General features: G+C 38.5%; 48 protein-coding genes (1 of these 48 running past the window's edge). 15 read left to right on the top strand and 33 right to left on the bottom strand.

Going from position 1 to position 57,671, the window contains the following annotated elements; all coding sequences use genetic code 11:
- From B5X70_RS02135 to B5X70_RS02100, 8 genes are all read right to left on the bottom strand, one after another.
- Positions 1-688, bottom strand: the 5' portion of a protein-coding gene (locus tag B5X70_RS02135; protein WP_234995067.1) for a glycoside hydrolase family 3 N-terminal domain-containing protein. It extends 1,646 nt beyond the left edge of the window; only the first 688 of its 2,334 coding nucleotides appear in the window; the start codon lies at positions 686-688; its stop codon lies beyond the left edge, outside the window.
- A 51-nt stretch (positions 689-739) separates the two neighbouring features.
- Positions 740-3,526, bottom strand: a complete 2,787-nt coding sequence (locus B5X70_RS02130; RefSeq protein WP_079556198.1) for a carbohydrate-binding protein — start codon at positions 3,524-3,526, stop codon at positions 740-742.
- Between the two features lie 143 nt (positions 3,527-3,669).
- On the bottom strand, positions 3,670-4,041 hold the full coding sequence (locus B5X70_RS02125) for a DUF4998 domain-containing protein (protein ID WP_157666472.1): 372 nt from the start codon (positions 4,039-4,041) through the stop codon (positions 3,670-3,672).
- Positions 4,042-4,170: 129 nt separating this feature from the next.
- The gene (locus B5X70_RS02120; RefSeq protein ID WP_079556196.1) at positions 4,171-5,367 is read right to left on the bottom strand and encodes a DUF4959 domain-containing protein; all 1,197 of its coding nucleotides are present in this window, start codon (positions 5,365-5,367) and stop codon (positions 4,171-4,173) included.
- A 162-nt stretch (positions 5,368-5,529) separates the two neighbouring features.
- Positions 5,530-7,449 (bottom strand): RagB/SusD family nutrient uptake outer membrane protein, encoded by a 1,920-nt coding sequence (locus tag B5X70_RS02115; RefSeq protein WP_079556195.1) that lies wholly within the window; start codon positions 7,447-7,449, stop codon positions 5,530-5,532.
- 107 nt (positions 7,450-7,556) lie between these two features.
- Positions 7,557-10,691 (bottom strand): SusC/RagA family TonB-linked outer membrane protein, encoded by a 3,135-nt coding sequence (locus B5X70_RS02110; protein WP_079556194.1) that lies wholly within the window; start codon positions 10,689-10,691, stop codon positions 7,557-7,559.
- Between the two features lie 183 nt (positions 10,692-10,874).
- Positions 10,875-13,562, bottom strand: a complete 2,688-nt coding sequence (locus B5X70_RS02105) for a LuxR C-terminal-related transcriptional regulator (RefSeq protein WP_157666473.1) — start codon at positions 13,560-13,562, stop codon at positions 10,875-10,877.
- Between the two features lie 288 nt (positions 13,563-13,850).
- Positions 13,851-14,057, bottom strand: a complete 207-nt coding sequence (locus tag B5X70_RS02100; protein ID WP_079556192.1) for a hypothetical protein — start codon at positions 14,055-14,057, stop codon at positions 13,851-13,853.
- Positions 14,058-14,397: 340 nt separating this feature from the next.
- On the opposite strand from B5X70_RS02100, the gene B5X70_RS02095 reads away from it, so the two are divergent.
- The 6 genes from B5X70_RS02095 to B5X70_RS02070 all read left to right on the top strand — a co-directional run bounded on the left by B5X70_RS02095 (position 14,398) and on the right by B5X70_RS02070 (position 20,614).
- Positions 14,398-15,564 (top strand): hypothetical protein, encoded by a 1,167-nt coding sequence (locus B5X70_RS02095; protein ID WP_079556191.1) that lies wholly within the window; start codon positions 14,398-14,400, stop codon positions 15,562-15,564.
- Between the two features lie 182 nt (positions 15,565-15,746).
- Positions 15,747-16,358 (top strand): hypothetical protein, encoded by a 612-nt coding sequence (locus B5X70_RS02090; protein ID WP_079556190.1) that lies wholly within the window; start codon positions 15,747-15,749, stop codon positions 16,356-16,358.
- Positions 16,359-16,369: 11 nt separating this feature from the next.
- Positions 16,370-17,212 carry a hypothetical protein gene (locus tag B5X70_RS02085; RefSeq protein WP_079556189.1) on the top strand — a complete coding sequence of 281 codons (843 nt, stop codon included), beginning with the start codon at positions 16,370-16,372 and terminating at the stop codon, positions 17,210-17,212.
- Positions 17,213-17,313: 101 nt separating this feature from the next.
- Positions 17,314-18,114, top strand: coding sequence for a hypothetical protein (locus B5X70_RS02080; RefSeq protein ID WP_079556188.1), 801 nt, complete (start codon positions 17,314-17,316; stop codon positions 18,112-18,114).
- Positions 18,115-18,130: 16 nt separating this feature from the next.
- Positions 18,131-19,144 carry a S41 family peptidase gene (locus B5X70_RS02075; RefSeq protein ID WP_079556187.1) on the top strand — a complete coding sequence of 338 codons (1,014 nt, stop codon included), beginning with the start codon at positions 18,131-18,133 and terminating at the stop codon, positions 19,142-19,144.
- Between the two features lie 18 nt (positions 19,145-19,162).
- Positions 19,163-20,614 (top strand): hypothetical protein, encoded by a 1,452-nt coding sequence (locus B5X70_RS02070; protein ID WP_079556186.1) that lies wholly within the window; start codon positions 19,163-19,165, stop codon positions 20,612-20,614.
- Between the two features lie 125 nt (positions 20,615-20,739).
- Here B5X70_RS02070 and trpD read toward each other — a convergent pair whose 3' ends face one another.
- The 18 genes from trpD to B5X70_RS01980 all read right to left on the bottom strand — a co-directional run bounded on the left by trpD (position 20,740) and on the right by B5X70_RS01980 (position 44,805).
- The gene (gene trpD / locus B5X70_RS02065; protein ID WP_079556185.1) at positions 20,740-21,735 is read right to left on the bottom strand and encodes an anthranilate phosphoribosyltransferase; all 996 of its coding nucleotides are present in this window, start codon (positions 21,733-21,735) and stop codon (positions 20,740-20,742) included.
- 473 nt (positions 21,736-22,208) lie between these two features.
- Positions 22,209-22,778 (bottom strand): anthranilate synthase component II, encoded by a 570-nt coding sequence (locus B5X70_RS02060; RefSeq protein WP_079556184.1) that lies wholly within the window; start codon positions 22,776-22,778, stop codon positions 22,209-22,211.
- A gap of 175 nt (positions 22,779-22,953) precedes the next feature.
- Positions 22,954-24,369 (bottom strand): anthranilate synthase component I family protein, encoded by a 1,416-nt coding sequence (locus B5X70_RS02055; protein WP_079556183.1) that lies wholly within the window; start codon positions 24,367-24,369, stop codon positions 22,954-22,956.
- Positions 24,370-25,100: 731 nt separating this feature from the next.
- Positions 25,101-25,808 (bottom strand): hypothetical protein, encoded by a 708-nt coding sequence (locus tag B5X70_RS02050; protein WP_088328566.1) that lies wholly within the window; start codon positions 25,806-25,808, stop codon positions 25,101-25,103.
- A 164-nt stretch (positions 25,809-25,972) separates the two neighbouring features.
- Complete coding sequence (locus B5X70_RS02045; RefSeq protein WP_079556181.1) at positions 25,973-26,551, bottom strand: hypothetical protein; 579 nt, start codon at positions 26,549-26,551, stop codon at positions 25,973-25,975.
- 54 nt (positions 26,552-26,605) lie between these two features.
- The gene (locus B5X70_RS02040) at positions 26,606-29,002 is read right to left on the bottom strand and encodes a TonB-dependent receptor (RefSeq protein WP_079556180.1); all 2,397 of its coding nucleotides are present in this window, start codon (positions 29,000-29,002) and stop codon (positions 26,606-26,608) included.
- Positions 29,003-29,011: 9 nt separating this feature from the next.
- A complete protein-coding gene (locus B5X70_RS02035; RefSeq protein ID WP_079556179.1) occupies positions 29,012-29,908 on the bottom strand; it encodes a DUF4249 family protein in 897 nt (298 codons plus the stop codon).
- A gap of 1,008 nt (positions 29,909-30,916) precedes the next feature.
- Entirely contained in the window at positions 30,917-31,489 is a 573-nt protein-coding gene (locus B5X70_RS02030; protein WP_079556178.1) for a hypothetical protein, read from the bottom strand.
- Positions 31,490-31,875: 386 nt separating this feature from the next.
- The gene (locus tag B5X70_RS02025; protein WP_157666474.1) at positions 31,876-32,388 is read right to left on the bottom strand and encodes a porin family protein; all 513 of its coding nucleotides are present in this window, start codon (positions 32,386-32,388) and stop codon (positions 31,876-31,878) included.
- Between the two features lie 37 nt (positions 32,389-32,425).
- Positions 32,426-34,801: a TonB-dependent receptor gene (locus B5X70_RS02020; RefSeq protein WP_159449975.1), complete on the bottom strand. Its 2,376-nt coding sequence runs from the start codon at positions 34,799-34,801 to the stop codon at positions 32,426-32,428.
- 25 nt (positions 34,802-34,826) lie between these two features.
- Positions 34,827-35,714: a DUF4249 family protein gene (locus tag B5X70_RS02015; protein ID WP_079556175.1), complete on the bottom strand. Its 888-nt coding sequence runs from the start codon at positions 35,712-35,714 to the stop codon at positions 34,827-34,829.
- Positions 35,715-36,520: 806 nt separating this feature from the next.
- The gene (locus B5X70_RS02010) at positions 36,521-37,447 is read right to left on the bottom strand and encodes a hydrogen peroxide-inducible genes activator (RefSeq protein WP_079556174.1); all 927 of its coding nucleotides are present in this window, start codon (positions 37,445-37,447) and stop codon (positions 36,521-36,523) included.
- A gap of 29 nt (positions 37,448-37,476) precedes the next feature.
- Positions 37,477-38,628, bottom strand: coding sequence for a molecular chaperone DnaJ (gene dnaJ / locus B5X70_RS02005; RefSeq protein ID WP_079556173.1), 1,152 nt, complete (start codon positions 38,626-38,628; stop codon positions 37,477-37,479).
- A gap of 19 nt (positions 38,629-38,647) precedes the next feature.
- Positions 38,648-39,262, bottom strand: coding sequence for a nucleotide exchange factor GrpE (locus B5X70_RS02000; protein ID WP_079556172.1), 615 nt, complete (start codon positions 39,260-39,262; stop codon positions 38,648-38,650).
- A gap of 222 nt (positions 39,263-39,484) precedes the next feature.
- Entirely contained in the window at positions 39,485-40,045 is a 561-nt protein-coding gene (locus B5X70_RS01995) for a peroxiredoxin family protein (RefSeq protein ID WP_079556231.1), read from the bottom strand.
- A 282-nt stretch (positions 40,046-40,327) separates the two neighbouring features.
- Complete coding sequence (gene murA / locus B5X70_RS01990) at positions 40,328-41,632, bottom strand: UDP-N-acetylglucosamine 1-carboxyvinyltransferase (protein ID WP_079556171.1); 1,305 nt, start codon at positions 41,630-41,632, stop codon at positions 40,328-40,330.
- Between the two features lie 11 nt (positions 41,633-41,643).
- Positions 41,644-42,246 (bottom strand): DUF4290 domain-containing protein, encoded by a 603-nt coding sequence (locus tag B5X70_RS01985; RefSeq protein ID WP_079556170.1) that lies wholly within the window; start codon positions 42,244-42,246, stop codon positions 41,644-41,646.
- A gap of 243 nt (positions 42,247-42,489) precedes the next feature.
- Positions 42,490-44,805: an ATP-dependent helicase gene (locus B5X70_RS01980; protein ID WP_079556169.1), complete on the bottom strand. Its 2,316-nt coding sequence runs from the start codon at positions 44,803-44,805 to the stop codon at positions 42,490-42,492.
- A 200-nt stretch (positions 44,806-45,005) separates the two neighbouring features.
- On the opposite strand from B5X70_RS01980, the gene B5X70_RS01975 reads away from it, so the two are divergent.
- The gene (locus B5X70_RS01975; protein WP_079556168.1) at positions 45,006-46,295 is read left to right on the top strand and encodes a T9SS type B sorting domain-containing protein; all 1,290 of its coding nucleotides are present in this window, start codon (positions 45,006-45,008) and stop codon (positions 46,293-46,295) included.
- A gap of 5 nt (positions 46,296-46,300) precedes the next feature.
- Here B5X70_RS01975 and B5X70_RS01970 read toward each other — a convergent pair whose 3' ends face one another.
- Positions 46,301-47,020 (bottom strand): 3'-5' exonuclease, encoded by a 720-nt coding sequence (locus B5X70_RS01970; RefSeq protein WP_079556167.1) that lies wholly within the window; start codon positions 47,018-47,020, stop codon positions 46,301-46,303.
- A 12-nt stretch (positions 47,021-47,032) separates the two neighbouring features.
- The gene (udk, locus tag B5X70_RS01965) at positions 47,033-47,653 is read right to left on the bottom strand and encodes a uridine kinase (RefSeq protein ID WP_079556166.1); all 621 of its coding nucleotides are present in this window, start codon (positions 47,651-47,653) and stop codon (positions 47,033-47,035) included.
- 128 nt (positions 47,654-47,781) lie between these two features.
- Here udk and B5X70_RS01960 point away from each other — a divergent pair, with 128 nt between their 5' ends.
- Positions 47,782-48,081, top strand: a complete 300-nt coding sequence (locus B5X70_RS01960; RefSeq protein ID WP_079556165.1) for a Dabb family protein — start codon at positions 47,782-47,784, stop codon at positions 48,079-48,081.
- Positions 48,082-48,134: 53 nt separating this feature from the next.
- On the opposite strand, the gene lysA is transcribed toward B5X70_RS01960, so the two are convergent.
- The 3 genes from lysA to B5X70_RS01945 form a co-directional block, all read right to left on the bottom strand.
- Positions 48,135-49,289 (bottom strand): diaminopimelate decarboxylase, encoded by a 1,155-nt coding sequence (gene lysA, locus B5X70_RS01955; protein ID WP_079556164.1) that lies wholly within the window; start codon positions 49,287-49,289, stop codon positions 48,135-48,137.
- Between the two features lie 45 nt (positions 49,290-49,334).
- Entirely contained in the window at positions 49,335-50,645 is a 1,311-nt protein-coding gene (locus B5X70_RS01950; protein ID WP_079556163.1) for an aspartate kinase, read from the bottom strand.
- A gap of 126 nt (positions 50,646-50,771) precedes the next feature.
- Entirely contained in the window at positions 50,772-51,758 is a 987-nt protein-coding gene (locus tag B5X70_RS01945; RefSeq protein ID WP_079556162.1) for a type I phosphomannose isomerase catalytic subunit, read from the bottom strand.
- Positions 51,759-52,047: 289 nt separating this feature from the next.
- Here B5X70_RS01945 and yihA point away from each other — a divergent pair, with 289 nt between their 5' ends.
- From yihA to B5X70_RS01915, 6 genes are all read left to right on the top strand, one after another.
- Positions 52,048-52,650, top strand: a complete 603-nt coding sequence (yihA, locus tag B5X70_RS01940) for a ribosome biogenesis GTP-binding protein YihA/YsxC (protein ID WP_079556161.1) — start codon at positions 52,048-52,050, stop codon at positions 52,648-52,650.
- Positions 52,651-52,907: 257 nt separating this feature from the next.
- On the top strand, positions 52,908-53,846 hold the full coding sequence (locus B5X70_RS01935; RefSeq protein ID WP_079556160.1) for a ribose-phosphate pyrophosphokinase: 939 nt from the start codon (positions 52,908-52,910) through the stop codon (positions 53,844-53,846).
- Between the two features lie 102 nt (positions 53,847-53,948).
- Complete coding sequence (locus tag B5X70_RS01930) at positions 53,949-54,524, top strand: 50S ribosomal protein L25/general stress protein Ctc (RefSeq protein WP_079556159.1); 576 nt, start codon at positions 53,949-53,951, stop codon at positions 54,522-54,524.
- Between the two features lie 96 nt (positions 54,525-54,620).
- Complete coding sequence (gene pth / locus B5X70_RS01925) at positions 54,621-55,250, top strand: aminoacyl-tRNA hydrolase (protein WP_232468400.1); 630 nt, start codon at positions 54,621-54,623, stop codon at positions 55,248-55,250.
- Between the two features lie 13 nt (positions 55,251-55,263).
- Positions 55,264-55,638 carry an RNA-binding S4 domain-containing protein gene (locus tag B5X70_RS01920; RefSeq protein ID WP_079556158.1) on the top strand — a complete coding sequence of 125 codons (375 nt, stop codon included), beginning with the start codon at positions 55,264-55,266 and terminating at the stop codon, positions 55,636-55,638.
- A gap of 33 nt (positions 55,639-55,671) precedes the next feature.
- Positions 55,672-56,220 carry a DUF4924 family protein gene (locus B5X70_RS01915; protein WP_079556157.1) on the top strand — a complete coding sequence of 183 codons (549 nt, stop codon included), beginning with the start codon at positions 55,672-55,674 and terminating at the stop codon, positions 56,218-56,220.
- Positions 56,221-56,262: 42 nt separating this feature from the next.
- Here B5X70_RS01915 and B5X70_RS01910 read toward each other — a convergent pair whose 3' ends face one another.
- Positions 56,263-56,631, bottom strand: coding sequence for a thiol-disulfide oxidoreductase DCC family protein (locus B5X70_RS01910; RefSeq protein ID WP_079556156.1), 369 nt, complete (start codon positions 56,629-56,631; stop codon positions 56,263-56,265).
- Positions 56,632-56,732: 101 nt separating this feature from the next.
- On the opposite strand from B5X70_RS01910, the gene B5X70_RS01905 reads away from it, so the two are divergent.
- Entirely contained in the window at positions 56,733-57,161 is a 429-nt protein-coding gene (locus tag B5X70_RS01905) for a rhodanese-like domain-containing protein (protein ID WP_157666475.1), read from the top strand.
- A gap of 1 nt (position 57,162) precedes the next feature.
- Here B5X70_RS01905 and B5X70_RS01900 read toward each other — a convergent pair whose 3' ends face one another.
- Positions 57,163-57,564, bottom strand: a complete 402-nt coding sequence (locus B5X70_RS01900) for a DUF1573 domain-containing protein (RefSeq protein WP_079556154.1) — start codon at positions 57,562-57,564, stop codon at positions 57,163-57,165.
- Between the last annotated feature and the right edge of the window lie 107 nt (positions 57,565-57,671).

Below are 57,671 nucleotides of genomic sequence, written 5' to 3'. Positions count from 1 at the left end.
GCTCCTTTCCTTGATAGCCCCTTATTGCTTCCAATCCCATTTCCGAAATTAAATAAGTGTCTTCGCCAAAGGTTTCCCAAATTCTCGCCCATCTTGGATCAACTCCTAAATCCAACACCGGAGAAAAATTCCACGGGATATTAGAGGCACGTGTTTCAAGAGCGGTTGCTTTTGCTATCCTATAAACTAAATCCCGGTTCCATGTCGCAGCTTGTGCTATTTGTTGCGGGAACATGGTGGCCTCAGCAGTATAAGTTGCACCATGAATGGCATCGATGCCATAAATAACTGGTATTTTTAAACGGGTATCATTTGTTGCAACCTCTTGAATTGAAGAAATTAGATGATGCCAGGTGTGAACATTAAGAGCTCTGTTACCAGCTGTATTTAATACAGAACCCACATGATATTTCACAAGAGCATCATTGATTTGTGCGGTATCTATTTGCAAACCGCCATAGTTAGCATGCCCCCCTCCCTTTGTAATTACATCTAGGGTGATTTGAGCCGTTTGCCCGACTTTCTCTTCAATGGTCATTTGTTTTATCAACGCCTCAACATAAGGAATTCGCTCAACTGTATCGGAAGATGAACAAGTGCATCCTAATAAAAATGCCACGAAGACTAACAGGGATAATGCTTTAATTATATGCATAAAATAATATTGAATGATTGTTTTAAATTTCATGAGAACATAACTTAGATTAAGGATTCATCTTATGATGGTTTTCTGAATAGCCTAGTGAATCACTTTCAGCTTAGATGTAATCAGAATTCCATCAGATACTACCTGAACCAAGTACATCCCACCGGGCAAAGCACTGGTCATAAACGTGTTTTTTGTATTAGCCCGCAGATTTAACATTCTTGATTTTACTAATGTGCCAGCAACGTTATAAATATTAACTATCGCTCTAGGTATATCCTGATATACAGCAATTTCGAAACTATCACGGCAAGGATTTGGAAAAAGACTCATCGTATTTATCTGTATGCTATTCACCGATGATGTTGACTTATGTTTCATCTCAAACCAACTCATATTAAACTCAGGACTAACAATATAAATTCGCAGTCTATAATGTCCTGCGGGTAATGTTATTTCTTCATTCTCCACTCTCCAGTTTTGCCATCCTCCCGTTGATGGTACTGAGTAGGTGCCTACAACACTTTTCTGATTATCCACATCAAACAATTGCACCTCAAAAATGCCATTTGAAGCAGTTGCAGCAACACTGTAGTTAAATTCAAACGTGCCCTCCTCCTTAATCGTTACCAGAAAATCAATAAAATCACCATGATTGGTATATGCCAGATTTAAACCTCCGGGGTTTTCAGCGTCTTCTGTTTGTTCAAAAGAGAGCCCTTCCTGATTATAGTAATCCTGAATACTTACTCTTCCCGGAAGCTGCAACCTGGTGGGCACATTACTTAATACCGGAAGTACTGAGAAGTGTTGAAGTGGGCGTTGATAAACATCCTGAATGTTAGAACCAGCGTAATGAATGGTAATCACATCACCATAATAAATCCTTTCGGCCATAGATATTTCAAGGATTCTGTCTGACAAAGGACTAACCTTTACGCGCTCTACCTGTAATTGCTGCCTCCTATTATATATAGAAAAAGTTGTAGCGGGGATAGTCACAGAGCCATCCATCACCGAATTCAACGAAAGGAATATTTTGTCGCCATCATAAGACGTTGAAGCAGCTACTGCTTCAAAATCAACCTGGTCAATGCCCACCGGATCTGAGAACTTAAAATAATTAAGATTACCACCTCCTTCAACATTAGTAACTTTAAAAACAATCTCGCCTTCAGGAAGAACCACATTCTCAATTGTGAATGTCTCCCAATTTTGCCATCCACCAGTTGAAGGCAATGTCATTACCGGAGCAATATCTACATCATTAACCTGTAGGCGCAAACTGGTTTGAGCATTATTACTGGCAAACCTAATAGTAAAGGTGTAAGCAGCAGCAGCATCAGAGTTAAAAGTATATTGCATCCACTCACCCGGCTCAAACCAACCCACGTTATAACCATTTGTTTGGTCTTCATCTGAACATGGCTCAATATCAACACCATCGTTCCTGTAGGACCATCCACGGTTCCATGCAGTAAAAGTGCCGGTATCCAGATGGTGGTTTGCGGTATCATTATCAAAATAGGCTACATTATTTCTGCCCAAATCATAGTCGGTAAAGAAAATCACTTCACCCAGGACGTGCTCTTTGAATGGGATTGCTTCGTAACTATCTATTTGTCTTGTAAGTGCATCAATAACATCGTACTGTACTATACAATTTTCAATTTTATGGCTTTCGGCCCATTTCATTACTGCTTCAAAAATTTGTTCTTCGTTCATTTGTGGAGTGCCGTTTTGCCAGTAGTTTAGCAAATTAGTATACTCCTGTGGGGTAACTACCCTTAGCACGTTGTTGATACCACTTTTTTTAACCGGCCACCAGCTCCATCCAATATTATTGGATTCGAAAAGCGATGTGGCATTGGTGAACCAGGTGTTTGAGTTTTCACCCGATTCACTCATCCACAGCGGCACATTTAAATTTTCACGCATTTCAAGAATCCATTCAAGTGAACTCTGGGTATTAAAATTCCAGTATTTATGAAAAGTGAAAACCAAATTATCGTCGTAATCGGCCAAACCATGCATTCCGTTATAATTATTGCCCCAGCAGTTACCCGAAACAAACACAATATGATTGGTATTCACGGTTCGAATGGTGTCAATCATACGCTCAAAAATGTCTATAATAGGCTTATTCTGCGTGCAGTTACATCCGTTCTCATTCCCACTGTTCTCAAAGTCCCAGTTGATTTCATTTATTAAGTCGAATCCGCCCACCCAGGGTTCATCTTTATAACGTTCGGCTATTTTGTACCATAAGGCGGTCAATTTGGAAAGATTATATTCGCTTTCCCACAATGATGGTTTTGAGGGATCGTAATCCGATATGTCGGCATTCTTCCCTTGTCCACCAGGTGCTCCATGCATATCAAGAAAAACATACATTTCGTTCTCTGAACTCCAGGCTATCAGTTCGTCCAGCATCTCGAAGCCTTTTTCAAGCCAGGTATTTTCTCCGGGAATTGGTTCGTCCTCAATTGGCAGCGTAAACCATTTATAATGAAGAGCTGGCCTTATGGAATTAAATCCCCATGCTTTCATCGAATCCAAATCGGCACGCGTAAAGTGGTTAGCCAGCCACTCATCGTAAAAGATATCAGTTTTTTCTTCTCCTATTTCTTCAATTAATTTTTCACGAAATTGCCATTGGGTGTTAATCCCTGCTCCGGTGGATTGCATCATATAACCTTCCTGAATCATCCAGTTACCGGTACCAATGCTCCGTGATATGAAGTTATTCCCGCTACCATCAACAATTTTTGTCCCCTCAGCACGGAGAAAACCCTGTGACATGGCACTATTGCCTGATAAAACAAATACTGCAAGAACTAACATCAAGTTCTTCATCAGTTGTTGGATTCCATTTCTCATGATATAGTTGTTTGTTTAAAATAGCGGAACTTAATAACTCCGCATCTTTTTGTTATAAAAATGATTAGTATATGATCACAAAACAGTTACATTACTTATTTATCTGTCAAATCTATTTACCAATTACAGCTTAGTGAGTGGTGTTAAGACCCTTCTTCGCCACTTGGAAAAATATACACCTGAGCAGGAACTGAGCGATTACCGTGCAGATCGACCGTAAAAACAGAGATCAGATAACCTTTCAGTTCCAAATCTGTTAATTGATAATATTCAATCATTTCTATCGATTTGATAACCACATCATCATATTCAATTTCAATTGTTTTTGCGATATCGCCTGTTGGATTAGTCCACTCTAATATGGCGGTTCTGTAACCTACATCAGCAGTTAGATCGATAACTTTTGGGGAATAAATACGATTACTCTTGTAATGTTGATAATTATCCTCCATATTATCACACCCTAGTGTGATAATTATCAAAAGGGGTATGATACAATACATTGCCTTTTTCATTTGCATATAATTTGTTAAAAAAAATCCATGAGCAAGGATCAACTTCGTCAATCTGCAATTAGCTGTGTTGAGTTTCAATTCATCAACTTTTACGAGCAGCATAAATGCTCATGGAACATTCTTGGTATTTTACAAATTTGAATTACTTCCGTAAAGAGTCATTTCTGAAATATTTACATATCTCTCACTACCGAAATTCTCAGTTATTGATAATTTTAAAAACCTTGAAAGGTTAACTGAAGATGGCAGATCAAAGTTATGCCCATCGATAGCTTCCCTAATGTATTCCTCAGGCACCCGTCCTTCTGAATCTCTCGGGTCTTCCAACGACTCTTCGGCAATGAGCGTCCAGTTTTGTCTGTCATCGCTCGTATATAAACGAAAGGCTTTAAAATTCTCATCCTGATAATAGAAATACTCTGCTGCGTTATTATGCCAATAAGCTCTTTGCCATAAAGTAAATCGATTGAGTATGGCATCAGTCTGTCCCATATCAATTACGATATCAAGCGGAAAATTTAACTGTCCCCCGTTTCTATCTCTAGAAATCATAGCATAACTACCTTGCCCGTTGGAACCCAGGTAGTCAATCTCACCATCCCAGAGGTTTGTGGTTTGTCCTTCCCAGGCATTACCATCTACACTCATATTCTCAACTAAAGTCCATAAGGATTTATCTATCTCCTCCTCAAATATTGGTGTATAGACTCCCTTTGAAACTTTTTCGGTAGTATTATCGTAAAAGTCTTCAACCATAACAAAAAACTCTTTGGGAGTCGTATCCATTCCTCGTACAATCAATGATTCGTTCTTCCGGGATGAGGACAAGTATATTGGCACTGACTCTTCGGCGCCTTCTTCTTTAAAAGTCAGCCAAGTATAAATAATATCCGCCGCAGGATTAATCCAGCTGATTTTTACGCCTCCAAAATCCGGTGTAATTTCAATGCTTTCTTTAACAATCTGGATATTAGAAACGAGTGGAGTAATCTTAACTTCTGTAGGTTCAGACTGCATACCAATGCTGTTTACCGCCACAACTTGCACAGTATGTTCATTGGTGTCATTATAACCTCTAATGTGCAAAGTGTCATTGTATAGGCTAGTGATAGCAAATAGCTCCTGCCCTAACGTGTTGGTGTAATAAGCCTTGGCAAACAGAACCTCTGGATCATTAGGTAGCTGACATACAATTTTAGCCCCCCCATTTGTTGGAATAATCTCAACAACAGAGACCTTTCCAGGAGCTGTTCCGCGTTCTTCCTCATCACATGCGAGAAAGAATAACATAAATGCCACAATTGGAAATAATATTTTTGTCTTCATCCGAAAAAAATTAAATAATTCATATGTCGTATATCTTGTCTGGGTTGATTTTTTAGCTAAGGCAGATCTTCGATTCTTTTCTTTGCTGAGAGTTTCTGCGTCACACGCATTTCCTAAGTATTTCCACTTTAATAGCTTCCTTTAAGCAAATTAATTTGGTCATTACCAACCTAAATTCTGAATCAGATTTGGATTTCTGGATAGCTCCCCCGTTCTAATTGGGTGAAAATAATCACGTGGTGTGATGAATGAGCGCTCTCCAACGTTAATGAGGGTGTAAAATCGATCTATCTGATTCTCTTCTACATCCCAGCCTTTTACCGGAATAGTAAAGTAATCTTCGGCTTTCTTCCAACGTCGAATATCATCGTATCGATGACCTTCAAATGCCAATTCAATCAAACGCTCTTGTTGAATAATTTCACGTAACCCATCTTTAAAGGTGTGCTTACCAACTGTCTTGGCTAAAGAAGCATTTGACCAAACATCTTCAACATTTGGCAAACCAGCCCTTTGCCTCACTTCATTAAGAGCTTCATAAACCTCATTACCCGGTCCAACATATTCGTTATAAGCTTCGGCATAGTTCAAATAAAGTTCAGCCATACGAATTAGCGGCCATGGATAATTAACCAGATTACCATAACCATCCCCTTGTGAATCCGGGTGAACATATTTTTTTAATCCATATCCGGTAATCAAATAATCATTTGAGCTCCCCCTTTTACCACCAGGAACTTCATCATTACGCATTCTTAAATGCTGTTTAATGCCATGCGCCCGGTTGTAACCTCTGTCAAATGCAATGGTTGCATAAAATCTGGGCTCCCTGTCGAAATGCAATTGCACGGTCTCCTGCCCTATTTGCACGACAAAAACACTAAAATCTGCACTTGCCCCTCTTCTCAGTTCATGCCTATTATCATAATCAAAAGTTAAATCCTGATCAATAGGTAAGCCATTTTGGGTGTAGTATAATTCGGCCATTCGGTAAGTAGGTGACAACCATTGCCAGGCAGCTTCATTACTGGATGCAGCAGCATTTTTTATTAAGGTGGTTGCCTGAATTTGATGCCAGGACGTATTAACCCTCGACAAACCCCAAATTAATTCACTGTTCCAACGATTAACAAACATGAATTTGTAGCTATAAAGCGCCTCGGTAAACTCAGGTATATACATGACATCGGCATTATCATAGTCGCGATACTCACCATCAAAATAATACATTCTTACACCGTTACTCTCAGCCAGTTCAATAGCATATTCTGCAGCTTCCAAAGCTTTCCTCCACTTGTCATTATCGTAACTGGTATTAAATAATTCCTTACCATTCTTATCAGTATAGCCTGCATAATATTGTGCATTACCATTAAATAATGGACTGGCTGCATACAGCAAAACTCTGGACTTAATGGCTGCAGCAATCGTACGATCAACACGACCAAAAAAGTTAGTATTAGCCACTCGTGCAGGCAAATCAGAGATGGCCAAGTCAATCTCTTTCTCTATATAATCAAAACATTCATCAATTGAATTTCGAAAGACTCTTACTTCCTCAGGCGATGCAGATATAGGAAAATTCTTATCCATGATTGGAATGGGGCCATAACGCATGACTAACAAAAAATGATAATAGGCTTTTAAAAACCTCACTTCTGCGCTCCACTCCCGCTTTTCCCTATCTGTCATATCAGGCACATTTACAATATTCTCCAAAAAGATATTACAGTCATAAATGGCATTATACAAAGAAGGTTGCCACACCCCCCCGTTAAAACCTTGCCAATATGACAACAATGGATTGTCAACTGATTGTTGCCCCCTCATGATCTCAATACCATTAACCGCTTGACGGATAGGGGTGGTTAGCTCATCTGTCATCAAACCATGTGTCCCATATAAATCATCACTTAGGGGCAAATAGGAATAACAAGTAGCCAAAGCCTTATAAGCTTGTTCTCTTCGCTCAAAAACCATAGACAATTCCTGTGTTTTTTCAGGTACAATATCCAAATAATCGCAACTTGAGCCACTTATTGCGATCAACAGTATAGCAAGTAATTTTGTATGATATCTCATTTGTATATATTTTATTCAGTTATTGGTCAAATAAAACTTTCACGAGCTGATATTTACATTTTCTTGTTGTAAGTTTCTTACTCATGTGCGTTTCATCTACTATTCTATTAAAATGTTACGTTCATCCCAATATTAAATATACGTTGGGTAGGGTAACCCAAGCCATTACTACCCATCTCCGGATCCCACTCTTTGAATTTGCTGAAGTAAAACAAATTGTTACCGCTTAGGTATAATCTTAAGTTGTCAACTGATAATCTTTGCAATGCAGATTGGTTCAAAGTATACCCCACTTCAAAACTTTTAAGTCTCAAAAAGCTTCCATCTCTCAACCACCAGGTTGAGGGCTGCTCATTATTCTCAATTGGTGTCGTACTCAGTCTGGGCCAAAATGCATAAGGGTCTGGGTTGAAATCTGACCAGTGGTTGTCTGCAATAATATTCAGTGCATTTCGCTCATTAACAAATGGAGCAATCCCATCCGGTGCAATCATAAACGATGAACGTGCGGAACCTTGAAAGAAAAAAGATGCATCGATGCCTTTATATCCGGCGGTGATTCCAAAACCATATATTATTTCTGGAACAGTAGGAAAACCGATTGGGACTCGATCATTCTCGTCAATTCTGCCATCATTGTTAATGTCCACATATTTGATATCACCCGGCAAATAGTTAGTGCCAAAAGTCTGCACAGGAGAGTTTTGAATATCGGCCTCATCAATAAACAGCCTTTCGGCCACTAAGCCCCATATTTGATTAATTGGTTGCCCAACACGACTCATATAATCGTAGGGATACTGGGGCTCTCCATTTGCAACTATTTCATTTGTTGCATAAGTAAAATTAGCACGGCCAATTAAATATAACCCATTAAAAAAAGAGTGGTTATAATCAACTGAACCGTCAAAGCCATGTGAAAAAGCTTCACCAATATTACTTCGTATTGTTGCCGCCAGGCCACTTGTGGCTGGAATATACTCATATGGCATATAAATATTTGTTCGATTTTCACGAAAATAATCTCCCTGTATAGTTAACCTATCAAACAATGTCATCTCCAGACCAAGATTCAATTTTTCAGCTATTTCCCATGTTACCGATTCATTTGCATAGCGATGAATATTGTACCCATTATACCAGGTAGAAAAGTCCTGTCCCCATGCATAACCTCGCCCACCTGAATTAATATTGACATTCGACATATAGAAGAAGCGATCACTTTCTGCGGAAATGGCATCATTACCAACTAATCCATATGTAGCTTTAAGCTTCAGCTGACTAATTGTTGGTTTTAATTGAGCCCAAAAATTTTCTTCCGAAATGGTATAAGCAACACCCGCCGATGGGAAAAATCCAAACCGGTTATCTTTGGCAAAACGCTCAGAACCGTTATAACCGAAGTTTAACTCAACAAAATACTTGTTGTCAAAACCATAAGTAGTACGACCAGCTAATCCCATGTTTCGTGCAGGCAAGGAAGTATATATATTGTTACTGCCTTGAATAGTATTTAAACGCTCTTCTTGTGTGAAAACTAATAACCCACCAACACTATGTTTTCCAAAATCATGGTCATAAATAGTGGCCAGTTCGAAGTAAACCCGACTATTTGCATTAGTCCACGTAGTAGGATCGGCTAAATACTCTGTACCCTCGTTTAATTGTTGTATGATGATAGTCCCTTCAGGATCCTGAGGAGTCGATGGCAAATAAGACAACCCATCATAATAAAAGGGCTGGAAACTTCTGCTACTACCATAAGAACTGTAATTCCTGATTGCAGCCATACCCCTTGCTGATAAACCTTGGGTAATAACACTGAGATCTTGCTCTATTTGAAACTGAGATAGGATGGTGGACGAAAACTCATCTCTATACCCCTTAACCATGTCCGCGTAGGGATTTGGATAAAACTGACCACCTCCGCGACTTCTGTTTCCAAACATCGTATGGTTTACAAATTCAGTTGAACTTGAACCAATTAACACATTAGTTCCTCTTGGAAAATATTTAGGAAAGGTTACAGGATTGGCATTCATTACGCTTCTGAAAATATTAGAAGCATTTTCCGATGGCCCATCATATTGAGTAAACAATGAATAAAGTTTGGTGGAGAGCTTAGTTGTTTTAGAGAGATTAATATTGACATTAGCTCTTAAATTGTAACGATTTATATCGATGTTGTTATTAAAGTTGTTATGATTATCTACTTTAAGCAAACCTGTTTCGTTATTGAAAGATGCTGAAACGTAGTATTGAGCAACAGCACCTCCACCGGTCACATTTAGATTAGCACGTCTGTTATAGGTATGACTTTTGAATAACTCATCATACCAATCGACACTCGGATAAATGTAAGGATTAACCCCATTGCGTGTATTCTCTATCTTATCTTTTGAATAGAAAAGTTGCGCTTCAGGAACCCGGGTGCGAAGCGCCTTATTATATAGCTCCATGTAATCAACTCCGCTAAGAAAAGAATTCATTTTAGTGGGGCTGGAAATAGATGTTTCGACGCGAGCGGTAATTCTCGCTCTCCCCTCTCTACCTTCCTTTGTGTTAACCAATATAACTCCATTGGCACCCCTAGCACCATATAATGCCGTAGATGTGGCGTCCTTCATGATTGAAAAACTAGCAATGTTGTCAGGTTCAATCCGGGCTAAATCCTCTGAAGATATTTCAAATCCGTCTAACAAAATCAATGGGCTATTTGCATAACCAAAAGATGTAACACCGCGGATGAAAAACTCAGCGTTATCTCTTCCAGGTTCACCCGATCGCTGATATGAAACAATCCCTGCCATTCTTCCGGCAAGCGCAGCTGTTAGGTTAGATGCAGGTTGTTTTAGTTCTGCTGGTCTTATTGTAGTAATGGAACCGATTACACTTTCCTTTCTCTGCTTCGAGAAAGCCACTACCTGCACTTCTCCCAGTAAAGAAGCTGCATCATCCAACATAACATCTATTTCGTTGGAACTGCCAACAATCCGTTCTGCAGTTTCAAAGCCAATAAAAGAATAAACCAGAGTATCACCTTCTGCGATGTTTTGAATAACATAACGCCCATCAAAATTAGTGATGACTCCATTAGTAGTGTTTTTTTGAACAACGTTAACCCCGGTTAAAGGATCTCCATCGGGATCTACTATAAGTCCTCTAATTAGCTTAGACTGAGAATAGCTAACTGCAGTTAGCCCCAACAATAAAAATACTGTAGATAGTCTTCTTAAATTCATAGATTCAGAATTGATAATTATTTGCTATTAACTTTCTTAATCGAAACACAAGGATATTCGATCGATAGCAACATATCAAATCTGTCGTCTAGATTTACTCTATGCAAGCCGAAGTGAGTTTTAACAGAATCTAGACATGCAACCATAAACACCTGATGGTGTTTAATTTGCAAATGTGAAATATTACAAATTTCTAATAAAAGAATTTAAATCGTCATCACGATTCAACCCTAACTTTTTACGAATCCGATAACGACTGGTATCAAAACTGCTACTGGAAATATTGAGAATTGCAGCAATTTCTTTTGAACTCATGTTGGTTCGAATTAAAGAAATTATGCGTATATCATTATCAGTTAGAGCTGGATAATTTTTAGAGATGCGCACTACGAACTCCTGATTGTTTTCGGAGAGAAGCTGGCTATATAGAAACAGTTTCTTTTCACTGTTAAGCTCATCATCGATTTTTGTAACCCATCGGGTTGCCTCTGAATTGCGCATTCTGGTAAGGATACCTTTGATATCCTGCAGGAAACTGTTTTTATGTGATATAACTTCAAGGAATTGTATCAACTGTTCATTCTTTGACTTGACGGCCTCGTCCTTCAGGTGCTTTTCATAAGCTAACTTGTTTAAATGAACTTTTTCTTTTATAACCTTTATAATCAAAAACGCAACATAACCAAATAGAAACAAGCTAACTATAATTATAGGAATAACAACCAACAAATTTTGAAACCACCGACGATTAACAATAATTGTTAATTCTGTTTGGTTAATTACCGATTGATTTACTCTTGATTCAAGCAAAAATCGATACTCTCCACCTCCAATCCTGGTATATTCTTTTCTATTGCTTATATTATCCCATTCAGTCCACTCCTTATCATAAGATTCCAGCTTATATCTATACTCGGTAAACTCATAATCTGAATAAGGTGAAGCAAATTGAAACTGCAAATCATATCTTCCTTTAGGCAGATTAATTACACTATCTCTAAAAGGGAAAAAGAGCTTTTGATATATGCCATTTGACCCTATATTCACTGAGGTAATTACAGGTTTCTCTTGAATTGACAATGACTGATATTCCAAATTAAAAATTACCACCCCTCTATCTGTAGCTATTAAAAGTTCATTATTATTTAAAAATAAATAAGGATCTGATCTAATTAAATCATCATTAACAGAACTTATAAACTTATCATAGGAATGAACTGTTCCATCTGGCAATATTGAAAAAAGTTTGATTTCATCGTTCGCAACATAGGCAACAACTCCCTTATTCATTGAAATATCCAAAACTGAAATTCCGCTTTCAGCGACATAACTAAATGGAGGTTGCCGCATCACAACAAACGCATCAAATTCTGATTCGTAAGCCATTAAATTTGTTCCGTTATAAAAAACCAAACCCACTTGGGATTCAAAGAAGCGCTCAATTTCATCATAATGCTTAATCTCAACCCTGTCGTTATTTAACACAAACTGCACCATAGGTTTCTGCTTTGTATCGCCCCAAATACAATCCAACTGCGAATCATAATGCAATTTTGGATTCCCCCATATATTGAGATTCGCAACTACATGAAACTTACCATGTAAATATTTCGCCAATAATACACCCGTATATGCAGATAGCAAATAGTAATCTGATTGTCCAAACCGGACAATATCCATTACGCCTGTATCTTCGAAGAGAGGTACCAGTTTATTATGATTAATTTTATATAGGCCTTTATTATGACAGATATAAATAATATTATTAATCTCTCTGATTCGCCATACCTGTCCGGCACTGCCATTGATAAATTGGAATGGTTGATTGTTTTCCGAAATAAAAGCTCCCTTATTTGTCGATAAGTAAAAATTATTCCCTGTGGCTTTAATATGGTAAGTGGCTCCATCCGCAAATATTGGATGGATTGTTCGCTTTAAATCAATCTTTGCGATTCCATAATCCAGACCTAGCCAAACGGTATTGCCATCATTAGTTTCTATACTCAAAACAGTATTATCAAGCAATCCATCAGCTTTGCCTATTGAAGAAATGTTCCCGGTAGAATAATCAATAATTAATAACCCATCGGTAACTGTGCCTAATAGAAAGGTGCTATTATCCAGTGAAGTTCCCGTAAAAAACTGTAAATCATCCAGATTACCCCCAAAATCAAATTGAGTTAAAGTGTTTTTGTCATAAACAAAAACATCATCCAGAGAAACAATAAAAAGTTGGTCATTATGAATAAAGACATCACGTACCTCTGATAATATTTGTTGAGTAAATGTCTCTCTGTGATAAAATCTATCATCTCTGATAACACCAATAACCCCTTGCATGGTAATAGCCCACAACTCATCCCTCCATTCAATTATTGCCCAAAAGTAATTCCCTAACATTTTATAGCTAATTTGCTTATTAGCTTTATCGTAAACAATAACATTCAAATATGATTGAAAAATAATTTGTTCCTCATGCTCGATGACATTCCAAATAATTTCATTGTCCAAATCACCAAGCTTATTGTACTCCAGAATACCATCATCACTTTTAAAAAAGTAACCGTACTCATCATGGCCTCCCACCCAAATAGTATCATTTCCAACATGCAAAGATCTAACACTGCCTCCTTTTTCAAGTTTCAGAAGATTCCACTCTCCGTAAATATTAGATAGTAAACCATCCGTATTTGCAAAGTAAATGATACCATCTTTATCTACTGCAACATCCCAATTCTGCCTTCCAGCATGATAATCAGATTTTTCAAAAGATCTCACTAATGGTATTCTCATGGACGAAAACATGTCTTCTCCGCCTATTGATATAAAATAAAATATCAATAAAATTTTAGCCATTGAATCTTTTCCCATAAAAAAACTGCTTTTTAAAAGCATTTTATTTATCCACAACATTTACAAACGCATAGATTTGTTTTAATATGTAAACTGCATGACCATGTGTCTGCCTAATCAAAAACACTATACCGTTTATAAAAGTAAGAAATTTTCAAATAAATCTGAGATGCAAGATGTGATTCGATAGCATAATGAGTCTATTAATAGTTGAAATTTCCGGAGAATATTTTCAACCGAAAAGGCCGTTGAGCCCTTTTCGGTGCAGGAAATCCTTTCTGTTCAAACCACATAACTCACTTGTATTCAGGAAATCTCCAACAATTTCTTCAACACCCTTTCGGCACTTCCTGATAAGAGCGACTCGCGAGCCATATCCAGACAGTCGTCCAGACTTTTTTCGGGCTGGATGCAATTGATGGCCAATCCGGGATTGGCAACGACCACATTGTTTTGTGGTTCAGTGCCTTTACCTGAAAGTACCTTGGTGAATATTTTGGCTGCTTCATCCACTTCATGTATTCATATATAGATTGAGGCTTTCAGCTATTATCGCACTATAAAACTTAAATTCAAACTTTTGTGAATTTAATTGATTGAGACAAGCCTAATTTAAAAAAAATATAAATTACCCCCCCCCATATATGAAATTTAATTTTTAATTAATATGTTTGCAACATAATAAAGCCAATAGATCGTTAGAGTTTTAGACATCTAGTTATTAGACAAACACTTAACTATAAGCAAATTACGTGTTCGATATATAATTTAACATATACCTGGAAATCAGATAAACATAAAAGTTTACCGAACTATTATAAAGTAAGAAACACATTAAAACCTAAAACCCAAAATGATAAAATCCTACCCAAATCTTCTACTAATTTCCTTTTTGTTAGCATTCTTATCGTGTAAAAAAGATGACACAATACCTCCTGATTTATTTCTAACTACTCAGGAAGAGGTTAATAATTTTAAATTATCAAAAACACCTGGCAATCTCACCATCAGTGGAGAATACATAAGAGATTTAACACCCCTACGAAATATTATTCATATCGGCGGGTCACTTTTTATCCGGAACAATAACATGTTGGAATCATTAGATGGTTTAGAGAATCTAAAATCTATTGACAGTTCTCTTTACATTTCCAATAATTTTGCTCTTTCTAATATTAATGGCCTATCAGGACTGGAACATGTAGGGAATTTTATCAGCATCGATACTAATAAAAATCTAACTTCACTTATCGGTCTAAAAAAGCTAGAATATTATAACGGAGAACTGGTTATATCTGAAAATCCCATATTAGCAAATTTAGAAGGAATTATTATTACATCACCTTTCAGCCTATATATTTCAAGAAACAACAAATTAAAAAGCATTTGTCTCCCTGAACATATTACAGTCTTGAAATCACTAACTATCTCTCATAATGATTCTTTAACGACACTTCAAGGTTTAGAAAATCTTGCAAAAATCAAAGAAAATTTAACTATCGATTACAATGCCAAAATAGAATCCTTACTGGGACTTCAAAACATTAAAGATATATACGGAAATCTGTGGATTTACGGAAATGCTAATGTGTCAATGCTTTTTGGTCTCAACGGTCTTATTAATATTAAAGGTGTATTTAGAGTAGAACACAATAATAGTCTCACAGATTTCAAAGGCTTGAGTAATTTAAAGAACATTCAAGAAGACTTTGTTATTGCCCACAATAATAACCTAATAAACTTTGATGGTCTGAAGAGTCTTAAACTAATTGGCGGTTCACTATATATAGCATACAATCCGGCATTGAAAAGTCTACAAGGGCTCGAATCTCTATCAACAATAACAGACGAAATAAATATTGGGGGGACGACTAATCTTATCGCACCAAATCCGCAACTCACTAACTTCTGCTCAATTAGTGAAATAATTATTCGCAAAAACAACGTAAAAGTGTCAATAAATAATAATGGCTTTAATCCTTCAAAAGAAGAATTAATTAATGATAACTGTAAAAACTAAAATTAAAAAGCATATAGCGCTTAAATAAGAACAATTACCTGAAGAACAGTAAGGTATGCGTGCGGAAAAGGAAATTAAATGAAGCCCCACAATTCCCGAAAGCCGAAACATTTCGAAAAAAGGGGGCTCAAACCTAAGTTTAACTTGAGAGTTGCACCTCTCAACACAAAAATACAACGAAAATGAAAAGAAATAGTTTCATTTTAATCTTTTTTGCAATAGCATCTCTATTCTTTTTTGCAAATTGCAAAGATTCCGGAGTTGGAAACCCTGGGGCTTCTAATCCTGTTTGTAAATGGGAACATAAGGAGAGAATATCTTTTGTTTCTGTACAATTAAATAGACCCTCGGAAGGCCTTTTTTTCTTTCACAGTATTTATCCGATGAGTATCCCCGATTTTACTGCAATTTTTGGATCCCATTTTGAGCAAGAAAAATCTGAAATTAAAATAACCACAACAGCAAAACAATGCACAGGAACCACAAGTAGATCACAGACATTTACTAAAAGCAACTATTCTTCGAATGTCTGGACAAGAGGTCTAACTAGCTTAACAGCTCCATCAAACGGCAATACCCCTACAGTGAAAATTGAAATAAAATCAGGGCCTCATAGGGATTTAAAAGGCGGAGAGGGTTATGTTATTTGGACAAAAACGCTACCAGCAAATAATCCATATGGGGTTCATAGCGGGCAGCAAGGTGTCTTTTCAGGCGTTTATAAGCAGACCAAAGGGCCATCAATTGGCAAAATCATTTATATTGATGGAAGATTCCAAGAACTAAAATTTTAAATCAAGTAACAATGAAAAATTATCTATATATCTTTATATTGGTATTAGTCGTTTCCTGTAACATTGATTCTGAAAACGATTCACCACAAGGCATTGCGGTTGAACATGTAAATAAATCATCCGAAAAAATTATTACAACAACACCATCTATTTATGGGAAATATCTGGAAGAGGATGGCCCACTTATTGGGTATTCCACAATGAAAGAAAATGCTCTGGCAGAAAACGTGTTGACTCCAGTTTTACCGGAAAATCAACAAAGCCTGAAAAGCAGCAATATCAATCTTTCGATAAGTGCTAATGGTGTTGATATCAGCATGTCTCGTGATGCTTTAAAGAGTTCTTCAACTGATAGCGATCTTGAAAGCAATTGGTATGGTCAGAATGTCACTTTCGTTCTTAAAAAAACAGGAAACCTAAAAAGTGGGAACAATTCAGAAACAGATACAGTAGAAATGTATATTCCCAATCTGGTAGAAATCATTTCTCCACTTATAGAGACTGAAGCTGAACTATATCCCTACTGCTATTTTGATAAGTTTGAATTAAAGTGGAATCCGGATATTGATAATTCAAACGGATTAGTTGTTATGGTTGAATGGTTGGGAACAACATTAACAGAAGGTGGAGACGAAAAAAATTATATCAGAAATATTGATGTAATTGAGACAGATAATGGAAAAGCAATCCTCAATAACAGTCTCTTTGATAACATTCCTGATAAAGCTGTTACCTATATTACACTTTTAAGAGGAAATATTGAAACACCTACGATTGATAATACAACTTATCGCTTATTTGGTGAAAGCCATGCGATATTACCATTTATTCTCATTCGGAACATAGAAGAATAATACAAAAAAGAGACTGTCGCAAGAGTTCAAAAATTGCGTGATTGAAAACAGATCAAGCTCCTTATTGAACTTTTGCGACAGCCTCATAAATAAAACATGTTTTGAAGATTACACTTTTTCTAATACTCATTTATCTTGGAGGATCAACTCTTCTGGTCGCTCAAGAAGAAGAGACGAAAAGCCGGGGCACACTACATAACTTCAGATTTGGCATTGGACCCATAGCCTACAAAAATTATTATTCTATCCCAAACGGATTGGCCGGGGGAAGCATGAGCTTTACTTATCAGATGGAAAAAGAACATAAAACTAAGAAAAGAGACTTCCTTCTTCGTGCCAATTTTGATTATTCATATCTGGAAAATAGCAAAGTTTTAACAACCTCAGAGCCGCTTTTCCGAAGATTTAAAATCAGACTTGGGCCAGGACTTTTATGGCCTTTAAACTTGAAGAACAATCAACTTCACCTCCAAGCGGGGGGAAATATATCATTTTATGGAGAATATATATATCCAACGGAATCAGGAGGGAAGCATATATATCACCCAATCCCATACGGCAACTGGTCAATTAATTGCAATGCATTAATAGTTGCCCGCTATCAAGCAGGAAGAATCACAATTGAAGAATCTTTAAAAGTGGCTATTTTCACAGCCGGATTCTTCCCTGAATTCCAATACACTCCAACGTCCATAGATAATAGTTACTATTGGGATTTTTTAAAAATCAATACAATATCTACCATCCCCAACTATCGAATGATTGAAAATAAGATTGCCATTTACTTTCCATTAGCCAATAATCAAACAGCCATATCATGGAGAATCAGCTATAATCACTATAATTTTGAAAACAGCCAGAAATATATTGAGCATAATTTGGGAGTAGGAATTCGTTTTTAAAAAAAATATATTCAAAATGAAACTCTCTATAAAAACAATAATTCCAATAATCGTAATATTAACGGCCTGCACCGATGATATTATCAATAACGATGCATCACCCTCCAATATTTTTCGATCATTTTGGGAGATAATGGATGAAAGATATGTGTTTTTTGAAGAAAAAGGGGTGAATTGGGATTCCATATATTTTGATTACCAACCGGTGTTTGATACTGTGCGATCCAATTCAGCAATGATTAAGGCTTTTGATAGCATTCTATCCCACATTAATGATAAACATTTATCCATTGTTTCCAACGATGGGCATTACGCCGGAATGTTCTTAAATGACACTTTACATTATTCTATTTCGTTCGGGAAGGTGTATAGTACCTATGATTTTAGTAATCTCCAAACATATTCTCACCTACATCTGGCACAACTCCCCGAAGGTATAAGCTATATTCGAATTCTACCGGGTCTCAAAAAAATTAATGTGAATGATTTAAACATCCGCCAATATGATTATTCTAATGGACTTATAATTGATTTACGTGACTGCACTGGTGGATATATGTCAGGATATAACTTCTGTAGCATTTTCCTGCAAGATGAAAGAGTTGTATTTTATAAACAAACAAAAGCAGGAAAAGGACACAATGATTTTTCCGGGCTCATTCCATTAAAAATTAAAGGGGAAAACATAATAAAAAAAGAAACGCCACTAATTGTACTAATCAACAGAAATACTTACAGCATGGGCAACGGAATTGCATCTATTTTAAAAGAAAATACCAATGCCTTTCTTATAGGAGAAACAACAGGTGGAGGTGGTGGTAGCGTAATGAGTGTTCTGTTACCAGCCGGCTGGAGTCTGACATTTACACAGTCAAAGCATTACAATCTAGCAAGAAAATTAATTGAAAACGGAATCAATCCTGACATTGAAAATATTCCCCTCATAGATTTCTGGAAAGAAGAACACTTGGATACAGGTAAAGACCCACAAATAGAAATAGCTATCAGCATTCTCCAAACAACAAAATAAAAGTAATAAGGTCGAAAAATGAATCAGCTGAAAAAATATTTTATTGCGGGAATTATTAGTGGTACATTACTAATCCTATCGTATTCACAACTTTTTAGTTGGCTTATATTTATCTTCTCTATTCCACTAATATATACAATCAACACAACAACATCTACTAAAAGTCAAATAGTTTCCAATTTTTCTGTTTTTTCTTTAATATGGAATCTATTCAATTATCAATTTCTATTTTACTTTAAGGATGACTACTTAAATTGGATTGCACCATTAGGGATCATCCTGTATGCGTTGTTTACAATAATTCCTTTTTTATTTTTCTTGACAAAACTCAAAAACAAACTATTATTATTTGCTTGTTGCTGGATAATAATTGAACAGCTTTTTCTGCACTGGCCACTAAAATCACCATTCTCTTCGCTCGGAATTATTCTTGGCAATTATCCAAAATTAATACAATGGTATCAATTTACTGGTATATTTGGAGGGAGCGCTTGGATTCTTTTAGTTAACATCCTTTTGTATCTATGTTTAAAGAAATTCATGTATGCACAAACTGAGATTAAAAGGGCACTTTTATATACTATAATAAGTATTCTTCTTCCAATGGGCATTTCTTTGGGTTTATCTATTCAAAAGCAGAACGATAATAGTGTATCTGTAAGGGTCTTTAGTTTCGATAATCAAACAAATAGGGAAGCGCTGATAGAGAAAATTTTCTCCAAATACCAGAATGATTCAATAACACCTTCCGATTATACAGTCTTTCCAGAATTAATAATACACTTGCAAAACCAACCTCCTGAAAAAGACGCAACAATAAACAAACTACAAAACATAATAACAAACAGAAAAGCAAACGAGAATCTTGTCCTTGGAGCAAACCTTGAGGCTTGGCGCAACCAACAAATATTAGCTGTTTCTTTAAACAATGATACAATCCAAAAAAGATACAAATCCATTCTTGTTCCTTTTGGAGAGAAACTACCCTTTCAAGACAAACTCAAAGAGTTGGGTATCTTTAAAAAATATAACCCAACACCATATTTAACTCCTAACACAAACAACCGACTATTTGTTAACAAAAAAGATACTTTCCATGTATCTTTATGCTATGAATCATTCTTCGAGAATCATCTTAAAACGCAAATCAATAGTTCTACAGATTTCATCCTGATTGTTGCCAGAGAGCCTTTTCTCTACAATACACACTTCAAAAACATTACCAAGCTCATTACTAAAATCCAAGCCATAACTTTTCAAAAGAGTATTGCCAGATCATCATGGTGTGGTGTTTCGTGTATAATGAATAATCAAGGTGAAACATTAAAAAGCACCTACAATACAAACATAATACTGGAAGACAGGTTACCTATCAAAAAAAGTTCTACATTTTTCAACAGATGTAAGATTAATCTACTATTCGTTGCTACAATCATTCTATTCATCGCAGGAATTTTTATTAGAAACTAAAATCTATAATTTCTCAACCTACCGCACTCATTAATACAATAAACACACACTGGCAATTTTCAACCCCTTAAATCATTTATAATTATCTCCTTACGGTTTTTTCAAAAACAGCCAATATTAAAAAACTAATTTATCTCCAACAATTTCTTCAACACTTTTTCGGCACTGCCCGACAAGAGTGATTCGCGAGCCATATCCAGACAGTCGTCCAGACTTTTTTCGGGCTGAATGCAATTGATGGCCAATCCGGCATTGGCAATGACCACGTTGTTTTGTGGTTCTGTTCCTTTTCCCGATAGCACTTTGGTGAATATTTTGGCTGCTTCATCCACCTCGTGTCCACCTGAAATGGATTCAGGTGTGTTGGGCTTCATGTTTAAGTCGGCATGCGTCATTAGCCGCTCCCCGCTTTGGGTAATGACTTTAAAAGGAGCAGTTAACGAAACCTCATCGTAACCATCGATGCTGTGAATAATAGCAAAACGCTTATCCCCCTGCTGGTAAATATACTGGTAAATGCGAGCCAGTTCCAAATCGAACACTCCAACCAGCTGACTACCAGGGTTAGACGGATTTACCATGGGGCCCAGCATGTTGAAAAAGGTCTTAATTCCTAACTCCCGACGTATGGGTGCCACAGCTTTCATGGCCGGGTGAAACAATGGAGCATGAAGAAAACAGATGCCTGCTTCGTCCAACTGCCGTTTGAGCAAATCGTTGTCTGTGGTAAATTTATAACCCAAATACTCCAGCATGTTGGATGAACCACACCCGGAACTCACACCGTAGTTGCCGTGCTTAGCCACTTTAACCCCTGCCCCGGCTGTGACAAACGATGCCAGCGTTGAGATGTTAAATGTGTTTTTGCCATCGCCACCTGTACCACAAAGGTCGATGGTATCAAAGTCTGATAAATCAATCGGCAAACGCAATTCCAATAAGGCATCACGGAAACCTGAAAGTTCCTCAACCGTAACGGGGCGCATCATAAATACTGAAAGAAAGGCAACAACTTCCGATTTGGAATATACCTCTCCGGCTATATTAACGAGTATCTGGCGTGCCTCCTCGCGGGACAACGTCTGATAATCGAAAAGGGTTTTTAAAGTTGGTTGTAACATTTTGAATAGATGTTTAAAATACAATTAACAACAGATAACGCTTTTTTCCTGAGGCAAAAAGAAAATCCAAGAAAACTATTTCTCAATAGATAAAGCATAATTTAAATAATATTCAGAGGACACAACTAAAATTCTCAATTTAAGAGATAAGGCTAAGTATCTGTTTAAATTCAGTTGTGTACGGTCATATAATAATTCTAAGATGTCAGGGCTACGCCCCTAAAACCATTAGCAATATCTACTTCTACGAAGATATCAGGGCTACGCCCCTATTTATTTGCATTAAGATGATTAAGGGGCGTTAGCCCTGTAATCTTCGTAGAAAACAATTGTTTTGTAAAGCATAAGGGGCGTAGCCCTGTCATCTAATATTTTTATCACAATTATGAATCCCAACGCTTTCCCCTCTGACTACCCTGCATGCAAAACTCCTTGCACTAAAACAGCATGAGTAAAGTGTGACTTCGTCTCATTTAAGCCAAAAGCCAATTCTTTATCATGGTTTTGCCGTGTTCTGTGAGGATGGATTCGGGATGAAACTGCACACCTCGTACATCAAGGGTTTTATGACGTAAACCCATGATTTGGCCCTCCTCATCAACAGAAGTGACGATTAAATCATCGGGTAAATCTTCATTTCTCACTACCCATGAGTGATAACGACCTGCCGGGAATTTATCGGGCAATCCCTTGAAAAGAATCTCTTCTTTATCGGTGACCAATACCGGCGTTGCAATGCCATGATATACCTTGGAAAGATTCAGGATTGAACCTCCAAATACCTCAGCAATGGCCTGACATCCCAAACAAACTCCAAAAATGCTGTGAGTAGGAGCCAGTGCTTTTATGAGAGGCTTAAGGATTCCTGCTTCGTCGGGAATTCCGGGGCCGGGAGAAAGTACGATTTTATCGTACTTTGCTGCCTCTTCGATGGTTATCTGGTCGTTGCGAAAAACATCCACCGGGGCATCTGTTAACTCTTCGAGATAGTGAACCAGATTATAAGTGAATGAGTCGTAATTATCTAATACTAGTATTTTCATTTGGATATAATTTGTTTTTATATTCACTTTGATGGTTGCCCCGATGTTTTGTGGCAACTCTCCGAAAAATGCTTTTGCCCTTTCAGGGCAACCACTTAATTTGATTTCTTCTTAATTACATAGGGCGCTGCCCTATGCTATTGATTTCGCCCCTTTAGGGCTTTAAATCATCTAATTAAAACTCGCGAGCCAATTCGATGGCCGTTTTAAGTGCACCCAGTTTGTTGTTTACTTCGTTGAGCTCACTCACATCTTTTGATTCGGAAACAACGCCGGCACCGGCCTGGTAAAACAGGGTATTGCCTTTGCTCAGAAAGCTCCTGATGGCAATGGCCTGATTAAAGCTTCCGTCCAGTCCAAGTTTGCCAATGCATCCACCATAAAACCCCCTTTGGTGTGGTTCATACTTGTTGATGAGCTCCATGGCTCTAAACTTTGGTGCACCCGATAGAGTGCCTGCCGGGAATGTGTCGCCCATAACACGGGGAACTGTGGAACCGGGTTTCAACTTGCCATTCACCTCCGACACCAAATGCAACACGTGGCTGTAATACTGAATCTCTTTGTAAGTTTTCACCTTAACTTCGGTGCAATTTCGCCCCAGATCGTTTCGGGCAAGGTCAACCAACATAACATGTTCGGCATTTTCTTTGGGATCGGCAGCGAGTTCTTCGGCCAGTTTTAAGTCTTTCATATCGTCGCCGGTACGCCGAAAGGTTCCAGCGATGGGATTAATGGTGGCAACATTATTCTCAACCACCAGTTGGCTCTCGGGCGATGAACCAAACAAACGGTAGTCGCCATAATCAAAGAAAAAGAGATATGGTGACGGGTTGATATTACGAAGTGCCCTGTAAACATTGAATTCGTCACCTTTAAAAGGTTGCGAGAACTGCCTTGACAATACTATCTGAAAAACATCACCACGAAAACAGTGCTCTTTTCCTTTGTTGACCATCTGCTTGTACTGGTCGTCGGTTAAAGGAGAGACCTCATTTCCGGTTGGTTCAAACCGGAAAGACGGAACCGTACGGTTTTTAAGTACATTAAGGAGTTGATCCTTCCGACTCTCCTCACCATCTGCCAAATGCTCTACCAAATACAACTGGTTGGTAAAATGGTTAAAGGCAATTACACCGCGGTACAAATGATAACGCATATCGGGAATGGCATGGGCTACTGATGAATCCACATCCAGTTTGACATCCTCAAAATAGCGAACAGAATCGTAAGTGGTATATCCATATAATCCGGACGCTTTAACCGGACATTTGGAGTCATCGGCAATAATTCTGTCGGAAAACGCTTTGATGATATCGGCCAGTGATTCTTTTGCAGGCAATGCGGTTTGTTCCATGCTTCCGTCTGGAAATTTGCAGGTTACCGTATTGTTGTTCACCAAAAAATCAGCAATGGGGTCAAAACAGATGAACGACAGCGAATTGTTATTGCTGTGATAATCGGAACTCTCCAGTAAAATGGTATTTGGAAACATATCACGCAACGTAAGATAGATGCTTACCGGTGTCACAACATCCCCGATGTGGGGAGGAATCCGGTTACAGATAACATTCATTTTGTAATTCTTCATAATTTCGTATTTCAGGATTCTTTATATTTCATCTTCTTAGGTTTTATAATTCTAATCACTCTTGTCCGAGGAAATAATTTCATATTGTTTAAGTGCTCTAGCCGCACGGGCTTTTACTTTTTTTCAACAGCAAAAAAAGTAAACAAAAAATGCCGCCGCTGCATGAAAAAGACTAAAAATAAATGTGTTTTTTTAAAAACCGTGAACTCGCTACGCTCAAACAGCACGGTTTTCTTAACGAAAAAAACATTGATTTTCTTAACGTCTTTTTCCTGAGGCGGAGAGCAAGCCTAAAATTTCAAGAAAGCCCCACAGCTCAATAAACAAAGCATAATCCACGATTTCAAAATAATTAACCGGACTCCAATGATTTCTAATAAAAGCATTCACCTTTGCTCACCCCTCAATCCCCTGAAGGGGATGTCAAACACTCAATAAAAAGAGGCAAACATCAGTAATGCAATGTGCACAAAAAAAAAGGCTTGTCGGGAGTCCGACAAGCCTTTTCTTATTATATCATTTGTTTCGCAAATGGTCACAAGGGCATTGTTTCATCTCCCGATATAAGGAATGAACTGTGCCACCACCAATTGTTATTGCGAAAACTTTGCGTCATGATTTTTGTCATTATTGTACTGCAAGTTTAGGGAATGATTTTTAAAAATACAAGATTTTTTGAGTTTTTTTTGACCAAAGGGGGAAATGAACAAAGACAGTTCCCTATTCAACTCTCAAAGTAGCCCCACACCCGACAGTCTCAAAATAAACTGTCCTCCTTTACCGGAAACCGTTCGGGGATAATCCTCCAATTCACTAATTACTCTTAATGGATTTAGGGTGTTGTATTCAAAATGAATTTGAAGATAATTGGCCCAATTTCCGATAAAGAAACCTCCACCAATTCCATATCCAAAGTCAGAGGCAGACCTGCCTTTGGCCTTGTGATAATAATAATTAACCTCCTCAACAGGACCAAACGGAAATCGCGGTTCATACCCCGGTATTGGTGGAGCCACAGGTTCTTCCCTAATAACCTCACTCTCTATCCACTGTGCTCTGCGTGGCAAATATGGAAGAAAATAAACCCTTAAATCGGGATAGAAACCCCACCTTCGTCTGAGTTCCTTATTGTAGCGGATATTTATATTATACTGTATGCCGGAGTAGAAACCGGGCTGCAAAACCGTTGTTGTTGACCAACTGTCATCTTTCATATTTCGGGACTCGTTTGGGGGAACAACATAGATAAAATCCAGGCCGATACCGGTAAAAAGATGTAGATTATCCTTCAATATATAGCCAACGCCTCCCCCTAAACCCCAAAAGACCTCTACCTCATCTTCAATAGAGCCGCCTTGTAATCCTCCATGATAAACCATTTGGGATTTTACAGAGAAAAATCCGGATAGAAGAATGAATATTAAGAGTGTTTTCATCATTGGAATCAACAAAAATTCTTGTTAGAACAACTACGCAAATGCGAATATATATCGTTAAAATATGACTCTTGAGTTAAAATCCGAATAAACACAACAGGTACGATAGGATTAATCATCTAAAAAAGGTGTCTTAGTACGAATAATTAAATCTTCATCCAATTGCTTTAAAACCTCTTGGTCAATCCAAATGTTTTTTCCGAGACAACCCCGAACCCATATTCAGCAAACAGACCAAAATTGCCAAACACATAAAAAGCCATACCTGCATATACACCATAATCTGTAAAACTTCTAGGTGGGTTATAAACAATATTACTATCCCCACCTGACACAACCCTGCCGAGTTTTGCTTTGCTATATAAATCAATTCTTGATTGACGTCCGGGTACAAATAAAGGCATCAAGTGCGCTTTGTATTGCAAACCAAAGTGATAAGTTGAAGATGTCCCAGTCGAAGTATGAAAACCGCTTCCGGTCCAAACTGAATTTGATTGCCACATATCATTATATCCTCCATAAACTCCTCCACTTAAAGTTGACGTAAACTTATAATCCACAAAAACGCCAATTATATTAGGATGATCATACCAGCTTGAATTAAATGAATACCTTTCCAGGGGACAGTCGGAGATATAAGCACCTACACTTAACCTATCAGAGAATGAAAGGTTTTGTGCATTACAGTTAGCTACTTTAGTCAATAAAAAAATAGAAAAAATAAAAAAAAGACCTACTCGTTTCATCGTTTTATAAGATTATGGTTCACACTTAATATTTAATAATCGCTCTTCTATACCCTAATCCTCATAAAAGAGCCAATTTCTTATTCTTTTCAGAATAGAGGTTTCGCTGCTGCGTCTATGAAAATTATTCTGATCAAAATAAATTTTATAGGATATGGTTGGAATAATTGGAAAATAACTGATGCTGTAAAGCTTGTAGGGTCTATAATCTTCAGTCCAAACAAAGTTAGGGTCATCAAAATACCTGCTATAACTGTAATAAGCTGGATTGTGTCTGTTATAAAGATTATAAACGCCAAGTCGCCACTCCTGTTTATGCCCTCGTCGGGAAGTATAGCTTGTATGTTTAAATGCTAAATCCATTCTGTGATAGTTGGCCATTCTTGCAGAATTGCGTTTCCCATAAACAAACCCTTCTTCAATTATAACATCATCATAAAAGCCGGTGACAGGATCTATGGCAGCTTCTTTTGAGGTTACCGGGGTATATGGCAACCCTGAATGGAGTGTCCATGAAGCGCCTGCACTCCACTTTTCAGACAACTGGCGATGCAGAAATAACGAGACATTATGTCTGGCATTGTACTCATAAGGATAAGAGAAGGATTGATTAACCTCTTCAAACTTCCTGTTGCTGTTACAATACGAGTAACTTAATGAGCCGGTGTAGTCACCACTGGTTTTATTCAAATAAAACTCAAAGCCCTGAACAACCCCGGCACCATCATGGTGTAGCAGATCAGCTGAATGAACACTGTTGAGAAAAGACTCATGCCCATCTTTAAAGGTGACCAGATTACTTAATTGTCTATAGTATATTGAAGCCCCTGCATTGAACATTCCTCCGTAGAAATTCCCGGCCCAACCCAATGAAACCTGATCGGACAAAGCCGGAACCATAATCTCATTGGAAGGCAGCCAAAGTTCATTGCTATAAATCCCGGAACGTGAAGTTACTAAATGATTAAATTGTCTCATTCTCGAATAATCCACACTAAACCGATGATTATTATTAAGAATATACCCAAATGAGAGGCGCGGCTCCCAAGAATTAAAAGTATATGGTGCATTACGATAGTGAACAAAACGTAAATCAGACTGTAAAAACAGATTTAAGGGCAGAGAGAAATAGTTTTCAGCAAAAAGAGCTATCTCTGAAGATTTTAACTCATTGGAGATTACGCCCTGTTCCTGTTTAAATTCCCTGTCAAAAAAATAATATGAGAGGTTGCCTCCTGCCCGAAAATCCCAAAATGGGGCTATGCGCTGCTTATAATCGGTCTGAAACAGATAATTCTCCAACGATGACAGGGCTCTCTCCCTATAACTTAAATCGATTGTTTGCGTATTGGACTCGTCAACCACACGATACCTGGAATAAGAGAGGGAACTTGATATAAAACCGCCGGAGTTTAAAACCTGCTGCCACCTAATGCCGGATAAATTATTCCCCCATGCGTAACGTCGATTAAAATCCAAATCGTCGTAACGACTCGTTTTGTCCGATTTAATTTTTATGTAATCGTCACCCTGGTATGAAAAAAAGGTGATCTTGCTTTTGTCGGACAAATCCCAGGCTACTTTGCCATTCAAATCGTAAAAGCCATAATACATGGAATACCCCATTTCTGAGGACTTGGTTGCATAAGCCATTAACGGATCAATCATTGTTTTTCGGGCGCACAATATAAAACTCAATCTATTCTTCAATATGGGGCCTTCAATAGTTAAGGAGGCATCCGTAATGCCAATATCAAAGCTCCCGCTGTAGTGGTTTTTATTTCCTTCGCGTTGGGAGATGCTGACTACGGAAGAGAGTTTGCCGCCATAACGACCAGGAAATGCAGACTTGTAAACCGATACATCGTTGATGATATCGCTATTGAAAACAGAATAAAACCCTCCTATGTGGTGAACATGGGTAATGGGTACTCCATCCAGTAAGTAGAGATTTTCACCAACTCCTCCCCCTCGTACAACCAACTCTGATGAAGCCTCTCTTGGGGCTTCAATACCAGGCAATATCTGTAGCGCTTTTCCTACATCAGGTTTGCTGCTGATAACAGGAAGTGTATTGATTACATCCATGCTTAAAGTGTGAATGTTTGTCATGGGAGCTTCGCGCGAACTGACAACAACTTCAGAGATCATATTATCAACTGTCATTCGTACCGTTATAACAGTATCACTATTTAATTTAAAATTAACAGTTTGTGAGGAGTAACCCACATAAGAGAAAGTTAATTCCGGATTCTCCTTCGGTACATCAATGGAAAAAAATCCATTGACATCGGTTACAGATCCTCGCCCGTCGGACGATTTTATAACATAAGCACCAATAAGGGGTTCAGAGGACAAAGAGTCTCTAACAAACCCGGACACCCGATGTTGCGACAATGTTGCCTGATAACAAAAACTAAAAACCAATAACACCAAAAATATAAACTTCATATCTCAACTTCAATCAACATTAAGTAATTCAGAAACTACGGAACTATAAGAAACAACTCGTCCAGAACCACCTTTAACATTGGAGAAAAGATCCGCAGGACTGTTTTCAAGACCGGGCTCCAGTTCCTCCTGCGAGTTCATATTCAAATAAAAGCTTCTCCGGTAGTGGTAATAATCTTCGGTTACTGATCTTAATTCAACAAAAAAGGGATACGTTTTAATGGCATCACCGGAATGCGAGTTTGTAGTATATGTAATGAAGACCGAAAAACTCTCTTCGCTGACACCCTCATCACTAAACAATGCAAGTGGCAAACCTTCACGAACAATAAAAGGGTCTCTCAGAAAATAGAACTCTGCCGGCCGTAAGTTGTCATAAGTGTCGAGCCAAATAACCACCTCATAGTAGGCATCATTCAACCTACTTCTTTCAAGAACAACCTCTACTCCAGGATATATAGCGCCTTCATCATCAACCCCGCCGAAAGGAATATGTGTAGCCTCTATTAAAACTGGTGGTGAAGGAACACGGAAAGATGAAGACATTGTTTTACCATCTATCGTCGCCCTAATTTCATAATCCTTGCCAAACTCAGCTTCAACCTCCGTTTCATACTCGCCTTCATCAGCATTGCTTACGGAATCAATCATTATCCCGTCATTCCAGACCTCAACCAGCGCATTGTTCACTGCGTTGAGCTCTCCGCCTCCAGTTGTTCCATTTTCAAACAAGTAAACCGTGATGAGTTCTCCGCCTTTAACCACAGCATTCATTGAAGGCTGAGTCATTAAGCCGTAATCGGGCATAGTAATTTCCTTGACGCATGAGGTGAAGAACAAGAAAGAAAGGAGCATTAAGGGTAATTTCATAAAAAAAGATGGATAAACCTCAGTAATTTTAGCCATTAGATTGCAGGGATTTTAGACTTGAACTACTGACCAGAGCTATCTGATGACCAATGAAAGAGAAATATTTATTTTGATATTAAACATAGAATAACAAAGCGGTTATTCTATACATAAGAACCTGTCGCGAAAAAAGTTATGAATTAATCAGGAATCGTTGAAGCAAACGAAGAAACAAGTTAAACGTCCTGAACATAACAAGCTCAGGTGAGAAAAGTGATATGATAAATTTTGCTTAATGAAAGTCGGGATTAAGAGCATAGTTTAATAAGTTAAGGTTTTGTGGAATTATATCTGACAACGTTCGTTCAGATATATTCTTTTCACCTTGCAAAGAAAGAAAAAAAAGAAACAAGCAAAAAACATTTGGTTAAAATTTGTTTGGATCGATCATCCCCTATTGAAGCGCGGCCTGCATCAAACCTATCAGCTATGGAGATGCAGTCCAAATTGGAATTCTTATTATCCCAATGAATTTTTCATTTCTTATGAAAACCATCGAAAAAACTAACAGGAAAAAAGATATAAGATAGCAAGCCCTAAACCATCAGGGCTGATGTGAAATAACTCACGAATCGTTGTAGCAAACAATAAAGGAGGTAGGTTCTCCTGTATATAAAAATACCAGGAGGTAATTAAGAGATGAAGCAATTTGCTTGTTGAAGTTGTGGATTTGGGTCACTATAATGGTTAATTAGGGTTTTGAAAACGATTATGTCTGATCTCGTTCGTTCAGGGATATCGAATTTGCTTTGCAAAGAAAAAAAAAAGAAATATGCAAAAATAAATTGAACAAAAAAATTATTCCTATCCGATAAAAATTATAAGAATTCGTCTGGTGGCTGGGATAATAAGGGGTTTGTGGTAACCTGCGAGGTCAAATCACATTATCCTAACAAAAGCTCCCTTATTATCATGCATTTGTGTGCAATTATACGCATATAATCACCATGTTAAATAATTGATCTGCTAGATTAGGCTTGTGCGAATTATTATTTTTTAGTGAGATTAAAATCCAAAACGCAGGCCAAAAGAACTATAAGAGTAGGTGCCAATACCCAATTCGCCGAAAAGATATAATGAGTGTATTATATTTACTGCTCCCCCTACATAAATCCCATAGTTTGAATACACACCTGGCTCAGGACTAAACCCAATATTTGAATCTACATCAATCCAACCATATTTTGTTTTGACATAGGCATCATATTTTGAATAACGATTTCCAAACAGTGGTTCTGCAAAATGATAGGACAATTGAAAACCGTAACTATATAAAGGTGATCCTGCTTGCGCGTATCCCAACATCGGATTCTCAGGATTGTTATATCTTATAGTGTTTAAGGTTTTGTACCCGCCAAACAATCCGGCTCTTAAATACGGCAACACCTCATAGTCAATGGATAATCCTATAACATGAACATTTTCTTTAGCATAGCTGGTAACCAGATCGGAGAAATTATCAACCAATACACTAACATATAAATATCTACGCTCATCAAATATCTGGCTAAAACATTTATTAAAAGATAAAAGCAGAAACGATATCAAAAAAGCAAGCCCTATTACTACATTCTTCATAAAAACAAGACTTAGAATCTGTTTAAAAATAGAATTAAATTTTTTTTAACACAGATATATATATGAAATGGTTCCTTTAAATGAATGAAAACTATGAACTTCGATAATAAACGAACTCACTGGTAAATAGAAGACACAGAAATCACCGAGAAAAAAATCGCAATGCGATTTTAAACTCCGTGCTCTCCGTGTCTTCTCAAATGGAATATTCTTAATGTGCATAATGTTATAAAATTGAACGGCTGCATTTTAATCGATTCAATCACATTCTCCGTGCTAAATTTAAACAGTTACTTAAACCATCAATAACTATAATCCATATTGCGAGTCAATAATAGTTGACTCATAAAGATTGAATAGATGTAACACTTGAAAAATCTCTCAATCTAAAACCTTACGACAACACCAAATGCAAAATCTGAATAATTACCGGCTCCGTATTCTCCAAAAACTCCAAATCCTGGCGACAAATCAAATGCTGCTCCTAAATAAAAGCCATGATATATCCTATTCCTTTTAGGCATAATTACTTCATCATCATTAGGGTTAAAATAAACAGAGCCATATTTTCCTTTTACATATAAATCCAGACGACTATTTCTATTATCGAATAATAATTCGGAAAAATGATAGGATCCTTGTAAGCCTACGCTATACATTGGAATATCAGTAGTAATAGTAGATTGTCCGGGGCTACTAAGAGTATTCAGAATATCATGGTATCCCAATGCTATTCCTGCACGAAATGTTGGTGTAAAAGAATAATTCACAGCCACTGCATAACCCCATAAGTCTTCAGGGAATCTTGAAGGATGTTCCCTTTCATAGGTGTGAATTTCAATATGAAATTGCTTTTTAGTTAAATCTTCCTGTGAATAACCAGAAAATGAGATCCCCAATAAAAAGCTTAAAACAATTCCAATACCTAACCTTTTGCTAATCTACTTCATAAAAAAACCATCTTTTAAAACGTTTAAAAAAACCTCCATCAGCAGACTTTCTGCCATTCCCTCTTTCGCCAAAATAAACTTTGTAAGAAACAGAGGGAATTATGGAGAAGTAACTAACACTATACAAATTAAATGGCATATAATCATCTGTTCCCTGATAGCCAGGATTATCGAAATATCTTGCATATCTGTAATAAGCAGGATTGTGTCGGTTATAGAGATTATAAATTCCAAAGCGCCACTCTCTTTTCAAATGATTCCAACGTGTGTAACCCCTATTAACCAGTGACACATCCATTCGATGATAACTGGACATTCTGTTACTGTTACGCTTTCCATATACAAGTGCTTCCTCTTCAAATGGCAACTCCCCAAATTCCATGTTGGGGTCTAAAATTGTATGTCGCCCTATTACCGGAGTGTAGGGCAATCCGCTATGAAACGTCCATAAACCATTAATACTCCACCTATCACTCATGGAAACATTCAAGAACAGCGAAACCGAATGTTTTGCGTTAAATTCATAGTTATACGCAATGCCATCGTTTACATCAGGGAAAATGCGATTCGCATCTGACAATGTGTAATTCAAAGATCCGGTAAACACACCTCTGTTTCTGTTCAGAAAAAACTCCAAACCTTCAACAGTTCCTTTGCCTCCGACATTAACGAATTTGTTCAAATCGGGATTGTTTAATGGAGTCTCGTAGCCATCACGAAATGAAATCAGGTTGTACAATCTTTTATGATACAACGAGATACCAAAATCTAAATCTCCATCAAATACTAAGCCTGTCCATCCTAATGACCACTGGTCTGAACGAGATGGCGGCAATAAATCGTCCGATGGCAACCACAATTCATTATTAAAACCACCGGTTGCTGATTGAATATGATGATTAAACTGTCGTACCCGGGAATAGTCAAACCCAATCCGTTGCTTTTCTGTTACAAAATATCCCACAGAGAGCCGGGGCTCATAACTATACTTTCGATATCCGGTACTGTTATAAAGCACATATCTAAAACCGGGAGAAATTTCAATTTTATCAGATACAGATATGTCATTCTCAATATAAGCAATAGGTTCATAAGCCTGTATTGCCTCCTGTTCCATCATTTTATCAGCATAGAATCGGGAATGCCGATATATTGATACATCCAGACCCAATCTCATTTTCCACCAGGGGAACAGATCATTCCTGATCCAGTTCTGAAACAAATAGTGATCAAGGGCAGACTGGTTCAATCTTTCAAACTTTGAATTATCATGTAAAGACTCTGATTTACTCTGGCTTTGGATCCTGTATCTTGAATATGATAAACTGCTATTAAAAAATGTGGAGGAGTTTATCAGGTGTTGCCACCGAAGTGCTGTTAACCAATTCCCCCAGACATTACGATGTCGGTAATTTACACCTGAAGCTGATCCTTTCCGTCCCGATCTGTTAACCAGATAATCGTCGCCATGATAGATAAACCATGTCAGTTTTTGAGATGGACTAACGTCCCATGTTGCTTTTACGTTTATATCATGAAAACCATAATAGAATACATTTCCATAATTGGTATTATTGGTAAACCAAATTAGCAACGGGTCAAACATAGTTTTTCGACCCGAAATAATAAAACCCGCTTCGTCCTTTATCAAAGGACCTTCAAAACTGAAAGAGGCATCGGTAACTCCAATGTCAAGACTTCCTTTATAGGAATTCTTATTCCCTTCTCGCTGTGTAATATCTATGACAGATGACAACTTCCCGCCAAAACGGGAAGGAAACCCACCTTTATAAACAGTTACATCGTTCAATATCTCAGGATTAAAGACCGAAGAGAATCCTCCGAGATGATGAACATAAGTCAACGGAATTCCATCCAACATATATAAATTCTCCCCCGGGCCTCCACCCCTTACTATTAAAGTTGAAGATGCTTCGTGTGTTCCGGAAATTCCGGGCATCAAATGGAGTGCTTTGCCTACATCCGGCTTTCCGCTTATTACAGGAAGATTATCTATTAGCTCCCCACTTATCCGGTGTGTATTGGATGATGTGATCATTCCTGCCTTTACAACCACCTCTTCCAGATTGGTATCAGGTGAAAGAAAAATATGCAATATGGTATCACTAGAAACAAACAAAGGAGCCTTTTTTGTTTTATAACCAATATAAGATGCTTGTAGAGAATGACTTCCAATAGAGACTTGTAATGTGAAAAAACCGTTGTTATCAGTTACTCCCACCACACTGCCATTATTTAAAATAAGGTGTGCCCCAATTAGCGATTCCCTGGTAACAGCATCTCTTACAATACCCCCAATACGTATTTGCCCCGACACATTAGAGAATAAACATATCGTCAACAATAAAAATATAGAAAATCGAAGATTACTCATTTGGGTCAATAACATCAGACACAACAGAGCTAAAGGCTACAACAACCCCATACCCATTGTTAACATTAGAATATAAAGGAACAGGATAATTCATCTGCCCGGGCTCAAGCTCGCGTTGAGACTGCATATTTAAATAATAATATTCCCGGTAACTATAATACTCTTCGGTTACAGCTCTCAATTCAACGGTTAAAGGATATAGCTGCATTTTCTCGCCACCATCAACACTCCCTGAAACACTTCCGGTAGTATAGTTTATTGAAACCGTATACACCTCACCGGTGACGCCTTCATCAGTAAATAACAAAAGCGGCAATCCTGTTCTTAACAATAAAGGATCATCAATAAAAATGATTTCAGGGATCTGCACTTCTTCTCGTTCTCTGTATTTAAGAATTATTTCATAATAGTGTGTCCTTTCCAATTTGTTTTCAAGAGTTACCTTTACAGATGGATAGGCTACCCCCTCTTCATCAACACCAGCTTCATTAATGTGATTTATTGCAATTATACCAGGGTTAACCGGAACCGTTTGGTTGGCAATTAAAGTATCACCCTGCGTCAATGCTGCCCGAATACAATATGATTTCCCTTCTGAAGCTATTATTTCAGAATAATACCACCCAGATTCTGAATATATGTCATGATCGATCAATTCCCCGTTGGAATAAATAAGTATTTCGGCATCAGTAATTGGGTGGAGTTCTCCACCTTCAATATAATCAGAACTAGATAAATGCACCAATATTGGCTCACCAGCAATTACAAAAGCATTCATTGTTGCTTCTTTCTCAAAATCAACAGGCGGAAAGTCAATAACCTTAGCGCAGGATAATAAGACAAGAAACAAAAGCCAAAAAACTGATATATATTTAGTCATTAATAAATTAGATAAGTTTTCATTGTGAATTATTAAATCCTGATTTAACCCAATAAATTGTTAGCCCCGAATGTATCGGACTTAGATTGTAAACCGCTGAGCTGAGAGAAGTCCCGTATGGCGGAATTAGACAAATTAAAGTCCTTAATTATATAAAAATTACGAATTTTAGATTAATCCATTTCGTCATCGGATGACTTTAAGTCATCCGATGACGAACTTGACGGCAATAAGAAATATCTTTAAAATTTAGAATATGGAATTTGTCTACAAGCAGCACATAAATGCAAATGCTTTTTGAAAACACATAATGTTCAGGAATCGTTGTAGCAAACAAAAAAGGAGGTAAATCTGCACGAAGAGAATATCCGCAGAAGAAGATTAAGAGATAAAAGCATTGGTCTGTTAGGAATAGAGTTAAGGGTTATCATATCAATAAATTAAGGTTTTGCATTTGATTATACCGGAAAACTTGTATCCGGAATTTTTCTTTTCGCCCTGCAAAGAAAAAAAAAAAAAATAAAGCTGCAAATAAAAATTAAGTTAAATGATGCAGCTCCCAAATCCAAATCGCGAAATATTATTGTAACAAGTTCCGCTTTGACACATTACTATTATGTTGATCCTGAAAGGGCCCGCATTGTCTTGGGGCATCGTCCACAAATGTTCAATTATTAAATGATGGAGTACTGCAAGTGTGCAATATTTATTCATGCATTTACCCTTAACAGGGCAATAAATTATTTAGATAATGTGCGTAGGAGGTGCTCTATATTAATGCTCATGCCTCGCTGGGGTCTACTTCCCTACCGCCACTTAATCTTAACAAACTCTTTGGGAGCTTCTATGTGTTTGGGAAGTGTTTCTCTGATAGAAGTTTTTAATTTTTCGATGAGCAATGTACGGGAAAAGCTGGTATGTGTAACCAGGCTAACTTCGCGAACCGGCTCGGGACTTTTGAAGCGACGCATGAATTCTTTATCGACTCCGTTAACAGCCAATTCAGGAACCAGGGTGTAGCCAATCCCTTTGCGCACCAACCCTTTTAGTGTTTCAATGGATCCGCTCTGGTAATGAAACTGAAAATTGCTTTCGTTGCTGCCTTTGTTGCAAATTTTCAACGCCTGATTTCGGAAACAGTGGCCGTCGGAAAGTAACAACATGCCTGAAACATCCAATTTATCAGCTTCAATTTCTTCGGTATTTAGCAACGGGTGTCCAATGGGGGCATAAAAAAGGAACGCTTCATTAAACAAAACCGTTTCCTTGAAATTCCGCTCATCAGTGGGTGTGGCCATGATGGCCACATCCAAACGGTTTTCGTGAAGAGCTTTTATGATGTACTCCGACTCCATCTCTTCAATCCTAAGAATGGTTTCGGGGTTGTTTTCCACAAAATGGCCTAAAAACAGCGGTAACAAATGAGGAGCCAATGTGGGAATAATGCCCAAACGGAATTCCCCTTTAATGCCCGATTTTTCTCCTGCAACCGAGGCGTGCAGGTCGTCAATATCCATTAAAATTCTTCGGGCTTTTGCTATAAACACTTCTCCACCGGGAGTTGGTTTTAATGGCTTTTTTGTGCGATCGAACAACTGGATGCCTAACTCCTCTTCAAGCTTTTTTAACTGCATGGTGAGAGTAGGCTGGGTAACGTGGCAATGCTCAGCTGCCGTTACAAAGTGCCGGTGTTCATCCAGCGCCACAATGTACTCCAGTTGTTGAATGTTCATGGTATAGATTTAATAGATTCCGGGAAATATCAAAACATGTTTTTCATTCTGCTGAAAAAACTTTGTTCATCTCCCTGACCGGGGATAAAAGCCTCCGATTCCTTAAGTTTTTCAATGACTTTGGCATCTTCCCGGGAAATATCTTTCGGAATAAACACGTTGATTCTGACCAGCAAATCACCCCTGTGATATCCGTTCACCTCAGGTAAACCTTTTCCTTTAAGTCGCAATATTTTACCGGGTTGGGTACCTGGTTCAATTTTCACTTTTACCTTCCCTTCTACGGTTGGAATTTCCACTGGAGCTCCCAGAATTGCGTCCGGAATGCTCATTGTGAGATTATAAATCAAATCGTGTCCGTCACGAATAAGTTCCGGGTGTTGTTCTTCCTGAATAAGCACCAGCAAATCGCCGTTAATGCCGCCTCTTCGAGCGGCATTCCCCTTGCCTGAAACTGAAAGCTGCATTCCTTCTTCCACCCCGGCAGGTATGTTGATGGTAACGATTTCATCCTCTCTCATCAGGCCTTCGCCGTTACATTGCGCACATTTGTGGGTAATGATACGTCCTTCTCCATGACAGGTTGGACAGGTTGAACGGGTTTGCATTTGGCCCAAAATGGTATTTGAAATGCGGGTAACCTGTCCGGTGCCCCGGCAAGTGCTACAATCGCTGTAAGCCGAACCTTTATCGGCCCCGGTGCCATTACAATGCTGGCAACTCACATATTTTTTGACCTTTATTTTTTTCTCAACACCATTGGCAATTTCCTGTAAAGTGAGCTTCACCTTAACCCTCAGGTTTGAACCTTTGTTTACCCGTTGTGAGCCGGACGAACCAAATCCGCCAAAACCTCCGAAACCGCCAAAACCACCACCAAAAATGTCTCCAAAGTGGGAGAAAATATCATCCATGCTCATGCCGCCGCCACCAAAACCACCTCCACCGGTAGCTCCACCAACGCCTGCATGTCCAAACTGATCGTAACGTTTACGTTTATCCTGATTACTTAGCACCTCATATGCTTCAGCAGCTTCTTTAAATTTTTCCTCAGCTTCCTTATTTCCCGGGTTTTTATCCGGGTGAAACTGTATGGCTTTTTTTCTGTAAGCCTTTTTTATCTCCTCTGCAGAAGCATTTTTGCTAACCTCAAGTATTTCGTAGTAATCTCTTTTTGACATGACAGGTTTCCTTTAATTTTTATTCGCCAACCACAACTTTGGGATACCTGATCACTTTATCGTCAAGCATATATCCCTTTTGCACACAATCCACTATTTTTCCCTTCATCTCTTCGGAAGGGGCAGGTATTTTAGTAACAGCTTCATGCAAATCTGCATCAAACTCCTGATTTTCCGTTTCAATGACTTTTACTCCCTGGCGCGACAGGTAACCGGTGAATTTGTTATAAATAAGATCAATGCCATCCTTAACGGAATCCAAATCGCTGGCACTTCCCAAATGTTGAATGGCTCTTTCAAAATCGTCGACCACAGATAAAATATCTACAAATATTTTTTCACCTGCCTGACGCGAAAGATCTATTTTTTCTTTTAATGTCCGCTTTCTGTAGTTATCATACTCAGCAATTAACCGAATGTGCTTATCGTTGAGATCAGATATTTGCTGCTGCAATTTCTCAATCATTTCCTCCTTTTCATCCACCTCTCCTTGTTCCTGATCTTCAGACTGATTTGCCTCACCATTGTTTTTGGAATCAACGTCCTCCTTTTCAAGTTTTGTTGATTGCTCTACCTCTTCGGTTTCGTTTACAACGTCCTCTTTTTCCTTCTTTGCAGAACTTTTTTTAGCCATATCTGTACTAACTATTATTTTTTGTAACTGATTAGAATTAATGATGATTGAATCATACGATTCCGCTGCAAAAGTAGTCAATTTTTTTGCCAATCCTTCACACCGGGACAAAATGGCATGATTTGCTGTTTTTGCTGAAATATTTTCTGCTATAATGACAAAGACAGCATCAGAAACCTGACACTGTCTTTAAGTTCATTAACAAACCAATTAGCAAACACCCTATCTGCGATAGGCTGCAAATCGGGTTCTATCAACAGATTCCATTCTTTGGAGTGTTGATTCAATGTGATCCAGATTGTTACTGGTTTCAACAATTCGACCATCTCCATCAATTAAAAAGTTGGTCATCTGATCACTAATTGCAAATTTTTTCGCCAGTTTTGATTCTCTTCCTTCAAAATCACAGATGTGATAAAAATCAAAAAGATTATCTCTTTCAATGGTTTTATAAAATGGTGTTTTGAATCGATCTAAAGAGATACTTACAATTACAAACCCTTCGCTGTTAAGAAACTCGCTATTGGCAAATCGTTCCAACAGCATAGTTTTCCGGTAATTATCGATGCGTGATGGTGCATCATAAGATGCCCAAAAATCCACAAGCACCATTTTTCCTTTTAAAGAGTCTGAGTCGAAAGAAGTTCCATCAGGAAGAGAAGCAACGATTTGTGGGGCTCTGTCTCCAATCTTTAATCCCATATCCGGTTCGGTGGAACCACTGATGAAGGATATAAAAACCAATCCTGCCACAGCCAACATTATCAATGCTCTAATTCTCATATTTGATTGTTTTGGTGAATAATAACCAGGACAAAGTTCCGTCATTAATTGTAAACTTTTTCATTTTTTACATGAACTGACAATAAACGTTGACCGGTGTAAATTATGCTCCAAAATTATGCTTTAAAACATATACAATCCAAATTTAAGTGTTTGCGTTTGTTAATTATTATCATTATATTATAATGAAAAATCCTTACATTTCTGATAATCAGAAACATAAGGATTAGTTAAAAAGAAACAAAAATGACTAACAGTCATTTTTCATTTACGAATGATTGATTAAACACGACGAATAGACGCTCCCAATTGATTAAGCCTCATTTCAATGTTCTGATATCCCCGGTCAATCTGCTCAATATTATGAATAACACTCTTACCCTGAGCAGATAACGCAGCAATCAACAGTGCCACCCCTGCTCGGATATCTGGCGAAGTCATCACGCTACCTCTGAGCAGGTTCTCATGATTATGGCCGATAACGGTTGCCCTGTGCGGATCACACAAAATAATACTGGCACCCATGTCGATGAGTTTATCAACAAAAAACAAACGGCTTTCAAACATTTTCTGGTGAATAAGCACACTCCCTTTGGCTTGAGTGGCCACAACCAGAAAAACACTCAGCAAATCGGGGGTCAAACCAGGCCATGGAGCATCCGCGATGGTCATAATAGAGCCATCAATGAAGGTTTCAATGGTATAGTTATCCTGAGAAGGGATATAAATATCGTTCCCCCTGATTTCCATCTGGATGCCCATTCGCTTAAAAGCCAGTGGAATGATTCCCAAATGCTCCGGCTCTGCATCCTTTATGGTGATTTCACTTTTGGTCATGGCAGCCATTCCAATAAAACTTCCCACTTCAATCATATCGGGCAATATCCGGTGATTACAACCACCAAGTTCTTTCACGCCATCAATGGTGAGCAGGTTTGAACCAATTCCGCTGATGGATGCTCCCATTCGGGTAAGCATAATACATAACTGCTGGATATATGGTTCGCAGGCTGCATTGTAAATAGTTGTAACGCCGGGGGTCAGCACTGCTGCCATAATCACATTTGCAGTACCGGTAACAGATGCTTCATCCAATAAGATATATCGGCCCCTGAGTGATTCAGCATGAACCGTATAAAAAATCTCATTTGGATTAAACTCGAAAGTTGCTCCCAGTTTTTCGAATCCGTAGAAATGGGTATCCATTCTGCGACGTCCAATCTTGTCGCCTCCGGGTTTTGGAAAATATGCTTTTCCAAAACGAGCCAGAAGTGGCCCCATAATCATAATGGATCCACGAAGTGAGGATGCTCTTTTTCGAAAATCGGTGGATTGAAGGTACTCCAAATTTACGTTGGCAGCCTTGAAAAAACACGAATTAGGGGATTTCCGGTTAATCTCCACCCCCATTTCACCCAACAACTGAATGAGATTATTCACATCCAGAATATCAGGTATGTTATCAATAAAAACTGTTTCGGAAGTTAAAAGAGTGGCGCATATAACCTGTAACGCTTCGTTCTTTGCTCCCTGTGGCACGATGGTTCCCGCCATCCGACAGGGGCCATTTATCTCAAAACTGTTCATTACCAATGGGTCTAATCTCTTCCTTTATTGCGTTGAAAATGTTTTTTTCTTGGTCCACGATTTTGATTATCCCGGGTATCTGGAAGTCTCAATTGCTGGGGGGTAACTTCAAGCTTTCCGCCGGACAAAATTCGTATGTCATTGATGATTCTATCGTCTGTAGCATGATCTTTATTCCAGTTCAAAAGAGATTTGCGCATGTGGTTTGAAAGCAGACCAATCAGGTGATTTTTCAAATCTCCTTCTTCCATATCAACTGCCTTCGCAATCATTTGCTCAATTAACCTTCCATAATGACGATAACGCATATTGAAATCATTATACGGAACATTATCGGGCTTGCTCGAAAAGTTTACAGCTTCGGGGAATTCATAAGGAAAATCAATGTCCAGTTGAAAATCGGACATGATTGCCAGATGATCCCACAACTTATGCTTGAAATCACTCACATCGCGCAAATGGGGAAACAGGTTTCCCATCACACTTACGATGGCCTGAGCACACTTTGTGCGCTCTTCTCTGTCTTCAATGGTTTTGGCATGATCAACCATTTTATGAATGTGCCGGCCATATTCGGGCAGCACCAGTGGTTTTCTTGTTGAATTATAATCCATGAATAATTTATCTGTTGGAAAGTAATTTCCTGATATAATATAATAAGTTATTGGTATGCTAAAGATAATTATCTGTCGATAATATAAAGGCAGAATCTGTTTTTCAAATACTTAATAAGCTGAGGTCAACAAACAGAATTCTTTGGTAATAATACTCATTCCCAAGTGGGGGAGTTTCTCACGAAGATTGGTTCGGGTCTACTTGCCAGATATATTCTTAAACGAGTAGCTCAGGCCTCAAAATTAATTCAATATTTTTAGTTTGGCAAACTTTAACAGCAATTGTTTCTTTCCGGCATTTTGAAATTCGACAATGGCCTTCACATTAGGAGCAACCCCCTCCAAACCAATAACTTTTCCGGTTCCAAACCTTTCGTGTTCCACCACTACACCAACCTGAACCCTAGTAACTGATCCCAAACCGGATGTCCCGGCATTGTTTTCCATACCAGATTCCGGGCTCTTTTCTGACCCAATTTTCGAAAACCGTTTTCCCGAATTAAAACCAGATGCCGAGGAGCCGGAAAAATCATACTTTTTACGGGGTTCATGTCGTTCAAAAGATGTAGATGATTTAAAAGAGCCGGTTATCTGTTGTGAATCCTCAGAGATAAATTCAGTATCCATCTCCCGCAAAAAGCGGCTGGGGCTGGCAAAAGTTGATTCTCCATACTTAAAACGGTTGCGTGCGTAACTTAACGTTACCAGCTTCTCGGCCCGGGTTACGGCGACGTAAAACAGGCGTCGCTCCTCTTCCAGTTCAGTTTCAGCCATGGCAGACATTTGCGAAGGAAACAAGCCTTCTTCAACGCCAACTATATATACATATGGGAACTCAAGTCCTTTGGCCGAATGAATGGTCATTAAAGTAACCTTGGCCACATCCTCCTCCGATTCGTTATCCTGATCGGTTAACAGAGAAACCTCTTCCAGGAAAAACTCCAGCGAATTGGGCTCACCCGCCTCACGCCGGTTATCTGCGAATTCCTTAACCCCGTTAAGCAATTCGTCAAGGTTCTCAAGACGGGTTTGTCCTTCAATGGTCTGATCCTGATGAAACTCCTTCAAAAGACCGCTTTGAGCAACAATTTCAGTGGTTAGTTCATAAGCGTCCATGCTCTCTCTTTGTCTGAAAAAACCGTTGACCAGTGCGACAAAGCTGTTGAGCTTTTTCACCGTTCCGGCATTAAATCCTGCTTTCGGAAGGTTTGGATGCGTCAGAATATCCCATACGGTAAGATCATTGGATGCGGCTGCTGCCTCCAGTTTATCCAGAGTAGTTTTACCAATTCCTCTTGCCGGAAAATTAATGACCCGTTTTAAGGCTTCGCCATCACGAGGGTTCACCGCCATGCGCATATAGGCCAGCAAGTCCTTTATCTCCTTTCGTTGGTAAAAGGATAAGCCCCCATATATTTTGTATGGAATGTTGTTCTTACGAAGGGCTTCCTCGAAAATACGGGACTGTGCATTGGTGCGGTAGAGTATGGCAAAATCAGAAAATGCACATCGTGCCGCGTGGCGGCGCAATATGAGATCATTTACCACAATAAAACCCTCTTCCATATCTGAAACAGCAGAAAAAATCCTGATTTTTTCTCCAGGTTCATTTTCTGAAAAAACCACTTTTTTTATCTGCCCTTTATTTCTGGATATGATGCTGTTGGCAGCATTGACGATGAGTTGTGTAGAACGATAATTTTGCTCGAGCTTAAACAGCTGATAACCGGGGTAATCGTTTCTAAAATTGAGAATATTCTCAATTTTAGCACCCCGGAAGCTGTATATACTTTGAGCATCATCACCAACAACACAAACATTTTTGTGCAACTCCGCCAGCTTTTTCACAATTAAATATTGTGACCGGTTGGTATCCTGATACTCATCTACCAGAATATACTTAAACTGATCCTGATACCTGGCTACCACAGCCGGATTATCCCTGAAAAGGAGATTTGTATTGAGAAGCAAATCATCAAAGTCCATGGCGCCTGCCTTATAGCAGGCTTTCATGTATCGTTGATAAATATCATAAACAAGTGGTACTTTGGATGCTCGATCGGCCATGAGGCGTTGCTGATCGCGAGAATAGGCACCGGGTAAAACCAAATCATTCTTAGCCGAAGAGATGCGTGAAAGAATCAAACCGGGTTTGTACTCTTTATTTTTTATCTGCATCTCCTTGAGAATGGATTTTATAAGACTCTTGGAATCTGCACTATCATAAATTGTAAAACTTGATGGAAATTTAATATGTTCAGCCTCCATGCGGAGAATGCGTGCAAAAATGGAGTGAAAAGTCCCCATCCATAACCGCTGGCTCACGTTGGCGCCAACTATGGTTCCAATTCTCTCCTTCATTTCCCGGGCGGCTTTATTGGTAAAAGTAAGCGCCATGATGTTCCAGGGAGCCACCCCGTTGGCAAGCAAATGAGCAATGCGATATGTAAGCACGCGCGTTTTCCCAGAGCCGGCGCCTGCAACTATTAAAGATGGGCCTTCTGTATTTACTACGGCTTCGCGCTGTGAATCATTTAATTGTTCGAGATAGTTCTCCACAAGTCCAGATATTTCAAAATTTAAGGAACAAAGATAGTTCGTTACATGATCAGATCATTGGAATATTTTATTTTTTCGACAGCCTGATAACATCACAATTATTTTAACATGCCTTCGTTTAATATGTGTAAGATACACAGTTTACAATCAAAACAAAAATTGTATTTTCGCAACTGAGAATTAAATCATAAACAATTCAGATGATTAACAGATCGACATACATATGGTGTTTTATTTTTGTGTTTTCCTGGCTCCTGAACAGCAACATCAAGGCACAAATTGTAGCCGACGCAATTTACACCACACAAACCAGCTATTCACCATCCGATCCTGTATTTATATTTGAGAATTTGCTGCTCAATCCCAATTTAAGATATACAGCTACTGATCAATCAGAAAACTACGAATTTGAATGGTACAGGCATAATTCGGAAACTAACACGTGGGATCAACTTCTACAGACCCAAACAGGAGTATTTACCGCTCTAATCGTAAATCAACCGGGTGGGTATATGTTGCGGGTAATCCAAAACGGCAACTTGGAAGAGGTATATCGCTGTTGGGCATTTGAAACTGAAATTGCAAACCCTGAAATCGTTATCGATTTTCAGGACTGCTTTTCACTGGAACTTTCAGCAACCAGTGAATCCATTCCACTAACTTACTATGATCCATCAACAGGAAACCCGGGTACAGTTAGTATTGAGAAAACCTATCAATGGAGTGCAAATCCCTCCATCGATTTCACACAGTTTGGAGCCTCAATTGAAATGAATGCTCCAGTGGAAGATACACAAATCACGGTGACCATTTCAGATGTGGCAGGAAAGAGTGTCTCTGAATATCTGGACTATCATGCCATTGCTGTGAGAGCTGATTATGATTGGAATATAATTCGTCCCAGGACAAGGGACGATGAAAAAAGCAACGAAATACACCGGGGAAGCGAAACCTCCATAGCTGAAGGTTCCGCTCCCATCGAAATCCGTTTTGAAGAAAAAAGCAGTGGTCCGGTAAGCCGATGGGCATGGCAAATAGCCGGTCCATCTGACACCATCGCTTTCCGGGATCGTAACCCTTTTTATGTATTTCAGAGGGCAGGGGAATACAAAGTGTACCTGACCGTCTATAATGATCATGTATTTCTGGAAGGCATATCTGAATGCTGGCACCGGACCCCTGATCCAAATACGGTTAATGTTATGGAATCCCTGCTTGAAGTCCCCAATACATTTACACCCGACGGGGACGGAATTAACGACGAATTTAGAGTTGCCTTTCGCTCGATAAGAAAATTCAACATGGTAATTTACAATCGCTGGGGACGCAGGGTTTACAGTTCTTCCAACCCGTCCGAAGGGTGGGATGGAACCATTGGAGGCAAACGTGCTGCACCGGGAGTCTATTTCTACCACATTGAAGCTGAAGGATACAACGCCAATGAAAAATACAAATTATCGGGACCTGTTCATCTCATCAGGGGCAGATAAGAACTTTATTCGGCACGAATAAAGTTCTCTTGTTTAATTAATGGTTCTCCCTTAAAACGAAGAAAAAGCTGAGCTGTTGCAAACACATCCTTTTCACAATAAACAGCAATGCGCTCCAGATTATTCTCCTCATAATAGACAGATGCCACCTGACTTCCGTCAATATCATCCTTAGGAGTTGGAATGTTCAATATTTTGGTGAGCAAAGCCAATGATGTATAATGCTTATAATCTCCGAATTTCCATAAATCCAAGGTATCGATAAATTTAACCTCCCATGGTTTTTTACCGGCCACATCAAGCTCAGCCGGCAAGCTAACACCGTTAATAATCATTCTACGAGCAATGAATGGAATATCAAATTCCTTGACATTATGACCACAAATATTCCTGTCCTTTTCAGAGGTAAATGCCGTCAGCATTTGACCAAATTCAGTAAGAAGCAGTTTTTCATCGTGGCCGGCAAAGGACTTTGCTTTAAAAAACCGCTCCCCATTTTTACTAAACACAATACCCGCCGAGATGCAGACGATTTTTCCAAACTCGGCATAAATACCGGCTCTTTCATAAACATCGGCAGGGGTTTGATCCTCTTTTCGAAAGTAGGATGATTTTTTCTCCCACAACTGCTGAAAATCAACATCGAGATCTTGAAAACCTGGATATTGAGGCACGGTTTCAATATCGACGAAAAGGACGTTTTCTACTTTATACTGATCAAGCATTATTTTGGATATTTATTGCTTTACTCTGGTTAAGTTTCTGAGAATGTACTGCGTTAAAATATCTATGGCAACATGATTGTTGCCACCCTGTGGCACAATCAGATCGGCATATCGTTTGGTTGGTTCAATAAATTGAAGGTGCATTGGTTTAACGGTATCCTCATACCGGGTTAAAACCTTTTGCACAGTTCGTCCCCGCTCCTCAATGTCGCGCTGAATTACACGCATCAACCGATCATCGGGCTCTGCATCCACAAAGACCTTTAAATCCATCAGTTCACGCAAGGCAGGATTAGACAGAATTAGAATGCCTTCCACGATGATCACCTCACAAGGATTTACCTTTATGGTTTCTTTCTGTCGTGTACAGGTGAGATAAGAGTAAACAGGTTGTTCAACAGGTTTACCTGCCTTTAACCGGGCAATATGCTTTGTTAAAAGTTCAAATTCGATGGCGTCGGGATGATCAAAATTGATCTTTTGCCGCTCATCAGGCGGCAAATGGCCACTATCACGATAATAAGAATCTTGTGGCAATACTGCCACCTCATTACAAGGTAATTGCTTTAGTATTTTTTTTACTACTGTTGTTTTACCCGAGCCGGTTCCACCGGCAATCCCGATTATCAGCATAAAAGAATCCGCTTTTTTTTGTAATTTTACTCAAAATTGAGCGAGTGAATAAAATTTCACACCGCAAAATAAGAAATATCAAGCAAAAAATATCGCTTCAATAATATCAAACTCAAACAAATCTATCAATGATTAAACACGTAGTTTTATTTAAATTTAAAAAAGAGCTGGAGGAGAGCGCGCGTACAAAAAAGCTTTCTGAGCTTAAACAGGCGCTTGATGACTTAAAAAATCACATTCCGGAACTTATTTCCATTGAAACCGGCATTAATGCCAACCCACAGGAGAGCTATGATCTTTCTCTCATCAGCGAGTTTAAAGGGTGGGATGAATTAAAGGCCTATGTAGTTCATCCGGAACATCAAAAAGTGGCGGTGATAATCCGAAAAATGCTGGACGAAAGAGCTTGTGTGGATTACGAAGTATAAAAAGAAAAACCGAACCCAAAAGAGTTCGGTTTTTCTTTTTATTATGAAATCGTTTACAACTGATCCGAATAATAAGCTTTGGGTTCTTCTCTGAGATTATATCTCGAAACCATTACTTCACCGTATGCTCCGGCTGAACGAATGGCCATGAGATCTCCTCTTGATGTTTTTGGCAGTTCAATATCTTTCCCAAAACTGTCAGAAGACTCACAAATGGGACCAACCACATCATATTTTTCCTCAGAACCATTACTGGTAATGTTTTCAATTTTATGGTAGGCCTGATAAAGTGCGGGACGAATAAGATCAGTCATACCTCCGTCAATGATGGCAAAATTGGTTTTTACACCCTCCTTCACATAGAGAACTTTTGAAATGAGGTTACCACATTGTCCCACAACAGAACGTCCTAACTCGAAATGAATTTCCTGGCCGGGACGCAACTTTATCCCCTCGCTGAAAATCCTGAAGTAATTCTCAAAATCAGGGATTGGATTTTCAGCCGGCTTATTGTAATCAATACCCAGTCCACCTCCAACGTTAATGGTTTTCAGAGCAATTCCTTTCTCCTCAAACCAATCCTGAATTTCATTTACCCTCTCGCACAAGGCACTGAAAGAAGAAAGATCCATGATTTGAGAACCAATATGAAAGTGAATGCCTTCCAAATTGATGAAATCCATTTTCGTAATGGCATCCACTGTTTTTTCAACATCCATTTGGTGAATCCCAAATTTATTCTCGTCCAGACCTGTGGTAATATATTTATGAGTGTTGGCTTTTACGTTTGGATTAATCCGCATGGCCACCTTCACTTTTTGGTTCTTACGCGTGGCAATCTCATTGATTACATCCAGTTCAGCTGTTGACTCAACATTGAAACAAGCAATGTTATTATCAATACCCATTTCAATTTCCCAGTCGGCTTTTCCAACCCCCGCAAAAACAATTCCTTGAGCGGGAAATCCCATATCCAAAGCCTTCTTAACTTCGAAGCCGCTAACGCAATCTACCCCCATACCGTATTCACGGATGCGTTCCAATATGCGGTCATTGGCATTGGCTTTAATGGCATAATGAACTACAAAGTTATATTTATCGGATTCAGACTTTACTTTTTGAAGGGTCTGCTCAAGCAAACCCATGTCATAAAAATAAAAAGGTGTTGGTATCGATTTGAATTTTTCTGCGGGAAAATAATTACTCATTCCTTATGTTTTATCGTTTACAATTAATATTAAAACCGTGCTACTTTAAAAAAGTTTTGCACTTAATGCTCTGAGAGCCTCTTTTTTATTCTCTGAACTAACCAGCACAGAAATATTGTGATCGCTGCCTCCGTATGAAATCATACGTAAAGGAATATCTTTTAATGCATCAAAAATACGGTTAGCATAACCTTTGTTTTCACGAACCAAATCGCCAACGATACAAATAATTACCAGGTCTGAATCAACTTCCACAGAACCAAAAGTCTTGAGTTCATCCACAATCTCATCCAGATGTTTCAATTTATCGATGGTTACCGAAACTCCAACTTCGGAAGTTGTAATCATATCAATTGGTGTTTTGTGATTTTCGAAGATCTCAAACACCTTTCTCAGGAATCCATAAGCCATAAGCATTCGACCGGAGTGTATACGGATGGCTGTAATGCCGTCTTTGGCAGCAACAGCAGTAATTCTGTTTTTGGAATCCTTCCCTGAGATGGTGGTTCCGGGAGCTTTTGGCTCCATCGTATTTAAAACTCTTACCGGAACATTTGCCACCTTAGCCGGCAAAACGCTTGTTGGATGCAAAATTTTTGCTCCAAAATAGGCCAACTCTGCAGCTTCATCGAAGGATAACTCAGCTATGGATTTCGTATTCTCAACATATCGGGGATCGTTGTTGTGCATTCCGTCAATGTCTGTCCATATCTGAATTTCATCGGCATTTACTGCTGCACCAATAAGAGACGCTGTGTAATCACTGCCGCCGCGTTGAAGATTGTCAATCTCATCATTAACATTGCGACAAATATACCCCTGGGTAATCAAGATTTTGCTGTCCTTATGGATGTCCAAATACTTTTTGATGTTCTCTTTAATGTAGCTTATATCCGGCTCTCCATCGCTGTTGGTTTTCATAAACTCAAGGGCAGGAATTAGAACTGAATCTTTACCTTGTTCTATCAGGTATAAATTCACCATCGCAGTCGACATCAACTCTCCCTGTGCCAGAATTTCTTTTTCCTCCACCTCGGAAAACTCGTCCTTGACCAACGATTTGATAAAATCGAACCGTGATTTAACCACTTCAGTGGCTTCTTCTTTTATCTTAGAGTTTTTATAGAGCAGATCTATCTCTTCGTAGTATTTTTTTTCCAGCTGATTGATGATGCGATTGGCTCCATCGTGATTCTTTTTATACAGGTAATTGGAGATTTCAACCAGATTGTTTGTTGTTCCCGACATGGCCGATAAAACCACAATGTTGTTATCTCCATCGGAAACCAGGCTAGCAACTTCTTTCATTCTATCGGCAGAACCTACTGAGGTTCCGCCAAATTTCATAACCTTCATAATATATATTGTTTTATGTGTTCTAAATGGAAGCCTGCTGCAAAATTAAAGCAAACTTCACTATTTTGCATATATATAATCAAAAATATCCGCAATTTAATTATAAATTAAAAGCACAAAACCAGGTCAGGGTACGTAAACCTCAAGCAATTCAGTGGTTTCTGAGGGGATAAGGGAAATCTGCCTCAACTCGGCGGGAATCAGAATGGTATCTCCTTTGGAGTAGCTCTCATGATTACCTTCTCCATAAGAGATTTTTCCATAACCTTCCATACAAATCAATATCACAAAGGAGTCCAATGCATAATAATCCCGACCAAAAGTGTCATCTATCTTCAGTTTTCCTGTGACGAAATATGGTGACCGAACCATCTCAACCGCCCCATTAAGCTTCTCTTTGTAATTGGTTTTATAATCTTCCTGAACTTCATAATCTATTGCATCAACAGCCAATTCAGTATGAAGCTCCCGGGAGTTTCCATTTTCGTCCACTCGGTTAAAATCATAAATACGATAAGTTACATCAGATGTCTGTTGAATTTCGGCTATCATGATTCCAGCTCCAATAGCATGAACCCGTCCGGCTGGCATGTAAAATACATCTCCTGATTTAACAGGATGTTTTGCAAGCAAATCTTCCAGCGCATTGTTCTTAACCGCTTCCTGATAATGAACTGGTGTGATTTTTTTGGAAAACCCACTGATAAGTTCAGAACCTTCATCAGCCTGCATAACATACCACATTTCGGTCTTACCGAATGAGTTGTGGCGTTTTCTGGCCAATTCATCATCGGGATGTACCTGAATGGATAAGGCTTCTCTGGCATCAATAAACTTAATCAACAGTGGGAACTCCTCGCCGAATTTTTGAAATACTTTATCTCCAACCAAATCACCCATATATACCTCAATAAGTTCCGGTAAACTATTCCCTGCCAAAAAACCATTCGAAACAACAGAGACATCTCCTTCTACACCGGATATTTCCCAACTTTCTCCAATTCGGGCTCGGCCATTTAGTGGCTTATTTAAAACAGTCTCCAGCTTTTCACCGCCCCATATCCTTTCTTTTAAGAGTGGAGTAAATTTTATTGGGTATAATTTTTTATCCATTTATAAAGATTTTAAAAGAACTTACGAAATTTCAAAGCAGTCCGCGGGGTCAGAATTGAGGTCAAGCCCATACAGCCAATTAAGATAATGAGCACATGATGCAGAATAACAGGCAAAAGTACAACCAGAGACACAGGAAAGACAAATTCCGGGTATCTAATGCTATCCTCATGAAGAGAAATCAACCTAACAGCTATTGATAATTTGCATCATTATTAAATGATTGACAAAGATAATAAAGAAAATTTATCGCTTTCTGCCTGCCAATTACTATTTTTGCCAATAAAAAATGTTAATCAAAGAAGCCAGGTTTTTAGTAAGTAATCAAAAGGCAGATAAATGTCCGCCCCCCAAAATGCCTGAATATGCTTTCATTGGAAGGTCAAACGTGGGAAAATCATCATTGATTAACATGTTATGCAATTCAAAAAAGCTGGCAAAAACGTCATCTACTCCCGGCAAAACCCAGTTAATAAATCATTTTCTAATAAACCAATCATGGTATCTTGTTGATTTGCCAGGATATGGTTACGCCAAAGTCGCAAAAACCCAAAGGGCCAAGTTCGGAAAAATGATCATGGACTATCTGGCAACACGTGAAAACCTCATGTGCCTATTTATATTGGTTGACTCACGGATCGAACCGCAGACAAGTGATTTGGAATTCATGAGAAAAATGGGCGAGGCTCAAATACCGTTTTGCCTTATTTTCACCAAAGTGGACAAACTTAAAAAACAGGGTTCTCTTCAGTTAATTGAAAAATATATGCAAAGTTTAAATGATGACTGGGAAGAACTGCCACAATATTTCATATCATCAGCAGAAAAGGGGACAGGTAGAGAGGAGATTTTGCAATTTATTGAGCAGATAAACTCAACCTGGAACAAATAGCATTGCTGAAACCTAGAGTTGTAAAATAAGCAATAAATCTGACCTGGATTTCACAAATTAATTTGAGATTTCAAAAACAAACCAAGATTTAATCTTTGGCAATCAACACATTACCCCACTCAAACACTCTTAAACTCTAGCATTCTAAAGTTCTATTTTATAATTAATTGAAAATAAGGAGGTGCTGGTTGGATGATTTTTCCTATCTTTGCAAGCACAAACAACTTCTTATAGATAACTGATAAACAGCTAATTAAATGCCACCCAAAGCACCTATAAAAATTTTCTCAGGAACTCAGACCCGCTATTTGGCCGAAAAAATAAGCCTTTGCGCAGGAAGGGAATTAGGTAACATCAAGCTGGTTAACTTCAGCGATGGCGAATTTGCGACAGCCTATGAAGAGACTGTTCGTGGTTCCCATGTATTCCTGATTCAGTCAACCTTTCCGCCATCAGATAACTTTTTTGAGTTATTAATGATGATTGATGCAGCAAAAAGAGCTTCGGCCTATAAAATAGTTGCAGTGATACCATATTTTGGTTTTGCCCGGCAGGACAGAAAAGATCAGCCAAGGGTATCAATTGGTGCAAAACTGGTGGCCGACATGCTAAGTACAGCAGGAGTGGATCGCATAATAACCATGGACTTGCATGCTGATCAAATTCAGGGATTCTTTGACATTCCAGTTGATCATCTTTATGCATCCAGTATCTTCGTCCCACATATCCGCCAATTGAATCTTGAAAATCTGGTGATAGCCTCACCCGATGTGGGAGGAACCAAACGTGCCAATACTTACGCAAAATTTCTGGAAACCCCCATGGTTATTTGTCACAAATACCGGTCAAAGGCCAATGTAATAGACGAGATGCGCATCATTGGTGATGTAAAGGACAAAAATGTAATCATTCTGGATGATATGATAGATACGGCAGGTACCATAACTAAGGCTGCCGGCATGATGATGGAAGAAGGAGCCAGAAGTGTTCGCGCTTACGCCACTCACGCTGTTTTGTCGGGTCCGGCTTATGATAGAATTGAAAATTCCGCTTTAACCGAGGTTTATGTTACCGATTCGATTCCTTTAAAAAAGAGTTCAGCCAAAATAAAAACCCTGAGTGTTGCGCAACTCTTCTCTGAGACCATCGACAGAGTATATAATTATCAATCAATAAGCACACAATTTGTAATTTAATTTATATCTTTGCAACCCCAAAAACGGGATATCGTGTGATGGGAAATTAAGGTTTACATCATCCGAACTTAATTTTGAGTAGCACAAACTAATTTATTAAACATGCAAACTATTGAAGTAAAAGCAGTAAAGAGAGATAATCTTGGAAAAACTGCAACCAAAGAGCTGCGCAAAAGCGGCCAGGTTCCCGGAGTATTATACGGAGGGAAAGATGTTGTTCACTTTCAGGCTGAAGCCAATGAGTTCAGAAAATTGCTCTTCACCCCAAAAGTTTACATTGTAAAATTAAACATTGAAGGAACAGTTTACGAAGCCATCATCAAAGATTTACAGTACCATCCTGTAAGTGATGAACTAATCCACATCGACTTCCTTCAGGTATTTGAAGACAAACCAATTACCATTGAAGTTCCTGTTAAACTTAAAGGTTTGGCAGAAGGTGTTAAGGCGGGTGGTAAATTAACCCTAGAGCAGCGTAAGCTTCGCGTAAAAGGATTGATGAAAAACTTGCCAGATGACTTGGAAATCAACATTTCAAAACTTGGTCTTGGAAAAGGAATTCAGGTTGGTTCGCTTTCATTTCCTGAACTGGAACTGCTTAACGCTAAAAACTCTGTTGTTGTGGCCGTTAAACTTACCAGAGCTGCACGTGCCGCTGCACAGCAGCAAAAAGGATAACCAGATTAAGATCTTTAAAAACCTCCATATTCCTGAATATGGAGGTTTTTGTGCTTAAAGATGAATCCCTGCTATCACAAATAAAACATCTCAACCATGATAAAAAGGTTGTTAATCAATATATTTGGCAAAAATACCGAAAAAGAAACCACACCTCCTGAAATGAAATATTTAATCGTTGGACTGGGAAACATCGGATCAGATTATGCAAATACCCGCCACAACATAGGTTTTGATATTTTAGACGCGCTTGCACATGCTGAAGACGTTAATTTTGACGACAAACGCTATGGGATGGTGACTCAGTTCAAACACAAAGGACGGATTTACATCCTGCTGAAACCATCCACCTATGTCAATTTAAGTGGCAGAGCGGTTAACTACTGGATGAAAAAAGAGAACATAAAACCCGAAAATCTTCTGGTAGTGGTTGATGATTTAGCCCTGCCTTTTGGCAAACTCAGACTAAAAGCCAAAGGCAGTGATGCCGGTCACAATGGATTGAGGAATATTCAGGACACTTTTGGTCATAATCAATATGCCAGACTCAGATTTGGAATAGGGGACAATTTCAGAAAAGGGCACCAGGTTGATTATGTTCTTGGACAATGGACACCGAACGAAGCAGCAGAATTACCCCAATTCTTTGACTCAGCCATTGAGATAATCAAAAGTTTTGGAACATTGGGCATTACCAGAACCATGAATCTTTATAACAAGAGATAAAAAACAATACATCATGGTACGCATCGACAAATATTTATGGGCTGTAAGGCTGTTTAAAACCCGAAGCATTGCCACCGAGGCTTGCAAGAAAGGGAAGGTCATGATGGACGGTGTCACTGTTAAATCATCCAGAACATTAAAACCTGGTGACATAGTGGAGATAAAAGACCCTCCAATTATCAGGAAATATAAAGTTCTTGATGTGGCAGAAAAACGGATGGGCGCCAAACTTACACCCGAATATATCAAAGAGGTAACCTCCCATGAAGAACTTGAAGTGATGGAACTAACCCGGTTGGCCAACAAAATGAACCGAAACAAAGGGACAGGTCGTCCAACCAAAAAAGAGCGTCGTGATTTGGATTCATTTTTCGAAGGAGACGATTGAACCCATCAATAGACATTTAAACGTTTTTAAACCATGTTTACAGCCAGACAAAAAAAGCGGGACAATATTGCTGAATATATTTTATATATGTGGCAGGTTGAAGATCTCATCAGAGCCAACAAATGCGACATGAACAATATCCGTGAGAGCATCATAAAGAAATATGATTTGCCATTGGAGCAGCTTAGTGAGGTGGAAGATTGGTGGGATAATCTCACAGAGATGATGAAGATAGAGAAAAAAGAGAGTACCGGGCATTTGCAAATTCTCATTAACACGGTTAATGAGCTAAATACCCTTCATGGCGAACTACTGAACGATCCACGACATTTAAATTACAAAATTCAGTTTGAAGGAATCATCCCACTTTTAAAAGAGCTGGAACAAAAAACTGAACCTAAACCATCAAATGATATAGAGCTCATGCTGAGCGCGCTTTATAATACCTTTCTATTAAAACTCAAAGGAGAGAAAATAAGTGAAGCTACCAACAGTGCAGTTAAAAGTTTTGCAGGTATTTTGGCTCACTTATCAAAAAAATACAAGCAGGAACAAGCGGGCACTTTAAATAACGACAATTAATGGAAATGTAACAGCGACCTACAATTATCCCTGAGCCTGCCATTACAATGGGATATAACAAGTGTCCCTTTTTCCGAACCAGCCATACCTGTTACGGGCGACAACTCTATAACCACGATTTATTATCCAACCGGGTAATAACTGTATTAACCCCGCTCCCATCTTCCAAAAACCGCCGGCTTCCTTCATTAAAAACAAAACAGCTTTTGCTCCACGATAAACCTCGTTATCATTAACCAGAATAATTTCATCTGGGTCACTCATAACGCCCAATTCTTCAAGATCATATTTCCCTCTGCTTGATTGCATGGGAATAAGATCAACAGAAGCCCCAATGCGTTTAAGCAAAATATTTGCAAACCGGGTGCATAACACACAATAACCATCAAAAAATACTTTGTATTGCTTCATTCAAGTGTTTTTTATAAAACATCAACCCCGAAGTAAGAGTTCAAAGAATTGTAGTTTAAAAATGAATTTTGTTTTTTTGTAAAAAAACAAACGACATGGTAATGATAAAATCATATATGCTTCTGTTAGCCTTCCTAATTTTATCAGCAGGCCTGCAATCTCAAGATATAAGAGTAACAGAAATTAACTCCTATGAGTTTTTTAAAGACCATAAGAAGTTGCTTACACACGAAAAAGTAAAGATTCTGGACGGACGCACAGACAGCATGTTTCAGGTTCAACACATACACGGAGCCATAAACATTGATGTGGATTTATGCAATGCAGCGAAACGTTTACAAGAAGAAGCAACAACGCCTGTTGTTGTGGTATATTGCACATCCAACAGGCGCAGTAGAGATATGATTAAAATTCTATCCACCTTCTATCAGGGAGAAGTGTATTTAATATCAGACGGCATACGTGGCTGGTCAAATAATGACCTGCCATTATTGCAGCGTCCTTCCCCAAAGTGTATACAAGAAGAATAACTTACTCCTCACTTGCCACCACCTGACCGGTGATTCTCCATGTATGGGCGAAATTATTCCGGCAATTGGAATTTACAGTTACAACACGGTTAATTCTCTGTGGTCGTTGAGCCAGATTAAATGAAACATTGATGCTATCCTTCACCCCTGGTGCAATGGGTTGACGAGGATATCTTTCAACACGGGTTCCGCAACAGGCACGCACATTAGATAAAACCAACGGCTCATCTCCAGTATTAGTAAACACAATGGAAACTTTCCCTCCCGGTATGTTCTCGGTGGTAACTGTGCCATAGTTCAATCCTGACTCTTCAAAGGTAAGTTCCGGACCTTCAGGCTGTGAAGCCTTCGCTATAATTGCAAATGCAACTCCAATAATTGCGATTATAATAATTCTTTTCATCCTTTATGTAATTTTACTTTAATGTATTATATAACCTATTGTTGATTAATTTCGGTACATAGCGCTCAAGCTTGCTTTTAATCTCATCTGTCTATAATTTGTTTTTA

It is taken from the genome of Alkalitalea saponilacus (assembly GCF_900168165.1).
GTDB lineage: Bacteria > Bacteroidota > Bacteroidia > Bacteroidales > Marinilabiliaceae > Natronoflexus > Natronoflexus saponilacus.
The sequence above is the reverse complement of the archived record's forward strand: the minus strand, read 5'-3'. Positions and strand labels throughout refer to the sequence as shown.

Bases quoted from the DNA above. Each gene is read 5' to 3' on its own strand.
- B5X70_RS01950 (WP_079556163.1), bottom strand. From the start codon at position 50,645: ATGAAGGTTATGAAATTTGGCGGAACCTCAGTAGGTTCTGCCGATAGA.
- B5X70_RS02095 (WP_079556191.1), top strand. From the start codon at position 14,398: ATGATAAAATCCTACCCAAATCTTCTACTAATTTCCTTTTTGTTAGCA.
- B5X70_RS02110 (WP_079556194.1), bottom strand. From the start codon at position 10,691: ATGAATTTAAGAAGACTATCTACAGTATTTTTATTGTTGGGGCTAACT.
- B5X70_RS01935 (WP_079556160.1), top strand. From the start codon at position 52,908: ATGCCACCCAAAGCACCTATAAAAATTTTCTCAGGAACTCAGACCCGC.
- B5X70_RS02030 (WP_079556178.1), bottom strand. From the start codon at position 31,489: ATGAAGAATGTAGTAATAGGGCTTGCTTTTTTGATATCGTTTCTGCTT.
- B5X70_RS02075 (WP_079556187.1), top strand. From the start codon at position 18,131: ATGAAACTCTCTATAAAAACAATAATTCCAATAATCGTAATATTAACG.
- B5X70_RS02060 (WP_079556184.1), bottom strand. From the start codon at position 22,778: ATGAAAATACTAGTATTAGATAATTACGACTCATTCACTTATAATCTG.
- B5X70_RS02090 (WP_079556190.1), top strand. From the start codon at position 15,747: ATGAAAAGAAATAGTTTCATTTTAATCTTTTTTGCAATAGCATCTCTA.
- B5X70_RS01945 (WP_079556162.1), bottom strand. From the start codon at position 51,758: ATGGATAAAAAATTATACCCAATAAAATTTACTCCACTCTTAAAAGAA.
- udk (WP_079556166.1), bottom strand. From the start codon at position 47,653: ATGCTGATAATCGGGATTGCCGGTGGAACCGGCTCGGGTAAAACAACA.
- yihA (WP_079556161.1), top strand. From the start codon at position 52,048: ATGTTAATCAAAGAAGCCAGGTTTTTAGTAAGTAATCAAAAGGCAGAT.
- B5X70_RS01985 (WP_079556170.1), bottom strand. From the start codon at position 42,246: ATGGATTATAATTCAACAAGAAAACCACTGGTGCTGCCCGAATATGGC.
- B5X70_RS02000 (WP_079556172.1), bottom strand. From the start codon at position 39,262: ATGGCTAAAAAAAGTTCTGCAAAGAAGGAAAAAGAGGACGTTGTAAAC.
- B5X70_RS01995 (WP_079556231.1), bottom strand. From the start codon at position 40,045: ATGAGAATTAGAGCATTGATAATGTTGGCTGTGGCAGGATTGGTTTTT.
- B5X70_RS01930 (WP_079556159.1), top strand. From the start codon at position 53,949: ATGCAAACTATTGAAGTAAAAGCAGTAAAGAGAGATAATCTTGGAAAA.
- B5X70_RS02085 (WP_079556189.1), top strand. From the start codon at position 16,370: ATGAAAAATTATCTATATATCTTTATATTGGTATTAGTCGTTTCCTGT.
- B5X70_RS02035 (WP_079556179.1), bottom strand. From the start codon at position 29,908: ATGGCTAAAATTACTGAGGTTTATCCATCTTTTTTTATGAAATTACCC.
- B5X70_RS01975 (WP_079556168.1), top strand. From the start codon at position 45,006: ATGATTAACAGATCGACATACATATGGTGTTTTATTTTTGTGTTTTCC.
- B5X70_RS01905 (WP_157666475.1), top strand. From the start codon at position 56,733: ATGATAAAATCATATATGCTTCTGTTAGCCTTCCTAATTTTATCAGCA.
- B5X70_RS01920 (WP_079556158.1), top strand. From the start codon at position 55,264: ATGGTACGCATCGACAAATATTTATGGGCTGTAAGGCTGTTTAAAACC.
- pth (WP_232468400.1), top strand. From the start codon at position 54,621: ATGATAAAAAGGTTGTTAATCAATATATTTGGCAAAAATACCGAAAAA.
- B5X70_RS02050 (WP_088328566.1), bottom strand. From the start codon at position 25,808: ATGATGAAAACACTCTTAATATTCATTCTTCTATCCGGATTTTTCTCT.
- B5X70_RS02070 (WP_079556186.1), top strand. From the start codon at position 19,163: ATGAATCAGCTGAAAAAATATTTTATTGCGGGAATTATTAGTGGTACA.
- B5X70_RS01910 (WP_079556156.1), bottom strand. From the start codon at position 56,631: ATGAAGCAATACAAAGTATTTTTTGATGGTTATTGTGTGTTATGCACC.
- B5X70_RS02010 (WP_079556174.1), bottom strand. From the start codon at position 37,447: ATGAACATTCAACAACTGGAGTACATTGTGGCGCTGGATGAACACCGG.
- B5X70_RS02040 (WP_079556180.1), bottom strand. From the start codon at position 29,002: ATGAAGTTTATATTTTTGGTGTTATTGGTTTTTAGTTTTTGTTATCAG.
- B5X70_RS02055 (WP_079556183.1), bottom strand. From the start codon at position 24,369: ATGAAGAATTACAAAATGAATGTTATCTGTAACCGGATTCCTCCCCAC.
- lysA (WP_079556164.1), bottom strand. From the start codon at position 49,289: ATGAGTAATTATTTTCCCGCAGAAAAATTCAAATCGATACCAACACCT.
- dnaJ (WP_079556173.1), bottom strand. From the start codon at position 38,628: ATGTCAAAAAGAGATTACTACGAAATACTTGAGGTTAGCAAAAATGCT.
- B5X70_RS01970 (WP_079556167.1), bottom strand. From the start codon at position 47,020: ATGCTTGATCAGTATAAAGTAGAAAACGTCCTTTTCGTCGATATTGAA.
- B5X70_RS02120 (WP_079556196.1), bottom strand. From the start codon at position 5,367: ATGAAGACAAAAATATTATTTCCAATTGTGGCATTTATGTTATTCTTT.
- murA (WP_079556171.1), bottom strand. From the start codon at position 41,632: ATGAACAGTTTTGAGATAAATGGCCCCTGTCGGATGGCGGGAACCATC.
- B5X70_RS02130 (WP_079556198.1), bottom strand. From the start codon at position 3,526: ATGAGAAATGGAATCCAACAACTGATGAAGAACTTGATGTTAGTTCTT.
- B5X70_RS02045 (WP_079556181.1), bottom strand. From the start codon at position 26,551: ATGAAACGAGTAGGTCTTTTTTTTATTTTTTCTATTTTTTTATTGACT.
- trpD (WP_079556185.1), bottom strand. From the start codon at position 21,735: ATGTTACAACCAACTTTAAAAACCCTTTTCGATTATCAGACGTTGTCC.
- B5X70_RS02125 (WP_157666472.1), bottom strand. From the start codon at position 4,041: ATGAAAAAGGCAATGTATTGTATCATACCCCTTTTGATAATTATCACA.
- B5X70_RS01900 (WP_079556154.1), bottom strand. From the start codon at position 57,564: ATGAAAAGAATTATTATAATCGCAATTATTGGAGTTGCATTTGCAATT.
- B5X70_RS02105 (WP_157666473.1), bottom strand. From the start codon at position 13,562: ATGGGAAAAGATTCAATGGCTAAAATTTTATTGATATTTTATTTTATA.
- B5X70_RS02115 (WP_079556195.1), bottom strand. From the start codon at position 7,449: ATGAGATATCATACAAAATTACTTGCTATACTGTTGATCGCAATAAGT.
- B5X70_RS01915 (WP_079556157.1), top strand. From the start codon at position 55,672: ATGTTTACAGCCAGACAAAAAAAGCGGGACAATATTGCTGAATATATT.
- B5X70_RS02015 (WP_079556175.1), bottom strand. From the start codon at position 35,714: ATGACTAAATATATATCAGTTTTTTGGCTTTTGTTTCTTGTCTTATTA.
- B5X70_RS01960 (WP_079556165.1), top strand. From the start codon at position 47,782: ATGATTAAACACGTAGTTTTATTTAAATTTAAAAAAGAGCTGGAGGAG.